The following is a 57,671-nucleotide window of genomic DNA, read 5'->3' as shown; positions in this document are numbered from 1 at the left end:
CCATTAGAATCATTATTTTCATTACTACCATTGTCAGTATTTTCTTTATTTTCATTATTATCTTCTTCTTTATTTTTATTGTTATTACCCTCATTTTCACTACTGCCATCTCTATCTGGGTCATCTCTACCACCACCTCCACGATCACCTCCATCTATAATAACGTCTCGGTCATCTTCTGGTGTCATCTGACCATTGCCTCCACCCATCACAAATCCTGGTTTTAAAAATATATTTGAATATCCGTCCCTTAATCCACCTTCTACATTTACTCTAAAACATCTCAATTTAAAATCTTCAAAATCAAGTATAGTTTGGTTACTAATATAATTTAATTCTTTGCTTACCCAATTTATACCATCATCAGAATATTCTACAAATACCTTCTTGGCATTATATGGCATACTGTAATCTAAAATAGCTGAATAACCCTTTTTTGAGTTTATAAAAGATACTTCTAAATCGTTTATAGGTCCTTTATTTGTAACATGAACATATAAAATAGGCGCAACATTATGATTTAGCACTATATTATTTTCATTTAGATATTCTTCTTTAAATTTTCCTTTTATCACGAACTCTGCATTTTTATTTAAATCAGTATAGTAATTTGATAAATCCCAGTCCACATCTAACCTTTTAAACTTTCCACTAGAAGTTTTTAAAGTTACAGTTTGAGGAAATTTTAAATCTTCTATTTTATCTTCTTTTGTTATCATTATTTCCTCTTCAAAGACTCCAATACCTCTGCAATTACACCTTATAATATTATAATCATCATCTTGAGGTATATCTGGCATTATTGTATTTTGCTCTCCTATAATATAGACATTCTTGATCTCTGATACAATTGACCGTCCTTTTTTATTGTTACTTCTTAACCCTAAACTTTGCTGTTTATTATCATCATTGACAATTACTGAAGTATCCTCTATTTCGACTTCTCCCTTAGAATAAATTCCTATAGCATTTTCTCCATCAACTTCAATCGTTTTACAGTCTACTCTAACATTATTTTCCGAATAAATTCCTATAGCGTTTTCTCCACTTGCTTTTATGTTTCCAACCTCACCATAATATGTATCTATAATTAAATCAGCTTCTTCTTCTGCATACAAAGCAGTTCCATTTAAAGCAGTTATATTATCTATCCCTATCCTTAGCTTTCCTCCTCGTTCTACATGAATTACACCGTCTGTTTCACCTTCTCCAATTATATTTAATTCATTCCCATTGATAAAAAAGTTCCCTTTATCTTTTATGAGTATTTTATACTTATTGGTATCTATTGTAATCTTAGTTCCATATGGAATACTAAGTTCAAAATAACCATCTATTACCATATCACAAGAAAGAGTGTAAACTATTTTTTTATTATTATATTCATTTTTCAAAATCCAACTTTTAAAATCATTCAGACAATTATTTTCTTGGGAAAAACTCTTATTTGGGAAAAGTGCAAAAATCATAATTAACAAATTTATAAGAATAAAAGCTTTGTTTGTTTTGCTCATATTTTTCTCCTACTAATTCTCTTATCAAATAAAATTGAGTTATTTTAAACAATTTTACTTATTTTACTATTTAAATTTTATAAATTTATTTATATACTTTATGATACCAGGATTTACTGCTATTATTGAACATAGCATGATTAAAACTACAATTCCAATTCCAATGATGATTCCACTATTAAAATTTTGAGTTTTATTCTGTGATTGAGAAGGAGAGTCTAATTTATCATTAAACTTACCTACTTCAGAAGTATCTTCTCGATTTAAGGCATTATCGTCATTAAATGTATTTTGAGGAGATTTATAATTTTCATTATGACTTTCTGTTAATATTTCCTTTAAACTACTTTCAATTTTATTTTTCATGATTAAATCATTACTCTTAAAGTTTTTGTCTTGATTATTAATGTTTTTGTTTGTTTCATTCTCTGTCTTAATATCTTTTTCATCTGACTTATCATTTTTTTCATCTTGCTGAAGTTTATTGTCTTTTTCTTCATCATTAGATTCTGTATCTTTATTAGAATCTTCAGGTCTTTGCTTATCAATAGCTTCATTCTCATTATTGTCATTTGTATCTCCAATAATCTCAGAATCTTCTCTATCTGGGTCATCTCTACCGCCACCACCACGGTCTCCATCAATATCATCATTTTCCCGTTCATCATCTGGTGTCTCTTGGCTATCGCCACCTCCCGTTATAAATCCTGGTTTAAAAACTATATTTGAATACCCTTCTTTTAATCCTCCTTCCACTCTTACTCTAAAACAACGCAGCTTAAAATCTTCAAAGAAAAGTATAGCTTAGTCTCTAATATCCTCCTGTTCTTCAGATATCCAATTTATTCCGTCACTTGAATATTCAACAAAAACTTTACTTGCACTATATGGCATGTCATAATACAAAGCAGCTACATATCCATTTCTTGTATTTTGAAATTCCAATTCCAAATTATCTATTGGTTTTTTCTCTATAACAGATATATTCAAAATAGGAACAACATCATCATTTATTATAATTTTTTCTTTATTTAATGTTTCTGTTTTAAACTTTCCTGTTATACTAAAATTTTCTTCTTTTTTTAGCTTTTTATAATAATCAGTAAAATCCCATTCTACATCTATATCTATTTGATTACTACTAGATGTTTCTAATACCATATCTTTGGGAAATTTTATATTTTCTATTTTATCATCTTTACTTACTTTTATTTCTTCACTAAATACATTAATTCCCCTATGACAACATTTTACAATATTATATCCAGAATCTTCAGATATGGCTGGTATAAACTCATTATAACTATCAATTATATAAATATTTTTACTTTTTGATACAATTGATTTAACAGTTTTATCTGAACTTCTTAATAATCTAGTTTTGTTGTCATTATCATAAGCTCTTACTGATGTGCTTTCCAACTCAATATCACCTTTACAATATACTCCTACAGCATTTTTCCCTCTTACCTCTATATCCTTATATGGCACTCTAATGTCATTTTCAGAATAAATTCCTATAGCATTATTTCCATTTGCCCTTATATTTCCAATACTTTCATAGTATGAACTAAATCTTAAATAACCTCCTTCTTCAATATATAAGGCAGTTCCGTTGGTAGCAATTATATTATCTATACCTATATTTAATCTCCCTCCTTTTTCTACATGTATTACTCCATCTTCTCCACCCTCTCCTACTATATTCAATTCATTTTCTTGAATTATAAAATTCCCTTGGTCTTTTATTAAAATTTTATATTTATTAGTATCTATTGTGAGTTTAGCTTCATCTGGAGTGAAAAACCTATATTCTTCATCTATCACCATATCACAAGAAAGAGTGTAGACCATCTCTCCAGTATTGTTTTTATTTTCTTGATACCATATTTTAAAATCTTCAAGGCAATTATCCTCTTGTCCAAAGACTTTATGTGGAAAACTTATAAAACATAAAAATATTATATTTACAAAAATAAATATCTCATACTTTCTCATACTACACCTCTAGAATTTTTTTAGCTTAAAACAGCCTTGTATAAAAATATACTTTACTCATTATAATTTTTCCACAATTATCAATTATTGTCAATTTATATAAAAACTTTTATTGATTTTTATAAATAAAAAGCTACTTGTTAAAGTAAACAAATATTTTACTTTAACAAGTAGCTATATTTTTATAACAAAATAGTTATGATATTAGAACTTCCTTCATTTACAATTTTTTGTAGAGTCTTTTGCATCTTGACTCTTATTTCCTCTGGCATAGTATACAATTTACTTTGAAGCTGTTCTTTTACTAAATCATGAAGTGACTTCCCAAACATATTTGATTCCCATAAATCTGCTGGTTGCTCTTCAAATACCTCCATAAGATATTTTATCATCTCCTCACCTTGATTTTGATTTCCAACTATAGGAGAAACTTCTGTAGATATATCTGCTTTTATAATGTGAAGTGATGGTGCGTTAGCTTTTAACTTAATACCATACTGTTTTCCTTGTTTCATTATTTCTGGTTCTTCCAAGCTAAGTTCTTCTAAAGAAGGGGCTACTACTCCATATCCTTTTATCTTAGCATCTATTAAAGCGCTTTCTATCTTATCATACTCATTTTTAACTTTAGATAGTCTAGTTATCAGGCTAAGTAATTGATAATCCCCTTCAATTTTAAATCCACTTTTTTCTTCAAGGACATTATAGAATAAATCTTGCTTTGTTTGTAAGTCAATGTTTATGACACCTTCCCCTAACTCTACATGGTCAACACCTGTATCATCTAAAAAATCTAACTCAGAGAAACCTTGCATAATTCCTTCTATATCTCTTATTTTACCTATATCTATAATGCTCTGTTTTAATGTTGTTATTATACTGCTTTTTATCCAGTGATTTCTCTCAAGACCTTCCACCCATTTAGGTAAGTTTATTCTTATTTCTGTAAGTGGGAAATCATATAGTACAGTTTCCATAACTTCTTCTATATCCTCATCTTCCATTTCAACTATATTCATTGGAAGGACTGGAACCTCATATTTTTCCTCTAATTCATTTCTAAGCAGACTTGTTTCTTCACTTCTAGGACTTAACGTATTTAAAACTACAGCAAATGGTTTTTTAAGATTTTTTAATTCTTGTATAACTCTCTCTTCTGGCTCTACATAGCTTTTTCTATCAATACCAGTAACTGAGCCATCTGTCAAGACAACTATTCCTATTGTAGAATGGTCTTTTATAACTTTTTTAGTCCCTATCTCTGCTGCTTTCTCAAATGTCATAGCTTCTTGTGACCAAGGAGTGGATACTAATCTTTGCTTTCCACCTTCCTCATGACCTAAAGCTCCTTCAACTATGTATCCAACACAATCTACCATTCTCACTTTTAAAGATACTGTGTCTTTTATTTTAATTTCTACACCATCTGCTGGTACAAATTTTGGCTCTACTGTCATTATAGTTTTGCCTGAACCACTTTGAGGTATCTCATCTCTTGTTCTATCTTTTTTGAACTCATTGTCTATATTTGGGATAACCAACTTTTCCATAAACTTTCTTATAAAAGTTGATTTTCCTGTTCTTACAGGCCCCACTACTCCAATATATATATCCCCCTGAGTCCTTTTGGATATATCTTCGTATATGTTATTATTCATATTATTCCTCCTATACATCTAATCTTATTAAATTATATTTAGATTTCGAGGTTAATATTCTTAAAATAGAAAAATAAAGACCAGCAATATTAATTTAGTTTACATATAGAAATTTGCAAATTTCAATGTAAATTAAATTATAATGCTAGCCTAAATAGTAATGTATTATATTAACTAACTTTAGTAGTATTTTCATTTGACTTACTATTCATTTCAATAAGCTCTTTACGTCTTTCTTTAGTCATATTCATCCATATAAATGTAAACACCAATCCAATTATGGCTACTATAGTAAGAACAATGAAGTAGTACTTATATCCAGTTACACCTGGAAATGCATCTAATATCTTTCCTGCTGCTAGAGGACAAAGTACTTCTGGAAGATATCCTAATGTAGCAACTATACCTATAGCAGTTCCTGATATTGATAGTGAATAATTACCTTCTTCAAGTAATGAATAATGTAAACCTTGAATTGCATACATAGATACATATATTGCAACACATCCAATCAATAGTACATAAATCATAGAAGATTTCGTTGGTGTAAAGATTACACCTAAAAGTCCTGCAATCATAAGTATAAATCCATAAGATATAATCTTTGATGAACCAACTTTATCTCCAAGCAATCCAGAAGCAGCTGATGCTACTGGTCTACAGTACTGAGCTAATATTGATATTGCAGATGCAAATACTACAGTAGCTCCAAATGCTTCAGTTGAATACGGCGTAAAATAATAAAATGACATATTAGCTGAATATGAGCAAAACATTATTATTGTTATTATCCATGTATGAGGCATTTTTATTACTGTAAAGAAAGCTTCTTTATCAAATTTGGCTGATACCTCTTTTTCATTATCTTTTAACTTAAAAAATACTAATAATCCAACTATTACATTTATAGCTGAATACAGTACTATAATAGCTGTAAGACCAGATTTATCACTTACTTTTGATGAAATATATCCAAATAATATTAAGACTATAGATAAATGAATTGCATTGGTAATTCCACGACCACTTTCCATAAATCCAAAAGCTTTTCCTTGTTCATTTTCAGATGCTAACATCCTGACAGCTTTTACAAGAGCTGGCCAAAAAGTAAGTATTGTTGTTATTCCCCATAAAGCATGGATTAAAAATACAACAATATATGGAGGATAAAGCGTTAATACAAGACCAGATACCCCTGTAATAATTAAAGAACCTGAAAGTAGTTTTCTGGCTGAAATACGGTCTGCTAAGAAACCACCAAAAAGGTATGATACCATTGCAAGTAGACCATAAATGCTTCCTAAACTCCCCATTTGTGTATTTGTAAGATTAAATGCTTGTGCAAAAGTGTCATAGTAATAATTCTTTAAATATGGTAAAGCATATATAAAGGCTCCTGCTACAAAGAGTATTATCAAGACTTTGAAATTTTTCCAAATGCTTGGTTTATTCACTTCAACTGACATATTTCCTCCTTATGTAAATACTCATAAATTTTTATGACAACTAATTATTGATTTTTTAACATTTCAATATATTATAGATTTATTGATATGTTAAGTTAATTTATCCATAATTTTTAGTGAACTAAAGAGATACGCTTTTAGTTCACTAAAATAATTATATTTTTATTTATAGGAATCTCCAGAATTATTAGATACCTTCTTTTCATAGTTCTTCCATATCATTAAACCTGTTATTATAACAAAAAGACCTCCACCTATCATTTCAATCTCATAGACTATATTATCCTTTAAAGTCTCCATAACTGGTGCTGTTGAGAAAAGTATCCCTACTACAGTCACTACAAGTACCATTCTGGCTATATTGATACAAACTGAATCACTTTTTGCAATTGAGTATGGTCTTTCTTCGTTTGGTCTTGTCTTTCTAAGTCTTATATATGACGTAAAAAGTAATACATATGGAAACAAGGCTGTTAATGCTGTCATAGTTACAAGGACATTATATATATTATCTACTGACGGCAGTAAATTTGTTCCTATAAGAAGTAGACTCACTATTATAGCTTGAATTACTACAGCATTTGATGGTATATTGTGTTTATTTGTAACAGTTAATTGCTTAGGAAATACACCTTCTTTTACATTTCCAAAAAGCATCTTTACTGGACCTGCTATATAAAGTATTAGTGCTCCAAGTACTGATAAAGTTATCCCAAATGCTACTACTCTTATAAACCAGCTTCCTATTCCTAAATCTTGTGCAACTTTAGCTAGCGCATCTAGTATTCCTGTCGATGCTGCAATTTCATCTGGAGGAAGTATCATTGTTATTGCTACTGAACCTAGGATATAGATTCCTCCTATTAAAACAGCTACTGTCAATATAGCTTTAGGGAAGTTTTTCTTAGCATTATCCATTTCGGTTATGAAATTAGCAGTTGTTTCAGCTCCTGATAGTGCAAATATTATAGCAGATATAGAAACTAGTGAATTAGCATCTATCTTTGGTATTATATTTTGGATTGTATATACAGATGCTGATGGAGCTTTTTTGAGAATAACTACAGACATAAATGCCATCACTATAAGTAATATAGCAGGAATTGTAGAACCTAATGCTCCTGTATTTGTAAAGAATTTTCCAAATGCCATTCCACGAGTACTTACTAAGGATAACATCCAGAATATTATGAGTGAAAGCACTAAAATAAACATCTTATTGTTTGATAGAGCTGGATTTCCAAGCATATAAGCAATATTTATAGCTAAGAATGTCAAGAATGAGGAATACCAAAATATCTTTGATGTCCAATTTAACCATGACACCATAAATCCCCACTTCTCTCCATAAGCCTGTTTAACCCATTCTCCAAGTCCACCATCTTTTGGATATGTTGCAGCCAACTCTGCACATATAAGTGATGCTGGAACAAAGAATATAAAAGCAAACAATAACCAAACTGGTATCGAACCAAGACCCAACCCAAAACTAGAGGCAGTAGATTTAGCTATCCATCTAATCCCAAATAATGCTGATATATTCATAAATACTAAATCCCAAAATCCAATCTTCTTTTTCACTGTAATTCCTCCAATTTCAAATTTACTTAAATTCATACATATGTACTAATTTAAATATCAAGTATAAGCTCTTCAACACTTCTTGGATAATTAGTTATAATTGTAGCACTATTTTTACCTACTATTGCTGTATCTGAATGTCTAAATCCTCCAATTCCAGGTATATATATTCCTGGTTCCATAGAAAATACCATTCCTTCTTCTAATATTAATTCATTGTCAAATCTTAAATATGGTTCCTCATGTTCTGATAAACCTAAACCATGACCAATTCTGTGATTTGAATATAACTCTAGACCATGCTTTGCAACAACAGCTCTTGCTGCTTCATCCACCATTCTTGCTGGTATACCAGCTTTTATTGTATCTAATCCAGCTTGTTGAGCTTCTACTGCAATTTTAAATACTTCCTTTTGTCTTTCTGTTGGCTTACCTATAATAAAAGTTCTTTCATTTTCTGCTCTATAGTTTTCATACCAAACCTGTCTACTATGTATTACTATATCTCCTCTTTGAAGTATCCTAGTATTGGAGTCTAAATGTGGTTGTGCTGTTCTATCGATGCCTGAACAAGTCCAGTTTGCAAATCCGATATATGTATCAGGATAATTTTCAGATACATATTTTAGTAAAGCATTATCCCCTGCAACGTCAAATTCCAATTCACTCATCCCAACTCTAACATTTTCCAAAGAACCTTTTATTCCTATATCAGATAAGTAACCAGCTATCTTTAAAAATTCTATCTCTCTTGCATCTTTTACATATCTCATTTCAAATATTTTACTTCCAACATCTTTAATAGCAAATGATTTCTCAGTTATATATTCTGAAAAGCTTGCAGATACTATATCTTTTTCTATCCCAACAGTTATTCCTTTAGGATATCTATTTAAAATTATATCTAAGTAATGTTTATGTGATATTCCATGTTCTTTCATCTCTGGTATTTCATAATATACATATACATTATCAACTTTTGCAACTTCTTTAGCATGTAGCTCCTCTAATCCAGGTACTATTAATTCTATTTTATCTTGAGTTACTACTGTTACAATTGGTCTAGAGTAAGTTATTGCTTTAAATCCACTAATATAAAATTGGTTGTCTGGTTCAAATATTAGGGCAATTTCAATGTTTTTTTCGTTCATATACTTTCTTAATCTTTCTAGTCTCATATTATTTGACATAGTGCACCTCTTTCTCAATATTTAGATAATTTATTCAACACAACAAAGATAAACATATTATTTTAAAATTATTAACATTTTTATTAATTGTTGTATTCGTATGTAAATTAAATTTATTTGTGATTATTTTATCATAATCATGATTATTTTGTCAATCATGATTTAATTTTAAAATATTTTTTATATTATTATGATTTTAAATTATCTAAAATATAACAAGTATACATTATATTTTGGAATATTATTCTTGATTTATGGTAAATTTAATGATAAAATCACGATTATATAAACTATATTGATTATTTGTAGGTGAATAAAATGACAAATAAAGAGTTACAAAAGAAAAGGATATTGATGTATTTCATAGAAGCTGCTCAAAACATTATGGAAAATGAAGGAATAGAAAATATTACACTTCGTAAGGTTGCAGATATGGCTGGCTATAACAGTTCAACCCTATACAACTACTTTAAAAATTTAGACCATCTAATATCATTTGCATCTATAAAATATTTTAAAGATTATAACTTGAATATTTCGAGGTGTATAGAGAATGTAAATGATGAATATAAGAAATATATAATTATGTGGAAATTATTTTGTAAACATTCTTTTGAAAATGCCCAAGCTTTTTATCAGGTATTTTTTAACTTGTCCAGTGATGAGCTTAGTTATATAACAAAACAATATTATGATATGTTTCCAGAAGATTTAGGTATTCATGACAGTGATATATCTTTAATGATTACAGGAAAAAGTATAAAAGAAAGAAATAAAATACTGTTGAACAATCTTGTAGATACTGGATATATACCAGCTAAAGATTTAGACATAATCAATGATATAATTATTTCTTTTTATCAAAATCTATTATTCTTAAAAAAGAACACAGGAAAAAATTCTAATGATGATGAATTAACTATGAAAATGATTTCTTCTATTGAGTACATAATAAAACATGCTAAGTAATATTAAAATAGCCCTCTTTATATAAAGAGGGCTAAAACACGTCTATTATTTTTTTATTTTATTATGCAATAAATTTATATATCATCACCTAAAACTACTTCTTCCATTTCGTGCTTTTTGCTTCTCATCATTAGCTCTATTCCAACTTCTTTAGGATTTGCACCTTTAGTTATCACAGAATATATAGCATTAGTTATTGGCATATCTATATTCAGCTTTTCAGCAACATCATGTGCTACTTCAGTAGCCGTTATTCCTTCTACAACCATCTTTACTTCTTTTAATGTATCTTCTAAGCTCATACCTTGTCCTATAAGTATACCCGCTCTTCTATTTCTACTATGCATGCTTGTACAAGTAACTATTAAATCTCCAATGCCTGAAAGGCCTGCAAATGTAGACATGTTAGCTCCCATAGCAGTACCAAGTCTACTCATTTCACTAATTCCTCTTGTCATAAGAGCTGCTTTTGCATTGTCACCATACCCTAAACCATCACATATACCAGCGCCAAAAGCTATAATATTTTTTAATGCTCCTCCAAGTTCAACTCCAACTATATCTGGATTTGTATAAACTCTAAGTTTAGGGCTCATAAATAAATCCTGTATACTCTGTGCTATTTTTAATTCTTTAGAGGCTACTACTACTGTAGTAGGTATATTTCTTGCTACTTCTTCAGCATGAGATGGGCCAGATAGTATTACATATGGATTTTGTGGCAATTCTTCTTCACATACCTGAGACAATCTAAGTCCAGTGCCTTTTTCAAGACCTTTTGCTACATTAACGATAATCTGTCCAGCTTTTACAAAGGGTTTTATTTTTTCACAAGTACTTCTTACTGCTTGAGATGGAACTGCTAAAACTATTACTTTGCAATTTTCTATAGTTTTTTCTATATCAGTACTTATAGTTATATTATGTGGAAATAATACTCCTGGTAAATAGTCTGTATTTTCTTTAGTCCTGTTTATTTTTTTAGCTTGTTCTTCTTTTCGAGTCCACATGCTAACATCATTACCTTTATTTGCAAGGCCTAAAGCTAATGCACTTCCCCAACTTCCAGTACCTAATACACATACTTTCTCCATGTTTAACACCACCTGAGTATAATATATTTACTATTCTTTCTTTTGACCAATTTTTCTTTCTGTCCCATTTAATAATCGCTTTATATTTGCTCTGTGATTATATATTACTGATATGGTTAAAAACAAAGCTACAACTAACCCTGCTTTATTTTTTGCTATAATCATAAATATTGGTGAACAACCTATACCAACAACAGAACCTAATGAGACATATTTTGTTATAATTACCACCAATATAAACACTGCCAAACACATTAATGTTATTGCTGGATTTACAGCAAGCATTGCACCTAGTGAAGTTGCAACACCTTTACCCCCTCTAAATCCTAAAACTGCTGGCCAATTATGACCTGCTACAACACATATAACTGCTAGATATCCAGCTAAAAGAGTATCTATACCAACCAACTTTGCTGCAATTTCCGATATCAAAACAGCAATTACACCTTTAAAAACATCACCTAAAAAAGTCATTGCTCCTGCTCTTTTCCCAAGTGTTCTAAGTACATTTGTCGAGCCTGCATTACCCGAACCTTGAGTCCTTATATCAACCCCAGCAATTCGCTTTGCAACTATATACGAAGTTGATATATTGCCTAATAAGTATGCAATTACAGCAATAATTATATAACTAAATATTTCCACTGAACTTACCCCCTTTAGTTATATTTTAGATATTTACTTTTTATTTTTTTGTCTATACTCAAACTTTATAGAAGTTCCTTCAAATCCAAAGTTTTCTCTTATCTTATTTTCAAGGTATCTTTGATATGAGAAGTGAGTTAAGTTCTTGTCATTTATAAATAAAGTAATTTTAGGAGGTCTAATGTCTGTTTGAGTTCCATAGTAAATTTTTAATCTTCTACCTTTATCAGATGGTGGCTGATTTAACATTACAGCTTCTCCAATTACTTCATTTAATGCTGAAGTTGATATTCTCTTAGAATGCTCATTTGATACATATTCAACTGTGTCTAATATTTTATTCATTCTTTGATTAGTCTTTGCAGAAACAAATACTATTGGAGCATACATCATAAATGGGAATTTTTCTTTTATATCTTTTGTGTAATTACTCATTGTCTTATTATCTTTTTCTATTAAGTCCCATTTATTGACTACAAATATACATCCCTTGCCTTCATCATGTGCTATACCCGCAACTTTTGTATCCTGTTCTGTAACGCCTTCCAAAGCGTCTATAACTATTAACACAACATCTGCTCTATCTACAGCACTCATAGCTCTTATTACGCTGTATTTTTCTATCGTCTCATATATTTTGCTCTTTCTTCTAAGCCCTGCTGTATCTATAAGAAGAAACTTCTGTCCATTTTTTTCAAAATAAGTATCTATTGCATCCCTAGTAGTTCCTGCAATTGGACTTACAATTACTCTTTCTTCTCCTAATATCTTATTAAGTATAGAACTCTTTCCTGCATTTGGCTTACCTGTTATAGCTACTCTTATTATATCTTCTTCATACTCTGTATCTAATCCTGCTGGAAAATTTTGAACTATCTCATCTAATAAGTCTCCAAATCCCATACTATTGGCTCCTGACACTCCAAAAGGAGTTCCAAAACCTAATTCATAAAAATCGTATATATTATCAAACTGACTTTGACTATCAATTTTATTAACCACTAAAATTACTGGTTTTTTTGTTTTTCTAAGTATCTGAGCAATTTCTTTATCAGCAGCTGTTATTCCAGCCTTGCCATCAACTATAAAAAGTATTACATGTGACATATCCATTGCAAGCATAGCTTGATTTCTCATTTGAGATAATATTATATCTTCGCTATCAGGCTCAATACCTCCTGTATCTACTAATGTAAAATATTTATCTAACCATTCTACTTCTGCAAATATTCTATCTCTTGTAACTCCTGGTGTATCTTCAACTATTGATATCCTTTTTCCTGCAAATTTATTAAATATTGTAGACTTACCAACATTTGGTCTCCCAACTACAGCTACAACTGGCCTACTTATACTCATGTTGTTTCTCCTTCCATCTTTTGTTTTCTATTTTAAAATTTTATCCACAAAATCTTTTCCTTCATTTAAACATGGGATAATTTTTATTTTCATAAGTTCTTCTAACTGATTTAGTTCAATATTATCTAAGAAAATTTCTTCATCTGCTTTTAACATACTTCTTGTTATATAAAGAGCTTCTCCCAATTCCTTATGCTCAAGTTGCTCTTTTAAATCTTTAGCTGTTAAAAGGCCTGATACTGTTATTGTTTCTCCAAAAAACTTGTTTTTTATTTCATAAACATCTATTTGAAGATTTTTAAACTTGTCCATCATAGCATCTGCCATACTTTGTATAAATTCATATGCAGAATGTCCAGTAGCTATTGATACCTTTTTATCTCTTTTGAGAATATTCTCAGACAATGTGTTTAGATACTCTTCAATATCTGTTTTTAACTTACGTATCATACCTACACCATCTTCAAACTGTAAAAATCCTTCATACTCTTCATATCCAGGCAATTCTCTACTAGATAATATATAAAATTCATCTGATAAAAATGCAAATCGAGTTCCTATTTTCTCAAGATATATCTGTTGTATTTCATGTATTTGCTCTATAGTTTTACTTGCACCCTTATTATCAAATATATTTAATTCTACTAAATTTTCTCTATGCTTTGTAATTCCAACTGGAACTATAGCAACACTATTTACATATGGATAAAGTTGAGCTAATTCTTTTATTGTTCTATCCAATTCCTTTCCATCATTTATACCTGGACATAAAACAATTTGACAGTTCATCTCTATATGAGCATCTGCCAATCTCTTCATTATACCATATAATTTTCCTGCAAATTTATTACTTATCATTTTTTGTCTTAATTCTGGATTAGTTGTGTGCACAGATATATTTATAGGACTTATTCTGTATTTAATTATATTATTTATATCTTCTTCGCTCATATTTGTAAGTGTAACAAAATTTCCTTGTAAAAAAGACAATCTTGAGTCATCATCTTTAAAATAAAGTGTTTCTCTCATTCCTTCTGGCAATTGGTCTATAAAACAAAACATACATTTATTTCTACAACTTTTAGCTTGGTCAATTATTGGATTTGTAAATTCAACACCCAAATCTTCATCATAGTCTTTTTCTATCTCATATATGTAGACTTCGCCATCTTTTTTTTGTATCTCTACCTCTAAATACTCATCACTTAGTAAGAATCTATACTCTATTATATCATGTATTGGCTGTTCATTTACAGATATAAGTAAATCTCCTACTTCTATACCTATTTCTTCTGCAATACTATCTTTGTAAACTTTACTTATAATATTATTTATTTTTTTTACATTTACTTCCATTTTTTTCACCACTCTTTTATATTCATCAATATTTATTATAATATATTTTCATATACAGTTTATTACTTTATTATATTTTACAATAGCATTTTTAAACATTTCATGTCATAATAACACATTTTAATTCTAATAGTCAATATAAGTAAATAGCTATAAAAAGATTAAAACAAATAATATTCAAATTTAAATATTTTATAAATTTGAACATTATTTGCCCTTAAAAGTATCTTATCGTTTTAATGCTTTACTATTATTAATGTTCCATTAGTCATATCGTGAACCATTCCACCTACACACTTTGACATGAGCATCGCCTTATTTTGCAAGTCTTTTTCATCATTTGCATAAAATATTGGACAACCTCCACCATTTCTCATATTTTTATCTAGTGTAACTATTGCTAGGGTATATTCATTTAGACCTATATCCATTCCCATTTTATGCACTTCCTTTCTTTCCTATTTTATAGTTTTTCAGTGATAAGTTTTTACCTTTAGAACTTGAAAGTATTGGACATGATTTTACAGCTTCCATTACCTTTTCAACATTCCTATCTATTGGTAAATAAGCAATCATTATACTTTCATCATCTTTATTTCGTCTAGGTAATGGTACAAATGCAGGTTCTTCATAATCTCCATATAAACCTAATCTTGAATATATATTGTATACTATAGCTTGTCTTTGACCCGAATCAAATAATATTCCTGCATTAGCATAATCTCTATTTTTAGGAATTATTTGTATTCCTACACCTCTATTAATATATACTTCTCTATCACTTTTTAGACCTATATTTGTTATTCCTTTTAAATCTCCCACCTTCAATATAGATTCATTTACGAAGCTAATATCAGCAGGCATTACATCAGCTATATCTCCAATACTTTTTCTAGTAAGAAGTTTTTTAAGTATGAAAGCTAATAATAAACCACAAATTGAACTTATTATCAAACTCATACCTTCACTTATTTTAGTTTCTTCAATAATTACATAATATAATCCTATTGTTAAAAAAGATGTAACTATGCACATATAATTTCTTACTTCATAAGTTCTAGCTATCTCTTCTATAAATGCAGCTCCTCTTTTTACAAGTTGAACTTCTTCTAAGTTTTGTAATGTATTCCTTCTATTTGCTCTTACTTGTCTAAACTGTTCTGCTGCCAAAGATAAAAATGTTATCGATGTATAAGAACGATTTATAAGAGCTGGAACTAGTAATGCTCCTAATGCCGAAGCAACAAAGGCTAATATGAGCTGAGATAGTAAAACATTTGGTTGTGTAGGGTACTGTTTTTGGTCTAAATTCAACATTATAACTCTTGATGTTATACCAATAATAACTGCAACAAAAAATACTCTATCCATTAAATCACTCCTAAAATATCTAATATAAAATGTTCACTTATAAATCTACAAAGTCTTTTTAGAAAAATCACTCTGTTTTCCTTTTGATGTCTCTATGATAGGAGTACTTTTTACTACATCTATCATTACATCTATATCCTTGATTATTGGTATATATGGTATAACCACAGTGCTTTTTTCTAAGTTAGTTTTAGATATAGCTACAATATCAACCTCATCTACATCTTTATCTATACCCATATGAATAAATAGATTATGTATTATAGCTTGTCTTTGTCCTATATCATTTACTATCCCAAATGCACCCAAATCTCTTGGTATAATTTCTATAGCTAAACATTCATTTTTATATTTTTCTCTTGTATTCTCTAAACCTATATTAGTTATTATTACACCATTTACTTTTAAAATAGGCCCTTCAAAACTTACTTCAGCAGGAACTATATCTGCTATATCTGCTATACTATTTCGTCTTAGAAACCTTCTAAAAATTAAACCAACCAAAGCTCCTGCTATAACAGCTAGTATTGTACAATAAATAAAGCTAAGGTCATATCGTTTTGAAACAGTAATATAAACTATAGAAGATACTAATGCAGAAAAAAGACTGATATAACTTCTAGATTCATACGTAGATGCTATTTCTTCTACATAAGCATCTCCCTTTGGTACTAATTCTTCATTGTCGATATTTTTTAATGTTATTCTTTCCTGCTCTGCAAGGCCTTGAAATTGTTGTATCGCTACTGCAAAAAATGTTAATGCTGCAAACTCCTTATCTATAAGTGCAGGTAATGCTATTGCACCCAATGAAGCTGAAAGCCCTGATATTATTATTTGCTCTAAATAATCTTGTGGTCTCGATGGGTATTGCTTGTCTGTAACTCTTAAAACTAATCCTCTACATAATATTCCTATAATTACTGCTACTATAAAAGAGTGTCTAAATAAATTGGCACCTAATAAGCTTTCTTCCATTTTCTCAGCTCCTTCTCTTATATAGTTTGTGCAAAAAACAAAAAAAATTTCCTTCTATTTAAGGAAATTTTTTTGTAGGATTGTAACAATAAATTCGCTACCAATACCAAGTTCACTTTTTACTTTTATACATCCATTTAATGATTTGACTATATGCTTCGTTATAGCCAATCCTAAACCCGTTCCTCCTACATCTCTACTTCTTGCTTTATCCACTCTATAGAAGCGTTCAAAGATACGTTCTACATCTTCTTTTGGTATTCCAACACCATTATCTATAACTTTGATTACTATTTTTTCTTCATCTTTTAAAACTACCACTTGTACAATACCATTATCTTGAGTATATTTTATAGCATTATCAACTAAATTTAAAAATACTTGTTTGATATAATCTCTATTAGAAAGTATGTTTATTGATTTATCATCACATTTATATAAAACTTCTATGTTTTTTTCACTAGCTGAACGTTGAGTTATTTCATATACTTCTCTAAATACATCATATATTACAACATCTTCCATTAGAAGAGTGTCTTTATTTTCTACAAATGATAATAATAATATGTCATCAATCAATCTTTTTAATCTGTCTGATTCACTTTCTATTATTTCCAAAAACCTATTTCTAGTGTTTGCATCTATATTTTCATTGGATTTTAACGTTTCAACAAATCCACTTATAGATGTAAGTGGTGTTTTAAGTTCATGACTTACATTAGCAACAAAATCACTTCTCATATTTTCAAGCTTCACTTTTTTAGTAATATCTTCTATGTTTACTATTGAGCCAATTATTACATTATTGGTATTTTGAAGATAAACTGGATCCACTTTTATTTTGTATACTATATCATCTTTAGTAGTAATCTTTGCAGTTTCATTTTCTTTAGAACCTATAAATTGAAGTATCTGCTTTAATATTTCTTCTTCTTTTATTACAGCATTGATATTATGTCCTTCAACTAGTTTGTTTGGTTCACTCTTTATCATTTCTTTAGCTTCATCATTTATCAATAATATGTTTCCATTTACATCTATAGCTAAAATTCCATGAGATATACTCTTTAATATAGACCTTAATTGTAAGTGTTTATATTGTACTTCTTCCAATGTATCATCCATATTTTTTATCATATGATTAAAATTTCTGGCTAATTCGCCTAATTCGCCTTTAGCTGATATATTCAACCTAGCATGAAATTCCTTGTTACTTACTTTTTTTGAAACGTATATAAACTCTTTTAAATATTTTCTTAGTGTTACTGTATATCTTACAGACAATATTACAATGGCTATAGACAACATAACAATAAAAAAATATATGCTATTTAATTCTTCCACAAGATAACACTCCTAAAATATAACTTTTTCTAATCTATTTTGTATCCTACACCTCTTATAGTTTCTATATATTTTTCTGATTTATCTTCATCTTCTATTTTTTTTCTTAAATATCTTATATGGACATCTACTGTTCTAGTTTCTCCATAGTATTCATAGCCCCATATTTTATCTAAAAGATAGTTTCTTGAAAGTACTTTACCTTTATTCTGAATTAATAATTTTAACAGTTCAAACTCTTTAAGTGTTAACTCTATCTTTTCAGAACCTTTAGTAACTTCATGTTTTGATAAATCTAGTTTTAAATTACCTGTGGTAAGTATATTATTTTCTTCGCCTGTACTAGTTAAGTTATATCTTCTTAAAACAGAGCTAACCCTAGCTAACAATTCTTTTATACTAAATGGCTTGGTTATATAATCATCAGCACCTACTTCAAGCCCTTCAACCTTGTCATTTTCCATATTTTTAGCAGTAAGCATTATAACAGGAATATTTTTCAAGTCTTTATCACTTCTTATTTTTCTCAATACTTCTATTCCACTTATATTTGGTAGCATCCAATCTAAAAGTATTAAATCTGGTTTAACTTCCTTAGCTTTTATAAATCCATCAAATCCATCATATGAATAACTAACTTCGTAGTTTGACACCTCCAAATTGAATTTTAATAGCTCAACTATATGCATTTCATCGTCTATAACAAGCACTTTAGTATTCATTAAAAAGCTCCTCTCTATTTTATCTGTAGTACCGTTCCTATTCGCTCTGATGCCTTATTATGTTTTCTATAAGAGTGGAATTCATCTGCTCTACAACTAGTGCATAGATTTAAATTTATTATATTTTCTTTTTTGACTCCACTACATCTCAGCATATACTCATTAATTTTCCATAAATCTAAATAGTAACTTCCCTCTTTTATTATATAGAACTTTTCATCATTATTTGTAAGAATTGTGTTAAATTTTTCTACTAACTCCTCAGAAACTTCATAACAACAAGGTCCAATTGATGGTCCAATTATACATATCAAATCTTCAGGAGCTGTTTTATAAGTCTCAGACATCAATTTTATTGTTTTGTGACCTATATTACTAAAAGTACCTTTCCAGCCAGCATGTGCCAGTCCTATGGCTTTATTTTTAGCATCTATAATTGATATAGGTACGCAATCTGCTGTAAACAATAAAAGTGGTACTTTCTCTAAGTTTGTTATAAGTGCATCTCCTTCTATTCTTTGTCCTATATTCTCTCTACTAACTATGTTAACTATGTCTGAATGTATTTGAGAATTACTAGTTAAATTTTCAAACATTAAATCGCATTCCTTGCAAACCCTTAACATGTCTTCTTTACTTTTTGCATCTATATTTTTACAAGTTATAACTAGATTTATAGAATTTAATTTTTTATCAATTTCTTTACAATTGCTACTTAAGTTAACATACTCTTTAATATCTTCTACACTTTTTAGATTTATATAATCTTTCATCATTTGTCTCCTTTTTCTATTAGTATACTTTTAAGTTCATTTACAAAAGTATTTATATCTTTAAATTGTCTATACACAGAAGCAAATCTTACATAGGCAACTTCATCTAAATCTTTCAATTTATCCATTACCATTTCACCAATTTTTTTGGTTTCGATTTCTTCTATAAAGCATTTATTTATTTCATTTTCAATATGTACAACTATATTCTCAATATCTTCAACAGATACAGGTCTTTTTTCACATGCCTTTAATAGTCCATATTTTATTTTTTCTCTATCAAAATACTCTCTACTATTATCTTTTTTAATAACCATTAAAGGAGTAGTTTCTATTTTTTCATAAGTAGTAAATCTCTTTTTACATAATTCACATTCACGTCTTCTTCTAATAGATTTTAAATCTGTATGTCTAGAATCTATTACCTTTGATTCTTTATAATTGCAATAAGGACATTGCATCTGTATTCCTCCTTTGTTTAGCTATATATCAAATTCATCTAAGCTTAATTCTGAACCTATATTTACTATTATTGTATCACAACCTATTTTAAGTATATCATTCCAAAATATAACTTCTTCATCCCCTCCTCTTGAAAAAAAACTTCTACTTCCATCTCCAAAAATGGTAAATGAGACTACTTTTCCCTCATGAATATCCATATCTATGTCGATTATGAAACCCATCCTTTTTCCATTTTTTACATTTATAATTTCTTTTTCCATTATATCAGAAACTCTAATCATATTATACTCACCCTTCCTTTAAAAATAAATATGTATTTGGATAAAAAAAAATGACCTATATAGGTCATTTAAATTTAAAATTATGTTTACATTCCATGGATTACTTATACATACTTTCTCATATTTTTTAAAGCATTTTTTTCAATTCTTGATACTTGTGCTTGAGATATACCGATTTCATCAGCAACTTCTATCTGAGTTCTTCCTTTGTAAAATCTTAAATCTAATACCAACTTTTCTCTACTATTTAATTTTTTAATAGCTTCCTTAAGTGATATTTCTTGCAACCAGTTTTCATCAGTATCTTTTTTGTCTTGAACCTGATCCATTACAAATATGGCATCTCCATTATCTTGATATACTGGGTCAAATAAAGATATTGGATCTTGTATAGCATCAAGTGCCATTACAACTGACTCTACTTCTAATTCTAATTCCTTTGCTATTTCTGATACTGTTGGTTCTTTTGAATTTGTTCTAATTAATCTTTCTCTAACTTGTAGTGCCTTATATGCTATATCTTTTAATGATCTACTAACTCTGATTGGATTATTGTCTCTTAAGTATCTTCTAATTTCTCCTATAATCATAGGAACAGCATAAGTTGAAAATCTGACATTTTGACTTAAATCAAAATTATCTATAGCTTTTATAAGACCAATACAACCTATTTGAAATAAATCGTCTATATTTTCTCCTCTGTTGTTAAATTTTTTTATTACACTCAAGACTAACCTTAAATTTCCTCTTACAAATTGTTGTCTGGCTTCTTCATCACCACTTTTTATTTGTAATAAAAGTTCCTTCATTTGCTTATTTTTAAGAACTGGAAGTTCAGATGTATTAACACCACATATTTCAACCTTATTAACTTGCATACATTTCAGTCCTCTCTCAAAAAGTATTCATCTATTGAAATTATTTACATTTCCAATTTTTTTATACTTTTTAAGAAGAATTAATTTAGCATTATACAAATTTTTTCATTTCTTTTTGTAATCTTGAAATTATTTTCTTTTCAAGTCTAGATATGTAGGACTGAGATATTCCAAGCATTCCAGCAACTTCCTTTTGTGTTTTTTCAATACCTTTATCTATAAGTCCAAACCTTAATTCCATAATTTGCTTTTCTCTGTCACTTAATCTGTCAAGTGCCATAACCAATAAATCTCTATCTATTTCTTCTTCGATTATTTTATATATTTCATCATTTTCTGTACCTAAAACATCTGATAATAGAAGTTCATTTCCATCTAAGTCTATATTTAAAGGCTCATCAAATGATACCTCCGTTTTCTTTTTATTATTTTTTCTTAGATACATTAGTATTTCATTTTCTATACATCTCGAAGCATAGGTTGCTAATTTTATATTTTTATTTAATTTAAAAGTATTGACTGCCTTTATCAAACCTATAGTCCCTATAGAAATTAAATCCTCTACATCTATCCCTGTATTTTCAAATTTTCTTGATATGTAGACTACTAATCTCAAATTTCTTTCTATTAAAATTGATTTTACGGTTTCATCAGTTTCTAGCTTTTGCAAAAGTTCCATTTCTTCTGCTGGTTTTAGTGGTGGAGGAAGAATATTGGCTCCACCCATATAGTATATTCCTTTTGGCTTTATTATTTTTAATTTAATACCTAACATCGTAATAAAGCTTATGATTCTTTCTTTTAATCGTAACATCCTTTGTCCCCCTTAAATTTTTAGCTAGAATCCAGGCAATATATTTGGATTCATTATTGCCCCATATTCTCTATCATTAAAATTTGAAATACCAAGTATTATATTTCCTATCTTTTGCTCATCTACCTCTACATAATCAGCTTTTAGACCAATTATTATGCTTGTCTTATTACTTCCAGCATGTTTATAAGGTATTATTCTAACTCTCCCTGAAGTTCTGTCATCTAAACTACATATAATTTCCTGAGCTTTTTTCATATCTATATCTTCATAGTTAATATTTAATAGATTTTCTGGAATCAATCCTTCTAATACACTTGATTTGACTATTATTACATCACTTTGACTTATTGGGTCTTTTAATAAATTTCCACTATCAACTAATGCCTTACAGCAAAAGCTTTTTTCTAATAAGTTTATATTTATGGTCTTCGTAAGCTCTTTGATGTATTTAAACATCTTCAAGTCTTTGTAAATGTACTTTAATAGTTCACAACTTACATAAGTACATGCAATTAAAAAAGATATTTTTAAATGGCTTATTCCTGTAAAATAAATTACAAAATAAGTACTTCCAGAAATAAAAATATTTACTAAATAAAAAACTAATGCTACATGAGCATAATCTTTCTTGCTCTTAGTCCTAAATGAAATTAAAGTTATAATACTCATGATTATTATTTTAAATGGCACTGTAAATAGTATATCCATTGATGGGTATAAATAAGCAACAGAGTAGGCTCCTCCTAAACTAGCCCCCAGCAACTTATTTTTTCTAGGATTATATTTTTTAGTAAGAATAGAAGTACAACTTATAATAATATAATTTATTACTAGGTTTTCTATAACATAGTACTCAATATACACCATGTATCCCCCCTTAAAACCTTTAAACATATTATAAGATAGTATGTACAAAATTTTATGTCACTTTTGACAGTCGAATCCAAAACAAATTCTATTTAAAAATAACAATGATATATGTCTTATACTTTATGTCGTCAAAAGATATTTTTTTAGCATCAAAGAAATAGACTTTTTTGTAGAATTCAATATATCTAGGTAGAAGTTATTCAACTCTACCTTTGGAATATTTCCATAAAAAAAGACTATGCGACTTAATAATATAGCAAGTAAATCGTTTACTTGTATAAAATTAAATTGCATAGTCTATAAATCAAATATAAAATTAAATTATTGTGCTAACAATTCATTTGCATATTTTGCAGATTCATTTAGTGCTTGTTCTGGAGTTTTGTCTCCAGCTATCATCATTTGAAGTTGTTTCCATAAGTGTTCATATATTTCTACTCCATGAGGTCCAACTGTTAATGGTCTGTACATATTTTTATCTTTTGTTACCATTTCTTCAAATCTTGGATCTCCTTGATATTTTTCACCTTTAGCAACTGGTGCTCTTGGTATCTCTTTATGGAAAGCTTCCATTGAGTCTTTGCTTAACATATATTCAAGAAGTTTAAATCCAAGTTCTTTGTTTTTACACGCTGACATTAAAGTTAAATCATCTACTGAGGCAAAACTACCAACTGTTTTATCTTCTAATGAAGTTACATATCCCCAGTTTAAGTCTGGGAATGATTTATCAAAAGTACTTGTAGCAGCAGAAGACAGCATTATAGTAAATGCAGCTTTTCCTGGTCCAAATACACTTTCAACCATCTCATTACTGTCTTTTGATAAAGCATTATCTGGTATATATTTTTTCATATCATTTATAAAGTTTGCAGCTTTTAATCCTTCTTTATTGTTAAATTTAACTGATTTTAAATCATCATTATATATATCTCCACCAGCTTGCCATAGATATGGATACCAGTTCCAGTTCAAACTACCAAACACTTTAGAACCCCAACCTTGTGCAAGACCCCATTGGTCTATTTTTCCATCTCCATCAGTATCTTCTGTTGCTTTTTCACATATTCTTTTAAAATCTTCCCACGTTTTAGGAGGTTTTTCTCCCAATTTTTCTAGTATATCTTTATTATAGTATAATACACCTGGATTAGCAGCTTCTATAGGTAAACCGTAAATTCCACCCATCATTTTTGCATTATCTAAGTATAAATAATTATCTGAAGTTCCTGATTTTTCTAAATAAGGAGTTAAATCTTCAACTGCTCCCATTTCTATAAATTGAGGAAACATTTCTGCATACATATACCCTATATCTGGCCCCTCACCTGCACTGATTGCAGTAGCATATTTTTCTGCATAATTATCCCATGGTACTATTTGGAATTCAATTTCACAGTTATTTTCCTTTTCAAATTTCTCAAGTATTGGCTTCCATGCATCTGCATCATGATCTGTTAACGGTGCAGACCATACAACTAATTTTTCTTTGCCATCTTTGCCTTTAGATTCTTCTTTTTTTGTACATCCAGCAAGAAGTGATGTTGACAAAATAGCAACCATGGCTAAAGAAAGAATTTTTTTTAGCTTAATCATACTTAATCCCCTTTCAGACTTTAATTTCTCTTTTTCCTCAAATTTTTACAATTCAATTCAGGTTTAATATTACCAAATAAAAATGTCATTGTCTAATTATAAAAAACTATAACCATTTATATAACTATCATTTTTTTCTATACTCAGTAGAAAAAACTTTACTTTTTTATTTTTTTTGATATTAAAATATGTTAAAAAAAATAGGAGATTAAAGTACAAAAAATAAAAAGAAGTCTATTGACTTCTTTATAAGTTTACATATTATCTTCTTCTTCTTAAAAATGTAGGTATTTCCATGCTCTCATCATCATCTTCTTCTATTATACTTGCCTTTTTAGGAGCTTCTATCTTTTCTTCAACCACAATTTCTTCTTCTTCTATTTCTTTTACAACTTGTTTTACAGTTGTATTCAGAGAAGACCTTATACTTGATTTAGGCTTAGTATCCAAATCTAAAATCCCACCTTGTAAACCTTCAAATCCTGTTGCGATTACTGTAATCATTATTTCATCGCCTAAATCTTCTTTTATAGAAGCACCAAATATAACATTTGCTTCTGGGTCACAAGATTCCATAACTAAAGTAGATGCTTCATTAACTTCAAATAATCCTAAGTTAGGACCACCTGTAACATTAAGAAGTACTCCTTTTGCTCCTTGTATTGATGTTTCTAAAAGTGGTGATTGGATAGCTTGTCTAGCAGCATCTATAGCTCTAGTTTCTCCACTAGCACTACCTATACCCATATGAGCAAGACCTTTATCTTTCATTATAGTAGTAACATCTGCAAAGTCTAAGTTTATTAATCCTTCAACTGCTATAAGGTCAGAAATTGATTGTATACCTTGTTTTAACACATCGTCTGCAACTGCAAAAGCATCCAGCATTGAAGTATTCTTTTGTACTATTTGTAAAAGTCTATCATTTGGTATTGTTATAAGAGTATCTACCTTTGACTTAAGCTCAGCTATTCCACCTTCAGCATTTTTCATTCTTATCTTACCTTCAAATGCAAAAGGTTTTGTAACTACACCTACTGTAAGGATACCCATTTCTTTAGCTAGGCCTGCAACTACTGGGGCAGCTCCTGTACCAGTACCACCACCCATTCCAGCTGTAACAAATACCATATCAGCTCCTTGAAGTAGTTTTACTATTTCATCTTTACTTTCTTCTGCAGCTCTTTTTCCTACTTCTGGATTAGCTCCTGCACCAAGTCCTCTAGTTAATTTTTCTCCTATTTGAACTTTATATTCAGCCTTTGATGTATATAAAGCTTGTTTATCTGTATTTACTGATATAAATTCAACGCCTTTAAGTTGAGCTTCTACCATTCTATTGACAGCATTGTTTCCACCGCCACCTACACCTATTACTTTAATTTGTGCACATTCTTCTAATTCTACGTCAAAGTTTAGCATCATAAACCCCCTTATCTCATGATTCAAAGTTATCGTATGTATTAATTATATCATTTTCTTCTTTTATTTTGTTAACCTTTAAGTAACATATTCCACAAAAACGTAAATTTTCCTTTTTAATTTTCTTACTTATATTGTCAAATATTACTCTTTAAGTATAAAATATTTTATGTATATCTCAAAAGTTCTTTAATTTTTATGTTTTTTATTCATAATATTGGCAATGATATAACGTCTAATTATAGATAAATTATTAAATAGTCTCATCCCAAAAACTAATACTGCCACATAGTAAAGTGAAATTCCCAACTTTTCTCCTATATAAGTCAATAATATAGCCAAGATAGCATTACCTATGAAACCAGTAACAAAAATTACATTATCATAGTTATCTTCAAAACTGGATTTTATAGCTCCAAATATAGAATCCATTATTGCAAGAATAGCTACTGACATATATATCGAATAATCCATAGAATATGTAAATGGAATGTAGTAACCTACTACCACACCAAATGCCAATCCTCCTAAAATCCATATCATAAATCCTCACCTCTTTATTTTACTTTGAAACACAACTATATTACAATCCTTTTTATTAATTTTTTTTATTTTTTCTTTATTTTTTTGTATTTTTCGTTTTATTTTGCAAATAAATTCACTCTATTTCCATTATTTTCCTCTATTTTTATATTAATCCCATATATATCCTTTAGAGATTTAGCATATGATTCTGGAGAATTTATAGCTGCACTCAATAAATCTATATCTCCTATAGCTTTTATTATAAATGGTTGTCCATATGTAGTATCATTTACTGTAATAGTTGCTCCTGAACATTTTATCTTACTTGTTGACAATACTCTTTCTCCATTTATAGATATTGCTTTTGCACCTGCTTTTTTCAAATCATTTAAAACTCTTAGAATGTCAATATCATGTATAATCAGGTCGTTTGGATTTTGTCCATCTTTTAATTCTCTTTCACTATCCTTCATAGTAATAGTTATTCCTGGACCTGTGACAGCTGAATAACCACTTAACTCTTTAACTTCTTCAAGTTCTTTTTTCATCAATGTTTGAATAGATTCATTTCCATTATTTTCCGCTTGCTTATATTCATCTAAAGTCTTTTTGTTACTTTTAAGAGCTTCTTTTAGATTTTTTATTTCCTTATTTGTATTTTCTATCTCACTTTCAATATTTTTAGTCTGGCTCAATGTTATATACACTTTATTTGGGTTCAGTGATTTTATATAAGTTGATATGAAAATGCCTAATATGAATGCTCCTAATATAATCATTTTCTTTTTCATACTATTATTTCCTCTCTACTTTATCTGTATCACCATGTCCATTTATTTTTACATTATCTTCTTTAATTACTTTTACCTTTGCATTATAATACGTTTCTATTTCCCAGACAATACCATACTTTATATTGAGCGCAGAAGATAATGTATCAGAATCACCAATTGCCTTTATTGTAATTGGCTCCTTTATAACAGTGTCATTCATATAAAGTTTGTCTTCTTTCAAATACATATATGTATTTGAAACTACTCTTTGATTATTTATAGATATGGCACTTGCTTGTGCTGAATTTAATTTATTTATCATTGACAGTAATAAATCATAATTATATAGTATACTGTCATTTTTATCAAAGCTTCCTAAAGTTTTTGTAGAATTTATTTCAACTTCAATACCTTTTCCTTCTACATCTGTATATCCAGCTAAAGTTTCATATTTTTCTATTTCTGATTTAAGTATATCTTGCTCTCCTTTTTCACTTTTACCTCTATATGTCTCTATATCTTTTTTTACACTATTAATTTCTGATTGAAGGTTTTCTTTTTCTTTTTTTAGAGATTTAAGTTCTTCTGTAAGTTGCTCGCCTCTCTTAAAGGTCGTCATTCCTCTATTTTCTATATTAATAATTTTTAGTTGTAAACTAACGAGAACTCCCAATACAATACTTCCTATAATTATACTCTTATTTATAAACCTTTTTTTCAAAATATCACTTCCTTACAATTGTCTATCCTTCTGGACTATATACAGCTAGCTTTCCATAATTTAGATTTATAGTCCCACCATTGGTATTTTTATTTTGCAGGTCAATCAAAATTTTATTTACCCTAGATATATTATAATCTAAGTTATCATCATTAGAAAGTAAGATTTTTATATTGCTTCTCGTAAGCATATCTACATTCCCTTCTTTTTTAAAGTTTACATAATTTATTTTTCTATAAATACCTTCTTCTTTTAAATAATTTAAAGTCTTAAATACACTCTCTTTAGTTTTATAATTTTTAAATTTTATTGATTTTGTATCATTAATACTATAATCTACTTCCACTATCAAATCATTTTTACTTTCATTAGTGCCTTTTAATTCCTCTAATAAGTTCCCTTTTTTATCTATATAACAATAGTTATCTTCATCCTTTAATACCGCAAAAATTTCTTTTTCTTTTAAGCTTATAATTATCTTATTTGGAAGTTTCCTTTTTATTTCTACATCTTCTATATACGGATTTTTCATAAGCTTACTTTTCATGTCTTTAAAATTGTATGCAAATATATTTTCATGTGAACTTACATTTAACGCTTTCATTATATTTGACTTGGTGACTCTTTTATTTCCAATCACATCTATCCTATTTACATCAAATAAATCACTCCCTACAATAATACATATCCCAAAAGATAGCATAAGTATAAAAACTAAAACTATCATAACATTATTCGTATTTAGCTTCTTTCTCCTCTTCAAATACAATCAACCCCTTTGGTTAATAAATACACCTTTCGAGTTTATATTCCCTACAAAAAAAATATAATATTTAAAGTCAAATTTTCTCATTTTCTTACAAAACAATCTAATAAAACATTAAAAAAGAGGATTAAATTGATATTTCATCAAAATAAATATAAAATACTATATGTATTTTATAACTTAAAACTTATATACACATAAATAAACCCCTAATTTAGAATAATTTAGAAAATCTAATATATTATAAATTAGGGGTAAATATTTATTTATCGTTTCTTTATTCCTATTACTTTAGCCTGACCTTCTATACTTGGAGCTGCTTCTTTCTTTACTTCCTCAATAGCTTTTTCTTTTTTTGGTTTTTTAGCTGTTGATTTTTGTGTTGAGTTATATACCTTTATTATCTCATCATATATAAGGTCTATAGCCTCAGGTCTACCTATAGTTTTACTTGCATTTGCCATATCAACTAAAAGTTCTCTATCTCCTAAAAGTTTAAATACGGCTGTATTCAGGCTTTCTGGAGTTAAGTTTTTTTCCAAGATTGCAATCCCTGCCCCTTGCTTCTCTATACTCTTAGCATTGTACTCTTGATGATTTTCAGCAGTATATGCTTTAGGTATTATTATAGAAGGTTTGCCAAGAGCTGTTATTTCAGCTAATGAAATTGCTCCTGCACTACCTATAACTAAATCACTTGCTGCAAGTGCATTTGCCATATCTTCTAAATAAGGTACTACTTTTTGGTATGGTTTAAGATTTATATTACTGATACTTTCCATAAATTCTTCATAATAGCTTTTTCCTGTTGCAAATATAAAAGCTATATCTTCATTTACCATATTTTTAATGACAAGTCTCATTGCATCATTTATTTTTCTTGAACCTCCACTACCACCGTAGCAAAGTACCATTTTTTTCTCTTCACTTATTCCTAAATTTTTTCTTGCGATATTTTTTCTTGATAACAAAATTTCTTTTCTAACTGGATTTCCTGTAAAAACTAATTTTTCTTCTGCTGCCTCAGGGAATCTTTTATGTGAATCTTCAAAACTTGTAAGTACCTTTGTAACTGTTTTAGATAAAATCTTATTAGTTACCCCAGGAAAAGAATTTTGCTCATGTATTATAGCTGGTATTTTTCCCATAGACGCATTAAATAAAACAGGTCCACTGACATATCCACCAGTTCCTATGACTACATCTGGCTTAAATTTTTTAACAATTTTTCTTGATTGTTCCAATCCTTTAAAAAGCTTAAAAACTCTTTTTACATTATCGAAGTCTATTTTTCTCTTAAATCCTTGTACTGTTACAGTTTTCAATTCAAATCCATACTTAGGAACTATTTCTGATTCTATTCCTTTTTCCGTCCCAACAAACATTATCTCGGCGTCTGGATGTTCATCTCTTATTTTGTTAGCAATAGCTATAGCTGGATATACGTGTCCTCCAGTTCCACCGCCTGATAATAAAACTTTCATCAAATCATCATCTCCTGTTAATTAATTTTGACATGCTTTGAGATGTTCAACACTATACCTACAGCCCCCATAAAGATGGTGAGTGAGGTACCTCCATAACTTATAAATGGTAGTGCTACACCTGTAGCTGGCATTGATGATGTTGCAACTGCTATATTTAAAGCTGCTTGTATTCCAATTTGTGCCCCTATACCTATGACAACCATACAAGCAAATACATTAGAAGTCTTCAAAGCTATTCTTACACATCTGTAGACTAAGGCTACAAATAGCATTATAACTATTATACAACCAATTAATCCTAACTCTTCTCCTATTATAGCAAATATAAAGTCATTTTGTGGCTCTGGTATATAAAAATACTTTTGCTTACTCTTTCCTAAGCCTAAACCAAACAGTCCTCCTGAACCTAATGCATATAAACCTTGTATTACCTGATACCCCTTACCAAGTGGGTCTTGAAATGGGTCTAAAAAAGATGTAACACGACTAAGTCTATACGGTTCAGCAATTACTAATGCAGCAAATAAAGCAGCCCCACTTCCTATCATAGCAAATACAATTTTCATATCCATTCCAGCAACAAATATCATTACAAATGTAACTAGAATTACAGTACCTGCTGTTGACAAATTTGGTTGAAGTATTATCAACGCAAAAAATATTCCTGGAACTACGAGAAGTGGTACAACACCTTTTGTCAAAGATTTTATTTTATCATAATTTTTCTCAATCAATTTTGCAGTTAATATTATTGTAGCAAACTTTGCAATTTCTGCAGGCTGAAATGTTAAAGCACCTATCCCTAACCATCTTTTTGCTCCGTTTGCTTCTATTCCCAAAGGAGTTAAAACCAACAATAATAATACTACTGCTATAGCTCCAATTGCTGTAGCATTTTTCTTCCAAAAATTATAGTCTATTCTAGATGTAATAATCATAACTATAAATCCTAGTATAGCATATATTACATTTTTCTTTAGAAAATAGTATGCATCATTGTGTTTAAATGAAGATTGTATAAAACTTGCACTAAACACCATAACTATTCCTACAAATACTAAAAGCATAGTAGTATAAAATACTACTCCATCAAATTCAGTCTTCATCCTTATGTCAATTTGTTTTTTCAAATTTTCTTTAGGCATCCAACTAATCTACCTCCATTCTTCCATCTAAGTAAGTTTAGAGGTAAGAGATTATTTTAAATTGTTTACATTATCTTTGAAGTCTTTTCCTCTTACTTCAAAACTTTCATACATATCCCAACTTGCACAAGCTGGTGAAAGAAGCACTATATCTCCATTTTTTGAAATCTCATGAGAAGTCTTAACTGCTTCCTCCATATCTTTTACTATATGTATGTCATTAAATCCTTTATTTTTAGCACAATTTTCTATCTTTGGTGCAGTTTCTCCTAATAAGATTAATGATTTGACATATGATTTTGCAATTTCAAGAAGTTCATCAAAGTTGCTTCCCTTATCCATTCCTCCTGCTATAAGCACTATTGGTCTATTATAAGACTGTACAGCTTTTATAGTAGAATCTGGATTAGTTCCCTTTGAGTCATTTACATATATTACATTATCTAAGTTTCTTACAAACTCTTGTCTGTGTTCAACTCCTTTAAATGTCATCAATACATCTTTTATTACTTCTAAATCTACTTTACAAACATATGCTATTGCTATTGCTGCCATACAATTTTCTAAATTATGGCCTCCAGGCAAACTTACATCATCTTTATTTAGAAACTTAATCTTATCCTCTATATCTATTATTATGTCATTATTTTCTAAATATACTCCTCCATTTACTCTATGAGTTCTTGAAAAGTAAATTACTTTGGCATTACATTTATCAGCTAGGCCTCTCACTATTTCATCATCATAATTTAATATACAAAAATCTTCATCATTTTGATTCATAAATATTTTTGATTTAGCTTCTATGTACTTTTCCATAGTATGATGTCTATTTAAATGATCTTCTGTAATATTTAATATTGCACTTACTTTAGGTCTAAATTCATCCACACTTTCAAGTTGGAAACTACTCAGTTCAGTTACAAGTATAGATTCTTCATTTGAAGTTTCTATAGTATCTATTACAGGATTCCCTATATTACCAACTACATATGTATCTTTTTTGGCACTTGAAAAAATTTCTCCTACTAAGCTAGTTGTAGTTGTCTTACCATTTGTACCTGTAATCCCTATAAAAGTTGGATTATTTGACAATTTAAAAGCTAATTCTACCTCACCAATTATATACTTGCCTGAATTTTTTAGCTTCAAAATAAATGGCAAGTCTAATGGTACTCCTGGAGATACTACAACCATATCTACATCGTCTACAGCCTCTGGATGGCATCCTAATATGTATTCTATGTCATTTATAGATTTTAATTCATCAAGTATGTTTTTTAATTTATTTTCATCTTTAATATCATTTACAATTATACTTGCTCCTAATTTATCTAAATGTTTAATTGTAGATATACCAGTTTTTGCAAGCCCTACTAATAAAACTTTTTTTCCATTTAAGTCCATTTTTTATTCCCCCTAGGCCTAAAATACTGCTATTATACTTATCCAAGCTAAAACAACTGTAATAATCCAAAAAACAAATACAACTCTTGTTTCTGGCCAACCACATTGTTCAAAATGATGGTGTATTGGAGCCATCTTAAAGAATCTCTTTCTAGTTACTTTAAAATATCCAACTTGAATTAAAACTGATAGAGCTTCTGCAAAATAAATGCCTCCAATTATAGGTATTATAAGCACTGAATTAGTTAAAACTGAAAATGCTACAACCGCACCACCTAATGCCATTGAACCTGTATCTCCCATAAACACTCTAGCTGGATATGAATTAAATCCTAAAAAGCCTAGACATGCTCCAACAGTTGCTGCTGCTAAAACTGCAACTTCTGTATTGCCTGCAACTGAACTTGCAAACAACATAAAAAATACAGAAACAACTAAAGTCACTCCTGATGCTAGACCATCTAGACCATCAGTTAAATTTACAGCATTTACTATTGCTACTATTATAAACATCATTATTGGTATATATAGTATTCCAACATTTATTACAAAATCTGTAAATGGTATCATAAGTTGCGAAGCACTTGATGACGATGTATACTGATAAAAAGCAACATAAAAAGATAATGCAACTTGAAGGATTATTTTTTGATATGCTTTTAGTCCAAGTGACCTTTTTAGCTTTATTTTTATAAAGTCATCTAAAAAACCAATAAAACCAAAACCAGCAATACATATAAGACCTACTGCCATGTCATGACTAACTTTTACTCTTGTAAGTCCAGTTATTAGAATTGCAACAATCATTATAATTCCACCCATAGTAGGTGTTCCATTCTTAGCTAGATGTGTTTGAGGTCCATCATCTCTAACTGTCTGACCAAATTTAAATTTCCTAAGCATTGGTATAAATATTGGTCCTATTATAATTACTATCAAAAACGCAATCAATGCGGTGTACGTAAGCTCTGTTATTCCTAACATCATAAAACTCCTCTCCCTTGTCAATCAACTCATTAGTTTAAGCTTATTTATTTAGATATTCAACTATTTTTTCTAATTTCATGCCTCTTGAGCCTTTCACTAAAATAGTGTCTCCTGTTTTTATTAATTCATCTAATCGATTAAATACATCGTCTCTATTTTTAAAGTGATATATATTGGATGAATCGAATCCTAATCGTTTTGCTTCGTCTCCAATAAACACTGAGTTTTCACCTATAGTTATTATGATATCAGTATTATTCATAGATGATTTTCCAACTAATCTATGACCATACTCTGAAATTTCACCCATCTCAAGCATATCTCCAAGTATTGCTACTTTTCTACCTTTATATCTACCAAGTATTTTCAAGGCTGCTTCCATAGAATCTGGACTGGCATTATATGAGTCATTAATTATTGTTAATCTTTCATTTTTTATTATATCTAATCTCATTTTTGTCCCTTTGAAGTTTTTTAAACCTGTTTTTATACAATCCAAAGAAATATTTAAACTCATGCCAACTAATATCGCCGACATAGCATTATATATATTATGCTCTCCTATTGTTGGTATAAATATTTCCTCTTTTTTTCCATTTATGACACACGTAAATGTCAAACTATCTTCTTCCATAGTATAATCTTCACAATAAATGTCATTATCTTTCTTAAATCCAAATGTTTTTAACTTATATACATGCTCTTTTTCTTTTAATGTAGATAAAAATTTATCATCCCCATTTACAATCAAAGTATTTGTATCATCAAAATTTGAAGCAATCTCCAGCTTTGCCTTTAAAATCCCTTCCTGTGAACCTAGGTTTTCTATGTGTGACAATCCTATATTTGATATAACTGCAATTTTAGGATTTACTATGTCCACCAAATACTTTATTTCATTAAATCCAGACATTCCCATTTCTATTACAGCACACTCATGTTCTTTATTTAAATTAAACAAAGTCAAAGGAACCCCAAAATGATTATTTAGGTTCTTTTCATTTTTCAAGATGTTTAATTTTGCAGAAATAGCTGCATATATCATATCTCTAGTAGTTGTTTTTCCTACACTACCTGTAACACCTATAAATGGGATGTCAAATTTTTCTTTATAATATCTGGAAATATTTCCTAGAGCCAAAGTTGTATCTTTTACCTCTATTAAATTTATATCCGAACTTTCTAATTTTATTCCATTACTTTCATTTTTTATAAAAGTTTTGCATCCACTATCATATGCAGACTTTATAAAGGTATGCCCATCTAAATTTTCTCCAACTATGGCTACAAATGCATTTTGTGCATTTGCTTCCCTGCTATCTATAACTATATCACTTACACAGTCATTATAATCTCCATATATTAACTTTCCATTAGTTGCAAGTACTAACTCCTTTATTGTTAAGCACTCCATTCTCAAACTCCTCCTTATAAAACATTAGCTATATTATCTTAGCAACAAAAGGCAATGTATACCGTTACATATACATTGCCTACGATAACTCTTAACTTTATAATTATATACTATATTTCTGTTTTTTTGAAGATGTTTATGGATATATGTTAATTATCTGTTACTTTTTAGTTTTCAAAATATAGTGTTATACTTGAATCTTCATTAACTTTTATTCCAGGTTTTGGAAAAACATCCTTTACTTTTGTATCCTTTGGAATTTCTATATCTGTATCTAAATTTGGTTTTAACTTCGCATCTTCTAATGCTTTCACTGCATCCCCAATTTTTAAATTTCTTACATCTGGTACTTTGACTTGTTTCTTTTCATATTCAGCTTTTTCTTCTTCTTTATATACTGGTTTGACCCCTAAATATTTTAGAGAATCATTCATTATTTCTTTTACTATAGGTCCTGCTGTAGTACTACCAAATGCACTTACTCCTGTTGGCTCATCAACAATAGCAAGAACTACAATTTGTGGGTCATCACAAGGTGCTATTCCCACGAATGAACATATATATTTTCCTTGAGCATATTTACCATCTATAACCTTTTGAGCTGTACCTGTTTTCCCACCTAGTCTATATCCTGGTATATATGCAATTTTCCCTCCACCATCAGTTACAACTGACTCTGCAATCTCTAACATTTTTTTAGATGTTTCTTTAGATATAACATTTCTTACTTTTTTTGGTTTTACTGTCTCAGTTATATTACCTTTGTTATCAGTATAAGATTTTACTACTCTTGGTTGCATTAAATCTCCACCATTTGCTATTGATGATATAGCTGTTATAAGTTGTATTGGAGTTACTGATATTGATTGACCAAATGATATTGTAGCTAACTCAACTGGACCTACATTTTTTTCATTATACAATATTCCTTTAGCTTCTCCTGGTAAATCTATACCTGTCTTATTCATAAGACCAAAAGATTCTATATAATCATACATTTTACCAACACCTAATCTACTTCCTAATTCAACAAACACAGGGTTACAAGAATTTTGTACTGCTTGTTTAAACTCTTGTGTTCCATGAGGTCTATAGTGTCTCCAACATTTAATCTTTCTTCCTCCTACAGTTACACTACCTGTACATGTGAATTTCTCACCATCTTTTATTACTCCTTCTTCAAGAGCACTGGAAGATGTAATAAGTTTAAATGTAGAACCTGGTTCATATGTATCACTTACTGCTGGATTTCTCCACATTTGATAATAACCCTTTATTTTGTCTTTATCGCTATATTTTTCAAGTTCTTCTTGATAATATGGATATATTGGCGTTCTTGAGTCATTAGGGTCATAATCTGGTTTTGATGCTAGAGCAAGTATATCGCCAGTTTTAGGATTCATTGCTATTGCAGTGACTTTCTTTGCATTATTTATTTCATAAGCCTTTTGTACTGCTTTTTCAGTATAATGTTGGATTACTTCATCTATAGACAATACAAGACCATTCCCCTGAACAGGTTCATAATATTTTTCCATACCTTGTGGAATTTCTCTACCTGAAGCATCAGTACTTACTATTAATTTTCCAGCTTTTCCTTTTAATTTTTTATCATATTGCATTTCTATACCAGATATCCCTGTTGCATCTGAAGAAGTATGACCTATTACATATGGTGCAAAATTTCCATAAGGATAATATCTTTGATTGTCTTCTGCTACCCATATTCCACCTAATTTAGCATCTCTTATTTTACTTGCCTTATCATCATCTATCCATCTTTTGACCTTTACAAGAGCCATATTTTTTTTGCTTATTAAAGCATAAATATCTTTATAATCTTCGTCCAAAATTTCAGCCACTTTTTCAGCCGCTTCTTTTTTATCTTCAACTTCTACAGGTTTGCACCAAACTGTATATTTAGTTACACTTACTGCCAATTCTTTCATGTTTCTATCATATATAGTTCCTCTTTTAGGCTCTATAGGTATATCTCTTGTTTGTTGTTCTAATGCTTTTGTACTTAACCAATTACCTTTCATAAGTTGTAGGTATCCAGTCCTAATAACAAGGCAAAAAAACAGTGCACATGCTAAAACAAGAACAAGTACCAGTCTTTTTTTGCTTATCCTTTTTACTTTTCTCAAACCTATTCCCCCTAGTTATCCACATTTATATACTTTATTTGTCCATCTTTTGGATAGTCCATATTGAGCAATTCCTTTGCTTTTAACTCAATTTCTTTTATTGATGTTTTTTCAGTTTCTTTTGCCTTTAGTTCCTCTAGTACTATCTCTTTTTTTCTTAAATCTTTTTGTAAATAATGAATATCATATTTCATTTCTGAAATTTTTGAATAACCACATAGATTCAATATTATTACTACGAAAGTTGTAATCAATAAAATACATTTAGCCCCTATTTTTTTATTAATTCTCTTTTTATAATTATTCTTTTTTTTATTTTTATATTCATTTAGATTATGTATTTTATAATTTTTTTTCAAATTATCACCCCGATAATATAGATTTTTAGATTTTCCTCTATACTATATTTGTTATTAATCATATCTCTTCCTTTAAAATTTCATCGCTAAATTAATACACTGTTACACAATCTATTTGTAATTTTTTCTATACACAACAAAAAATCTATAGATTCACTAATTCTTGAATTCAAACCTATAGATTTTACACTAATTTTTATTTATTTTTATCACTATATATTTTCTTTAACATATAAATCAATACACTTAAAGCAAATAATATTAAAAGTCCTGTCATCATGACTTTAGCTCCACCAGTCAACATACCACCAACATAAGAATATACAATGGTTGCTGGTAATTGTCCTACTCCAGTAGCTATAAAGAAAGATATAAAACTCATGGATGTTAGACCTGCTGCATAGCTCACAAGGTCAAAAGATATAAAAGGAAGCAATCTTGCAATTAAAATCGTATGTTTTCCATACTTATCAAAAAAACCATCTATACTTTCTAGTGCAAATTTGCTTGTAAGTTTTACAACTACATCTCTACCTAAAAATCTTCCAATTACAAAACAAATTGCAGCACCTGCCATTGCACTAATCCATGACAGTATAGCACCATTTACCCATCCAAATAAGGCTGCATTTGCAAAAGTAATTAAAAATGCAGGAAGAGGTGCAGCTATTGATTGTAATATCATAAGTGCAAATGATATTATTGGTGCCCAAACTCCAAATGATAATATGTACTCCTTAATTGCATCTAGATTTAACATACTCAGATAAAATATCATCTGATTTACCATTTTTTTAACAGGAGGTATAAAAAAGTAAATACCAAATACCCCCAATATAATACAAATTTTTATTAATAATTTTTTATGCTTATTCTCTATTTTTCTCCACTCCTAATATCTACTTTAGTTATATTATAACAGAAAATATTTTTCTATATTGTCGATTATATCATAGTTGTTTTCTATTCTAATAAAAACTATAATAGGTTTTAACTATAATTAAGAAGTTTATTATTTTATTACATCGCTAGTCCTTACTCTCAAACTATATAAATTATATTTTTTCCGCTACTCTCAATTTAGCACTTCTTGAACGTGGATTTACTTCTATTTCTTCAGCACTAGGTAATATTGGTTTTCTAGTTATTATTTTTACTTCAGATTCTTTATCACATTGACATATTGGTAAATGCTGTGGGCATATACAATCTGATGCGAGATATTTAAATGCATTCTTTACTATTCTATCTTCTAACGAATGAAATGTTATTATACAAATTCTACCATCTTCATTCATTATAGAAGAGGCATCATTTATCATTTTTGTAATTACTCCAAGTTCATTATTTACTTCTATTCGTATAGCTTGAAAAGTCCTTTTAGCTGGATGAGGCCCATCTATTCTAGCTTTTTTAGGAATAGCTTTTTTAATTATATCAACCAATTCACCTGTAGTTTCTATTGGTTTGTTCACTCTTTCCTCAACTATAAATTTAGCTATACGTTTAGCCCAGTTATCTTCACCATAATCTTTAATTATCTTAGCTAGCTCATCTTCTGCATAAGTGTTTACAACATCATATGCTGAAAATTCACACCTAACATCCATCCTCATATCAAGTGGTGCATCTTGCATATAAGAAAATCCTCTCTCAGCTTCATCAAGTTGATGAGATGAAACTCCTAAATCTGCTAATACACCATCTATCTTATAAACTCCGATTTTTTCCAATTCTTCTTTTATATTTTCAAAATTGCTATGAACAAATTTTACTCTGCTTTCATATTCACTTAATCTTTCTCTTGCTGTATTTATAGCATTTTTATCTTGGTCAAACCCTATAAATAATCCTTTATCTGATAATTTTTTTACTATTTCTTTGGAATGTCCTGCACCACCCATAGTACAGTCAACATATACTCCATCTGGTTTTATCTTTAAATTTTCTATACATTCATTTAAAAGAACTGATACATGATGAAATTCCATAACTACCTCCTTCAAACTTACTATTTAAATTATTCTTCAATACTGTTGCTTTTATTTCTCTTTGATAAATAAATATGTGCTATTATACCACCAATAACACCAACTAAACTTATCACTTGAGCCATTCTAAGTGGTCCTAACATTAAACTATCTGTTCTTAGTCCTTCTATAAAAAATCTTCCTATTGAATAAAGGGTTATATAAGTCACTATAACTTGTCCTTCGTATTTTTTATTTTTTCTAAACAATAATAAAACTATAAATATTCCAAAATCCCATATAGACTCATATAGAAAAGTTGGATGAACCTTTACTCCATCAACCATTATTCCCCATGGTAAATTAGTTGTACCTCCATGAGCTTCTCCGTTAATAAAGTTCCCCCATCTTCCTATAGCTTGTGCTAAAGGCATTCCAAGTATGACAGTATCAGCCATTTTTAAGAAATTAATATTTTTAACCTTAGTGTATATATAGCCAGCTAAGATTCCACCTATTAACCCTCCATGTATAGCAAGTCCGCCACCTCTGAAATTAAGTATTTGAAATAGATTTTGAGCATAATAACTCCAATTAAATATAACATAATATATTCTTGCACATATTAATCCAACAGGAATTGCTATGATAGCTATATTTAATACATCATCTTCTTTAAGCCCAACTCTTTTCGACTCTTTTATTGCTATTAAAGTTCCCAAAATCATGCCACTAGCCATAAGTATTCCATACCACATTATGTCTATCCCAAACAGTGTAAATGCGACTCTATCCATAACTCCACCTCTTTATCTTAATTAAAATATTTCCAAAGCAATACACCATGTTTACAATTAATTGTAATTATACTAAATTATGATAACATATTAATGTTAATTCTACAAAACATATTGATGTTGATTCTACAAATACTTAAAATATATTATACATGCTGTCTCAACAAAATTATGCATAAATTATTTACAAGCAAAGAAATTGGTGTATATTATACACCAATCTCTCTACAAATTTTTATTAATAATATTTAATTTTTACTAACTTAATTTGTATAAGTATATTCAACAAAATCACTTGCTACCTAAATAAAACAAGTATCAAAATTAACTATTTGGCCTTTAGCTACTTATTTGTAATATTCAAACGTTCTACTTAGGTTCTACAATAGAAATAACGCAATACTCTTCTTTAAAGTGTTCTTTTAATCTCTCTTCAACTTCCTCAAAAGCAACATCCTTAATAATATCTAAATAATCCAATATATTTATATCTTTAAAGATATAAGATATAAAACTATTTCCTATAAAGTTTATAGAATCAAAACATTTAATAAATGAACCAATTTTTTTCTTTTTAGTTCTTTCAAACTCCTCTTTAGATAATCCTTCTTTTTTAGCTCTTTCTATATATTCAAGAATTATCTCTTTTACTTTTTTAGGTTCCTTAGAATCTCCAGCAATTACGCTAAAAGCATAGTCTACTTGAGATGAAAATCCAGCTCCAAAATTTTCATTTATTAGACCTTGCATATACAAATCTTCATAAAGTTTACTGCCCTTTTTAAATAACATACCTATAAGTATATCAGTTACAATTTCTTTACGTAAAAGTTCTTTTCCTTTTACACCTACATTATTATCTTTAAAACCTATGTTAAACATAGGTATAGATATAGGAAACTTTTCTATAACTTCTTTTTCCTTTACATTTGCTGGTTCTTCAGGATAAAATCTTTCTATATTCTTAGAAAGTTTATCCACATCATAATTGTTTGCTTTTTTAGTTACATCTATTACCTTTTCTACATCCAAATCACCTACAACGAATAAAGCCATATTTCCTGGATTATAGAAAGTATTGTAACACTTATATAGTTCTTCCTTAGTTATCTTATATATACTATCTACTGTACCAGCTATATCAATTCTAGCAGGATAATTTACATACATAGCCTTTAGACAATTAAAATACACATTCCAGTCTGGATCATCATTGTACATTTTTATCTCTTGTGCTATTATACCTTTTTCCTTTTCAACATTTTCATCTGTAAAATAAGGTGTTTGAACATAATCAATTAAGTGCTCTAAACTTTCATAAAAATTTTCCGTAGCTGAAAATAAGTATGCTGTCATTGTAAAGTTAGTAAATGCATTTGCACTTACACCTAATTTAGAAAATTTTTCAAAAGCATCTCCTCCATCAGGTTGTTCAAACATCTTATGTTCTAAAAAATGTGCAATTCCTTCATTTACTCTAATCTTTTTATCTTCTCCTATTGGAATAAATTCTAAGTCATTTGAACCATAATTAGTAGCTAAAATAGCATATTTTTTTGTAAAGCCTCTCTTTGGCATAAAATATACATCTAAGCCATTTTGTAATTTTTCATAATAAACTTCTTCTCTTAATATATCATTAACTATTTTTTCCATAGACATCTCCTCCATTAATTTCTTAAAAAGTATACAGTATCAAGTTCTATATCTTTTACAGCCTCAACTATATCTTTTTTAGTAACTTTCTCTATGCTAGATATTATGTCTTCTACTTCAGAATTTGTCTTTGCCATAGACTGAGAAAAAGCAAAATCAGACATTCCACCTATATTATCTGTTATAGATTTCATAGAGTTAACTAAAGCAAGCTTACTATTTTCTAACTCTTCATCAGATATATCTCCTGCTTTTAAACTTTCTAATTGTTCTTTTATTAATTTTACAGCTTTATCATAATCTTTAGTTTCTATTCCAGATGATATAAGCATAATACTTTTATACTTCTCTATTGAAGAGAAAATATAATAGCATAAGCTTTCCTTTTCTCTTACATTCACAAATAGTTTAGAGTGTGGACCACCACCTAATACATTACTTCCGACCACAAGGGCATAATATTTATCATTATCTACATAATCTACATTTGCTCTATACCCCATAACTAATTTACCTTGAGTTATTTCCATTTTTTCGTCTACTACTTTTACTTCATCTACATGTTTTATGAAATCTTCTTTTGGTATATCTATAATATCTTCTCTTTCGAATTTTAAATTATTACTTATTATATCTACAACCTTATCTTCATCAAAATTACCTTCTACAACTATGTCTATTGGAGATGTTTTAAGTATATTTCTATAATGCTCATATAGCTCTTTTGAAGTTATGTTATCTATTTCATCTTCGTAACCAAACTCACTTATACTGTATCTTTCATTTCCACACATAGCTTCTATACATTTATCTTGTGCATATTCTTTTTTATCATTTATTATTGATTGTATCTTATCTCTTAAATTTTCTTTTTCAATATTTAAATAGTCTTCTTTAAATCCACCATCTACAACAAGTGTATTATTTATTACTTCATTAAAAAATTCTACTACTTCTTCAAATATATTTTCATCTAAATACTTTTCACTTATATTAATTATTTTAAAACTTAGTACTTGACGCTCTCCACGCTTTACAGCATCAGCTCCCATAGACGAACCGTATAAATCATCTAGTTTATTGGATATTGCTCTGGCACTAGGATATTTTTCACTTCCACTTGCTATTATTGATGGTATCAAAGCATTTTTTGTAGTTTCTTTTTTATCCAACAATCTCTGAACATACAAACTTATAAGATTTGATTTAAACTTTTCTGTTTTTATCAAAGTCAAATTAATATTATTACCTAAATTTATTATTTTCTTAGTATTAACCATATGTACCTCCTATTTTTTATTTAAACATCAATTTTAAAATTGAAATTTATTCATTTTTTGATTGTATATACTTATATATAAAAACCTTCTATTTAATTATATCCTTTTTATTATTTTCTAAAAGTAATATTTTTATTTAAATTTAAATATAAAGTTATTTAGAGCAGTCTGCTTTAAAGTCTAGTTTACAAGCTTCATATATATGATGTATAATCAATATGTATGTCTATAATTAAAACAATTTTACAATCCCATAGATTGATTGTTTAAAGTTATATAAAGAATATAAAAAGAATAAGAGAGAGGACGATTAATATGAAATTAGGTATAGTTGGTTTACCAAATGTAGGTAAAAGCACACTATTTAACGCAATAACTCAAGCAGGCGCAGAATCTGCAAATTACCCTTTTTGTACAATAGACCCAAACGTTGGAGTTGTATCTGTTCCAGATGAAAGATTAGATAAACTAAAAGAATTGTACAACTCTGAAAAAATAGTTCCTACTGCTATAGAATTTTGTGACATAGCTGGTTTAGTTAGAGGTGCTTCTAAAGGAGAAGGCTTAGGAAATAAATTTTTATCACATATAAGAGAAGTTGATGCAATCGTACATGTTGTCAGATGTTTTGAAGATGAAAATGTTATACATGTAGATGGTTCTGTTGAACCACTTCGCGATATAGAAACTATAAATTTAGAATTAATTTTCTCTGATATAGAGATTCTTGAAAGAAGAATTCATAAAACTCAAAAAGCCGCTAAAGCTGATAAAACTTTAGTTTCTGAGCTTGATTTGTTAAATTCAATCATGGCTACTTTAGAAAATAGTAAGTGTGTAAGAACTATGCAATTTACAGAAGATGAACAAAGCTTTGTAAATTCATTAGATTTACTTACATCTAAACCTGTAATATACGCTGCAAATGTATCAGAAGATGATTTGGCAGATGATGGAGAAAGTAATAAGTATGTTCAACAAGTTAAAGTATTTGCAGAAACAGAAGATGCTGAAGTTGTTGTTGTATGTGCACAAATAGAAGCAGAAATTTCTGAACTTGATTCTGCTGAAGAAAAGAAAGAATTTTTAGAAACATTAGGGCTTGAACAATCAGGGCTTGATAAACTTATAAAATCATCTTATGCCTTACTTGGTCTAATTTCATTCTTAACAGCTGGTCCAAAAGAAGTCAGAGCATGGACTATAAAGATTGGAAGTAAAGCACCTCAAGCAGGAGGAAAGATACATTCTGACATAGAAAGAGGATTTATCAGGGCTGAAACAATTGCTTTTAATGATTTAGTTGAACATGGTACTATGGCAGCTGCAAAAGAAAAAGGATTAGTTAAATTAGAAGGTAAAGAATACATAGTTAAAGATGGAGACGTAATATTATTTAGATTTAATGTTTAAAATGCTTATTTATCTACAATCTTAACTATTGTATTACAATAAAAAAATTAGAATAATAGAAACTTCTATTATATTATAATAGCTATTTAGATTTTATAAAAAAGAGAGTTTTTCTAAATGATTTTTGAAAATCATAGTAGAAGCTCTCTTTTTTATAGTATTCCCACAGAAATTATGATTGTCAACAATGACAGTACTTTACTGTAATCCCAAATACGCTTTCCACCAAAACAAGCTTTCTTTCATCATTTACCATTTCCCTAATTGTTATATTACTCAAAAATTTTCCTCCCTTAAGTACTTGCATAATTGCTGATATTCTTATATTCACAAACTGTTACACTCAAATTAAAAACTTCTAGCCACGGAAAAATTATATCTCTTTTAGAAAATATTATATGCTCCATATAATGTAAAGTAATACTCTAAACCTAATTCATATTTTTATACCAAAGTATTTTTACATAAATAAAGTGAACTTTGACTATACAAAGTTCACTCTTCTTACAAATCTTTATTTCATTTTGTACTAAGTTTTTTAATTTGTACTCATACCTTCAATATCATTCCTATTTAATATCAACTTTTCGTATTCTTCTATTGGCATTGGTTTTGCAAATAAAAAGCCTTGAGCCATATCACATCCTATAAATCTTAAAAACTCTGCTTGTTCTAAGGTTTCAACTCCCTCTGAAACAACTTTTATATCAAGTTGCTTTGCCATCTGAACAATGCTTGAAACCACAATTTGACTCTTTTTTGTATCTTCTACTGTTATAAAAAATTGTCTATCTAATTTCAATACATCAATTGGCATATCTTTAAGCATATTTAAAGAAGAATACCCTGAGCCAAAATCATCCATAGATATTTTAAATCCTACAGATTTTAAATTCTGCATTATTTTAAATAACATTTTTGTATTATCAAATATTGCACTCTCTGTTAGTTCAATTTCAATTAAATTTGGTTCAATATCATATTCTTTTGCAATGTTTTCAAACTTTTCTATAAAGTCTGGATTTTCAAGATGTACTCTTGATAAATTTACTGATATAGGAAATCTAGGTAAGCCTTCATTTTCCCAACGTTTAAAGTTTTTACAAACTTGAATAAATACAAACATATCCAATTCTGTTATAAAACCATTCTTTTCAAAAATAGGAATAAACACACCTGGACTTATTAATCCCTTTTTTGGATGTTGCCAACGTACAAGAGCTTCAGAACCTACTATTTTACCTGTAGATAATTCAATTTTAGGTTGCAAATACACCTTAAATTGTTCATTTTTTAAAGCATCGTGCATCTCTTGCTCAATATCACGTTCTTCTATAAGAGTTTCCTTTAAATTCTCAGCATAAATTTCATACACTTTTAAGTATTTTCTTTTTACTGTAGTCTTTGCAATCATAGCCTTATCAAGACAAGTAGATATATTTGTTTCTCCCTCTTCAATAAAATACACTCCTATAGATGGTATCAGATTAAGTTCTACATCTAAGCTAGTTTTTATCATAGATAATTTTTTACGCATAATTTCACATATCTCTATAACTGATTCTTTATCCTTCTTTTTTTCAAATATTATAGCAAAATTATCATTTGAAATTCTTGAAAATACAGACTCTTCTTTAAACATATTTTCAATCATCTCTGCAATTTTTCTTAATACTCGATCTCCCTCTTCATATCCAAATCTATCATTTACTAACTTAAATTTATCTATATCAAAATAAATTAAAACTAGATTTTTTTTCTCATGAGTGGATAAAAATTTACCACCTTCCAGATTAAATTTATTTGAATTTCCAATTCCTGTAATACTGTCTTTAAACGCAAATTCTTCTAACCTTTCCTTACTCTTTTTTTGCATAATCAAGATATAAATTATTAATGATGTAAATATCACAATTAAAACTATACATGCTGATAGTGTAAGTTTTATAATAGCATATGATTTTTCAGATACAGCAGTTCTAGGAACTTCAGAAAAAAGATACCAATCATTAATTCCTATTGGAGCATAACTTAAATAATATCCTTTTCCAGACATATTATAACTTAATGAACCTGATTTAGAATTTTTTATATTTAACTTCATATCATTAAGAGTAGATTTTGATAAGGCATTACTTTTATTTATATATGAAAATAAATTTTCCATATTAGAGTTTGCGTTTTTGCTACTTGGATTTAAAACAATATCACCATTACTATTAGCTATATAAGAATATCCTTTTCCATTAAAAGTTGGTACAGAGAGTATCTTTTCATATAACTTTGTACTATGTGTAGCAAATATAACACCAATAATCTTGTTCCCCTTATAAATTGGTACAGAGTACACATTAATGTCTTTATGATCTTTTATTACATCTTTTAACTTACCTGTTATGACTACTTCTCCTTGCATTGACTTGGAAAAATAATCTCTCTTAGAAAAATCTTCTACATAACCATCTGTAGTATATGCCATACCATCTGGTAGAATAACACCCATTCTTTTAAATGAACTATTTACAGATTCTCTTTTAAGTATTGAAATAATATTGTCCAATTCAAAAGATTTTTCTCCCTCAATACATATTGAAATTGATTGTAACAATTTTATATCGCCATTAATTTGTTTTTTTAACACATTGACACTTTGATTTGCTATTTCTGAAAGATATTGATTCGTTTCCTCACCTAGTGTCTTATTCAACTTTGAACCATAAATCAAACAGGAAATTGTAACTACTAAGATACTTATGATAGCAATTATGGACAAACCCTGCCTATTATTTTTTGCATCACCCAACATCACGCTTCCTGCCTTTCTGGAATCTATATGTATACAATTATTATTTTATATCAATTATTCTAACAATTTTGCGACAATACTTATTTTTCCATATTTACTGTAATTATACAAAATTATCAACTTTATTACAATAAAAAATTAATTAATATAGATAATACAATTTTAATAAATTATATTATCTATATTAAAGGTTACTAACATAATTTGTATTAATGTACACTACATAAAAAGAATATAATATCAAAATAATTTTGATATTATATTCTTAAAATATATATTTTATTAAATTTTCACCTTACATTTTACTTAAACATTCATTGGCAATCTCTTTATCATCAAAATGATGCTTAACCTTACCTATTATTTGGTAATTTTCATGCCCTTTACCTGTTATAATTACAACATCATCTTTCTTTGCCATACTTATAGCTTCTTCTATAGCTTGCTTTCTATCAGCAACAACATGATAATTTTTCTTTTCCTTATCTATTCCTTCAAGTATATCCTTTATTATTGCTTCTGGTTCTTCAGTTCTTGGATTATCAGAAGTTACAATACATATATCAGAATATTTTTGTCCAATAGCACCCATTAAAGGTCTCTTTTCAGTATCTCTATCTCCACCACATCCAAATACAGAAATTATTTTTCCTTCTGCAAATTGTTGTGTTGTCTTTAATACATTCTCAAGTGCGTCAGGAGTATGAGCATAATCAACAATTACACTTATACCTTTATCGTTTGGTACAGTTTCAAATCTTCCTGATACTCCATTAGAAAGTCTAAGACCTTCTTTATATACTGGTTTAGGTATGCCAAGTACATAACAAGCAGCTATAACAGCTAAAGTATTATATACTGTAAACATTCCTGGAACTGGTATAAATATAACTTCTTCATAAGAAGGAGTTATTAATCTATAAGATACACCATCTGAATCTGATTTTATATCTCTAGCCATAAAATCAGCATTAGTTTCAACTCCATATGTGTAACAAGGAACATCTATATCTTTTATATTTTCGTATATCTTTTTACCACCCTCATCATCCATATTTATTATGTTTGCCATAGTAGTCTTAAAAAACAATTTTTCTTTAGCTTTTCTATAGTCTTCTAAATCTTTGTGAAAATCTAAATGGTCTGGTGTTAAGTTTGTGAATATTCCTAGTTTAAAGTCTGTTTCATCAACTCTATTTAATGCTAATGAGTGTGATGAAACTTCCATAGCACAGTAATCACATCCATTGTTTAACATATTATTAAAATGATATTGTAAATCTATACTTTCTGGAGTTGTTGAATTAGAAATAATGTCTTTTTCACCATCAAATATTTTTATAGTACCAATAAGACCAACTTTATTTTTATTCAAAGTTAATATTTCATTTAGTATAGTAGTTATACTAGTTTTTCCGTTAGTACCTGTAACTCCTATAACATTAAATTTTTGTGATGGATGATTATAAAAATTGTCAGCTATCTTTGCCATATCTTCTCTTGTATTTTTTACTTTTATAAACGTATACCCTTTTATGTCTACATCTTCTTCAACAATAAAAGCTTTTGCTCCTTTGTTTATAGCATCTTTTATATATTTATGACCATCTGACACAAATCCTTTTATACATACAAATAATGTACCTTCTGTAACCTTTCTTGAATCATATTGTACACTATTAATATCTATATTTAATTCACCTTTGACACTGATTATATCCAACCCCTGTATAATATCATTTAATTTCATAAATGCTTTCCTCCCTTTAAACTCTTTTTGCTAAAATTACACTTCATGTAATATTATATTAAGAATTTTTTACTATGTGAATGGTTAAAAATGCTTGAAATATTGTAAAAAATGCTCTATAATTCTCTATAATATAATCTAAGAGAGGTCTTTTATGAAAATTACAGACAATAAAATTGGATACTTAAATGATAATTTTAAAATATTTAGTATCCGAGATAAAAAAGACATAGAATTTGAATACCATAATCACGATTTTAATAAGATAATTATATTTATAGATGGAAATGTAACTTATTTTGTTGAAGGAATTCCATATAAACTAAAACCTTGGGACATACTTTTTATTAGTAGTAATGAAATTCACAAACCAGTTATAGATTCAAATGTATTTTATGAAAGAACTGCAATATGGATTAGCCCAGAATTTATGAAAAAAAACAGTGATAATACTAGTGATTTAGAAAAATGTTTTAAGACAGCCACAGAAAATAAATGTAATCTATTGCGTTTAAAGATACATGACATTGAATCACTCAAACTTTTTATTGAGCAAATAAATATTTCTGAATCTAGTAATGAATTTGGAAATGAAATACTGAGAAATACCTTGTTCATACAGCTTATGATATTTTTAAATAGAATTTTCTTAAAAAACGAGAACATAGAATCTGTAGAAGATGTATTTTACGATGAAACTATAAAAAAAATATTAAACTATATAAACTTAAATATAGAGAATAAACTTTCTATAGACTGCATTGCATCTGAATTTTTTATAAGCAAATATTATCTCATGAGAAGATTTAAATCTCATACTGGAACATCCATACACAATTATATAATTCAAAAAAGACTGATTTTAGCTAAATCATTAATAACCAATGGACATCTTATGAGTGAAGTTTGTAGTAAATGTGGATTTAATGATTATTCTAGCTTTGTAAGGGCATTTAAAAAGTATTATGGTGTATCTCCTAAAAACTATCTAAACAATAAAAGCCCTTTAGATAGTAATTTGTTAGATGAATAAATAATTATTATAGATTTTATTTCAAGAAAAATTAGAGGTATTAGTAAAATAGATATACTAGTACCTCTAATTGTTTGAAATATAAATCATATATTTTTATTAATTAAACTAAAATATATAAATTAAAATTATGCTTATATAATTACTAAAACTCATACAAGTTTTAAGTATATATACTGATGTGTCTATCCTATTTTTTCAATACTCTCTTTTAATATACTTACACGATTACTTTCTTTTGCTGTGACTTTTCCCTTTTTAATGTTTAGTTTTTGATTTTGTTCTAAATTAGTAAATACTACTGGGCTTATTGTTGATAAACCATTTTTTTCAATATATTCTAAGTCCATATTAACCAGTTTATCACCCGATTTAACTTCATCTCCTACATTTACAAATACATCAAACCCATTTCCTTCTAAGTTTACAGTCTCTATACCTAAATGTATAAGTATTTCTACTCCAGTTTTTTTAGATTTGATTATTATTGCATGTTTAGTTGGAAATACAACTCCAATAGTTCCATCTACTGGTGAATAAATTAATCCATCATCAGATTTAATTGCAAAACCATCGCCCATTAATTTACTTGAAAATACAGAGTCTGGAACTTCTTCTATACCTAAGATTTCTCCATTTGTCAATGAATAAATTTCTTCTTCCACCAAAGTATTACCTATATTAGTGTTTTCTGTGTTATTATTTTTTTCCATTTTCTTTTTATCTATATTTTTAATATCAGTATTTTCAATCTTTACTTTTCCCTCTATTATATCTTTTATATTAGATTTTATTGCATCTGATTTTGGACCAAATATAGCTTGGACATTGTTTCCAATAACCATTACACCTGCTGCTCCAAGTGATTTCAACTTTTCTTTATCCACTTTATCTATATCATTTACAACTAATCTAAGTCTTGTTATACAAGCATCTAAACTTTTTAAATTCTCTTTATTTCCTAAAGCTATTAGTATTTCTGATGCTAACTCATCTTTTGAAATCTCACTAATCTCCACATTAGACTCTGATTCATCTTCTCTTCCTGGCGTCTTTAGGTTAAACTTTCTTATCATAAATCTAAACACACTATAATATAATACTGCAAATCCAATACCTACTAAAATAGCTAGATACCATGGAGTTCTATTAGGAAGTACACCAAATAGTAAGAAATCTATTAATCCGCCTGAAAATGTGAATCCGATTTTAACTCCTAATAGTTGCATTACTGCATATGATAAACCTGAAAATAAACAATGTACTACAAATAATGCTGGTGCAACAAATAAAAATGCAAACTCTATTGGTTCAGTTATTCCTGTTAAAAAAGATGTAAGTGCTGCTGATGCCATTATTCCTGCTACAAATTTTCTCTTTTCTGGCTTTGCTTCATGTACCATAGCAAGTGCTGCTGCTGGAAGACCAAACATCATAAACGGAAACGCACCTGTCATAAAAGTACCTGCTGTGAAATTTACTCCATCTTTAAGTTGAGCAAAGAATATCTTTTGGTCACCCATTACAAGTTCACCTGCTTTGTTTACATATTCTCCAAATTGATACCAGAATGGATTATGGAAAACATGATGTAAACCAAATGGTATTAATAACCTTTCTAAAGACCCTTCCATAAATGCTGCTAATGTTTGATTTGCTTCTATAACATTTTTTGAAAAACTAAGTAATCCTTCTTGTATTGGTGGCCAAATAAATGATAATATAATTCCTATTACTATTGCTGTTAATGATGTAACAATAGGCACAAATCTTTTACCTGCAAAAAAACCTAAATATTGAGGTAGTTCAATTTTATAAAATTTTTTATAAAGATAAGCAGCCACTATGCCTATTATAATACCACCAAATACACCTGTTTGAATTGTTGGTATTCCAACAATACTTGCATACATAGAGTTATCTATCATATCTTCCGTGACACCTGCCATAACACCCATAGACGTATTAAGGATTAAAAAACCTACTATAGCTGCCAATGCTGCTACACCTTCGCCTTCGGTTAGACCCACGGCTACACCAACTGCAAATATAAGTGGCAAGTTATTGAATATGATTTGCCCTGAACTTTCCATTATACTTATTATGAGTTGGAATGTAGGATTTGCTAGTGCTGGAAAATGAGCAAGTAACGCATCTCCTGCTAAAGCATTACTTACACCAAGCAATATACCTGCTGCTGGAAGTAATGCAACTGGTAACATTAAAGATTTTCCTACTTTTTGTAAAACACCAAATATTTTTTTCATTTACTTCTCTCTCCTTATTATTTTATATTTTTTAAATAAAAAAGACTTAAGTTTATAAAAAATTACACTAGTAACTTTAATCCTAAAAATAAACCTCATGTTAATATAAATAAACCTATATCAACCTAATTTTAGAATTAAAAATAAACTGTTATAATTTTCTTATAAACCTAAGTCTTGCCTGCATTATCAGTAACAATCTTAATGTTTTAAAATTATTATATTGCTATTAAATTTTACATAATATCTTAAACACCGATATTGAATTTATATTTATTTAGTATGTTTATCATGAATTCAACACAGATATGACTCTTTTAATATGTAGTGTTAAATATAATAATTCATCTTGACTTACATAGTACTCATAGTTTTTCTCTACATGTGTCTTTATTTTATATGCACAATTATAGTCTTTTTCATACTTTATCTTGATTATATCTACAATATCATTATTAGTATCATTGAGTTCCTCTCTTTTTACTAATCTATTTGCAAAAAATTTTAAGTGTGTAAGAAGTCTATCATAATTTATATCATCTTCTTTAAACTCAACTCTATAATAATATCTTATAATATTTAGTATGTCTTTTACAATTTTAGTAATTAACAAGGATTCCTTTGAACTGCCTTTATAATTTGAATTTACTATGTGCATAGCTATAAATCCTGCCTCATCTAAAGGAAACTCTACATTAAATTCTTTATTTATATAATCTACAGCCCATTTTCCAATCTCGTATTCTTTTTTGTGAATTCTTTTTATTTCATGTAGTAAATCATTTTTTATATTTATATTTTCATGATATCTTTTAATTGCAAATGCAATATGGTCAGTAAGTGCTACATATATGTACTCATAAAGTTCAGTATTTAAAATGCCTTCTGCATGAGCAATTACCTCTGTACTCACTTCAAAAAACTTCTCATCAACCTGGCTTGCTAATTTTCCAATTTTATCTATAAAACTTTCATCTTGTGTTACAAAGGTTCTTTCAATTTTACTTTTATCTACTTCTTGACCTTTCTTTTTTTGAAATCCTATTCCACATCCTGTTAGTATTAATTCTTTTTTTTGGTTTTCATCTAAAACTAACACAACATTATTATTGTAAATTTGTTGAATAATCATAATCAATATCTCTCCCAAAATACAATTTCCCTTATTCATAAAAAAACACCTAAATTAAGATACAATTCACCTGTATATCCTAACTTAGGTATTGCCTGCTTCCCAGTAACAATCCAATTTGTTAACGCTCATAAATATTGTATTCAATTTATAGCTTTATTCTATTATAAATGGATATCTATGTCAAGCAATTATTGAAAACTGTTTCCTATTTTTTAGTACCAATAAAATTTAAATCCTATACAGTTTATTTTTTTCATTCTATCATCATCATTTCATCATAGAGAATATTTTCCAATAGTTCTTTAGCTACGTCTCTTGATATTTGTTTGGTTTCAACTAGTTGTTGAATACTATCTCTTTCACTTTGTATTGCCATTAATCTATAGTATACTACTTTTGCTTCAAATTTCTCATCATTATGAATTTTTCTAGTTAGCCAATTTAGATAACGATTATAAAATCTAATTACTATTAATGATTCATGCCTATTATCTTCATTAATATTTTTATTTATAAATGATATAGCTGTCTTTGTAGAAAGTGCATATGCATGGTGAAACTCTTTAATTAGTTCCTTATTTTCAGATATTATTTTTGTAATCTTTTCTTTTACTTCTGTTTTTACCTTTCTATCTATAATCCACATACTTATTTTTAATTTTACAATCTTAAATATTGATTTTTGGACAGATTTTCTCGATTTTGTAATATAAAATCTATATAACTCAAATGCTCTACCAGAAATTTTTCCATCATTCAATAATTTATGAACAGCTATTAAGCCTTGATTATCTGCCTCTGCAATCATTATATTTATAATTTTGTTATCTGGAATATTTAATATACCCTTTTCTAAATCTACTAGCTGCTCATTTAAATCATGTATTACTGGCTGTACCTCTTGCGCTTTTTCATTGCTAAGTTTTAAAATAGCTTCTTTTAAAATTAATTTATATGCCTCTCTATCAGACAATAAGTCTTCTGACTTTTGTACATTCTTTTTTAATAGTACTGGCAATAAAACTGTTGCGAGTAATAAACTTATAAGTATGACTTCTGATGATATAAACAAAACAATATCTCTCATTGGAAACATATCTTTATTGTCTAGGTAAAATGGTATAGATAGAGCAGTTGCAAGTGTAAATGTACCATGAACACCACAAGTAGCAACTATTAATGAATATTTCCATCTAGAAGTATCATCTTTTTCAAATTCTTCATTCTTAAATCCTAAAAAACCTGTAAAGAAATTATTTAAAGGATTTTTCTTTATTTTTATAAAAGAACTGTGCCATAAATACACCCATACAAATCTTATAATAAATAATATAACTACAATTAAAATAGCAATAAAAGTTAAATTTAATGCTATATCTTCGTTGTTAGTGATAATTCCTTGATATATACCTGGCAACAAAAAACCAAGTAATGTAAAGACAAACCCATTCAGTACATACTCCAAAACATACCATGTATTATCTGATATTATTCTCAATTTAGTTGTTGTATTTTGTAAATGTTCTTTTTCGATTCCATGGGCTATACCTGCCATTACAACTGCTAAAATTCCAGATACCCCTAGCTCTTCTGACACAAAATACACAAAAAGTGGAGTCATTATCTGTATGACTATTACCATTGGTATTTCTTCTAAATTCCACTTGTGCAAATTAAGTCTTATTTTTATAATTATATATCCTAAAATACTTCCTACTATTATTCCTCCAAATGCAGTAATCAAAAATTGAATACTTGCTTCTTTTATTGAAAAAAAGCCTGTAACGGTAGCAAGTACTGCAACTTTAAATGCCACTACTCCTGCAGCATCATTTAATAGCGATTCTCCTTCAAGTATATTCATCATATTTTTAGGAAAATCTAAACCTTGTGTAATTGATTTTACTGCTACTAAATCAGTTGGAGATATTACTGCTGCCAAAGCGAATGAAACTGATAGTGGCATTTCAGGAATAAGAAAATGTATAAAAATCCCACCTGCAAATACTGTTGTTAAAACCAGTCCAAATGCAAGAAGTAAAATTGGTCTTCTAAGTTCTAATAATTCTCTTCTTGATACATTTTGACCTTCACTAAATAATAGTGGAGCTATGACACATATTACGAATATATCTGGACTAAACGAAAAGGAAAATTTAAATGGTAAAATAGACAATAAAGCACCTAATACAATTTGATAAATTGCAAGAGGAATATTGCTCCATTTTTTACTAAGTATAGTTGAAATTATTGTACAGACCAACAAACCTAATAAAGTTACTAAAATTGACATAGCTACCTCTCTTTTCAATATATAATTTATAGATTAGACTTATATATTAACTATCTTAATATTGATAGTATTACACTTTACATGTAATTATAAAATATTTACTTTAATCTATTATTCTTATTATATACGCCAAATTTAGTTTTGAAAACCTCTATACTAAGTGACATGCAACCATATGATTTTTTGAGATTTCCTTTAAAGCTGGCACTTCTATTTTACATATTTCCTTACAATAAGGACATCTTGTATGGAACTTACATCCAGATGGTGGGTTTGTTGGAGATGGAATATCTCTCTATGATACTACTACTAAACTTCAAGAACCTAGGTTAAAACATATTTTTGGTACAGATGAACTAGGAAGAGATTACTTTGCTAGAACACTTTATGGTGGACGAATTTCACTTAGTGTTGGTATCTTATCAATGCTTATTTCTATAGTATTTGGTACTGCTGTAGGTGTTATTAGTGGCTATATTGGTGGGAAACTAGACCAGTTCTTGATGAGATTAGTAGACATGCTTATGAGTATTCCAAGTTTTTTAGTTTTAATTGTATTAAATACTTATCTAGCTCCTAAGGCTTCTATAAAGAAACTATCACAGTTGCTGGTTCATTAAATATTGCAAATGCTATCTTAACTGAATCTGCACTTAGTTTTTTAGGACTTGGTATACAGTTACCTCTTGCATCATGGGGTAACATGCTTCAAGATGCTCAAAGACATATTTTTGATAAGTTATATTTAGCTGTATTTCCTGGCTTACTTATCTTCTTAACAGTTATGAGTTTAACTATAATAAGTAAAAAGTTCTCTAATAACACTTGATAATATCAATACTTTAAAATAAAAATACAAAATATTTTACAGTGAGTGTATAAATACACTCACTGCTTTTTATATATTTCAAAATAAAAATTTTATATATTATAGAATTTAATGAAGTTATATATTAAGTAACTTTAATAACCTTCTAAATTATTTATATATTATATAAAATTTATTTTCCCTTAATTAATATGTAGTTGAAAAACTAATAGTTTATTGTAATTGAACTTAATTATTTTATCTATGATTTGTTATTAAAATAACAAATCATAGATTCTTTTTACTAAAGAAATCTATAATAAATTTAAATACATGTTCATCTACATGACTATAACGCTCTTTTTTAGGTCTACATAACACAACC

Annotated in this window: 48 protein-coding genes and 2 pseudogenes (2 of these 50 running past the window's edge); 4 read left to right on the top strand and 46 right to left on the bottom strand. The window is 28.6% G+C overall.

All coding sequences use genetic code 11. The annotated features are described in order from the left end of the window. The 6 genes and pseudogenes from IC214_RS10835 to IC214_RS10810 form a co-directional block, all read right to left on the bottom strand. Positions 1-1,514: the 5' portion of an Ig-like domain-containing protein gene (locus tag IC214_RS10835; RefSeq protein WP_227432439.1), read on the bottom strand. 463 nt of this gene lie to the left of the window's left edge; 1,514 of the gene's 1,977 nt are visible here — the first part of the coding sequence; it begins with the start codon at positions 1,512-1,514; the stop codon falls past the left edge of the window. 378 nt (positions 1,515-1,892) lie between these two features. Next, positions 1,893-3,512 (bottom strand): annotated as a pseudogene (locus IC214_RS10830) (hypothetical protein); the annotation flags it as partial. Between the two features lie 182 nt (positions 3,513-3,694). After that, positions 3,695-5,170, bottom strand: coding sequence for a stage IV sporulation protein A (gene spoIVA, locus IC214_RS10825; RefSeq protein ID WP_227432437.1), 1,476 nt, complete (start codon positions 5,168-5,170; stop codon positions 3,695-3,697). 170 nt (positions 5,171-5,340) lie between these two features. Then, on the bottom strand, positions 5,341-6,636 hold the full coding sequence (locus tag IC214_RS10820) for an MFS transporter (protein WP_227432436.1): 1,296 nt from the start codon (positions 6,634-6,636) through the stop codon (positions 5,341-5,343). A gap of 162 nt (positions 6,637-6,798) precedes the next feature. After that, positions 6,799-8,253, bottom strand: a complete 1,455-nt coding sequence (locus IC214_RS10815; protein ID WP_255612845.1) for an amino acid permease — start codon at positions 8,251-8,253, stop codon at positions 6,799-6,801. A gap of 14 nt (positions 8,254-8,267) precedes the next feature. Further along, positions 8,268-9,407, bottom strand: coding sequence for a M24 family metallopeptidase (locus IC214_RS10810; RefSeq protein ID WP_227432434.1), 1,140 nt, complete (start codon positions 9,405-9,407; stop codon positions 8,268-8,270). Positions 9,408-9,725: 318 nt separating this feature from the next. On the opposite strand from IC214_RS10810, the gene IC214_RS10805 reads away from it, so the two are divergent. Continuing rightward, positions 9,726-10,376 carry a TetR/AcrR family transcriptional regulator gene (locus tag IC214_RS10805; RefSeq protein ID WP_227482894.1) on the top strand — a complete coding sequence of 217 codons (651 nt, stop codon included), beginning with the start codon at positions 9,726-9,728 and terminating at the stop codon, positions 10,374-10,376. Between the two features lie 74 nt (positions 10,377-10,450). On the opposite strand, the gene IC214_RS10800 is transcribed toward IC214_RS10805, so the two are convergent. From IC214_RS10800 to yfmF, 33 genes are all read right to left on the bottom strand, one after another. Continuing rightward, positions 10,451-11,470 (bottom strand): NAD(P)H-dependent glycerol-3-phosphate dehydrogenase, encoded by a 1,020-nt coding sequence (locus IC214_RS10800; protein ID WP_227432432.1) that lies wholly within the window; start codon positions 11,468-11,470, stop codon positions 10,451-10,453. 30 nt (positions 11,471-11,500) lie between these two features. Continuing rightward, a complete protein-coding gene (gene plsY / locus IC214_RS10795; RefSeq protein ID WP_227432431.1) occupies positions 11,501-12,115 on the bottom strand; it encodes a glycerol-3-phosphate 1-O-acyltransferase PlsY in 615 nt (204 codons plus the stop codon). A 33-nt stretch (positions 12,116-12,148) separates the two neighbouring features. After that, positions 12,149-13,474 (bottom strand): ribosome biogenesis GTPase Der, encoded by a 1,326-nt coding sequence (der, locus tag IC214_RS10790; protein ID WP_255612844.1) that lies wholly within the window; start codon positions 13,472-13,474, stop codon positions 12,149-12,151. Between the two features lie 27 nt (positions 13,475-13,501). Next, positions 13,502-14,830, bottom strand: a complete 1,329-nt coding sequence (locus IC214_RS10785; protein WP_227482895.1) for a DUF512 domain-containing protein — start codon at positions 14,828-14,830, stop codon at positions 13,502-13,504. Between the two features lie 236 nt (positions 14,831-15,066). Next, positions 15,067-15,267 carry a capping complex subunit for YIEGIA gene (locus tag IC214_RS10780; RefSeq protein WP_227432429.1) on the bottom strand — a complete coding sequence of 67 codons (201 nt, stop codon included), beginning with the start codon at positions 15,265-15,267 and terminating at the stop codon, positions 15,067-15,069. 1 nt (position 15,268) lies between these two features. Continuing rightward, the gene (locus tag IC214_RS10775; RefSeq protein ID WP_227432428.1) at positions 15,269-16,201 is read right to left on the bottom strand and encodes a YIEGIA family protein; all 933 of its coding nucleotides are present in this window, start codon (positions 16,199-16,201) and stop codon (positions 15,269-15,271) included. Positions 16,202-16,246: 45 nt separating this feature from the next. Continuing rightward, a complete protein-coding gene (locus IC214_RS10770; protein ID WP_227866650.1) occupies positions 16,247-17,179 on the bottom strand; it encodes a YIEGIA family protein in 933 nt (310 codons plus the stop codon). A 54-nt stretch (positions 17,180-17,233) separates the two neighbouring features. Further along, complete coding sequence (locus IC214_RS10765) at positions 17,234-18,523, bottom strand: HAMP domain-containing sensor histidine kinase (RefSeq protein ID WP_227866649.1); 1,290 nt, start codon at positions 18,521-18,523, stop codon at positions 17,234-17,236. 29 nt (positions 18,524-18,552) lie between these two features. Then, positions 18,553-19,245: a winged helix-turn-helix domain-containing protein gene (locus IC214_RS10760; RefSeq protein ID WP_227432425.1), complete on the bottom strand. Its 693-nt coding sequence runs from the start codon at positions 19,243-19,245 to the stop codon at positions 18,553-18,555. 14 nt (positions 19,246-19,259) lie between these two features. Then, entirely contained in the window at positions 19,260-20,021 is a 762-nt protein-coding gene (gene pgeF, locus IC214_RS10755; RefSeq protein ID WP_413926659.1) for a peptidoglycan editing factor PgeF, read from the bottom strand. Beyond that, positions 20,018-20,479 (bottom strand): transcriptional regulator NrdR, encoded by a 462-nt coding sequence (gene nrdR, locus IC214_RS10750; RefSeq protein ID WP_227824212.1) that lies wholly within the window; start codon positions 20,477-20,479, stop codon positions 20,018-20,020. Before nrdR ends, pgeF begins: the two co-directional genes overlap by 4 nt. A 21-nt stretch (positions 20,480-20,500) precedes the next feature. After that, positions 20,501-20,764 (bottom strand): YlmC/YmxH family sporulation protein, encoded by a 264-nt coding sequence (locus tag IC214_RS10745; RefSeq protein ID WP_227432422.1) that lies wholly within the window; start codon positions 20,762-20,764, stop codon positions 20,501-20,503. A 104-nt stretch (positions 20,765-20,868) separates the two neighbouring features. Further along, the gene (sigG, locus tag IC214_RS10740; protein WP_169468424.1) at positions 20,869-21,642 is read right to left on the bottom strand and encodes an RNA polymerase sporulation sigma factor SigG; all 774 of its coding nucleotides are present in this window, start codon (positions 21,640-21,642) and stop codon (positions 20,869-20,871) included. 91 nt (positions 21,643-21,733) lie between these two features. After that, complete coding sequence (gene sigE, locus IC214_RS10735; RefSeq protein ID WP_227432421.1) at positions 21,734-22,456, bottom strand: RNA polymerase sporulation sigma factor SigE; 723 nt, start codon at positions 22,454-22,456, stop codon at positions 21,734-21,736. Between the two features lie 24 nt (positions 22,457-22,480). Then, on the bottom strand, positions 22,481-23,326 hold the full coding sequence (locus IC214_RS10730) for a sigma-E processing peptidase SpoIIGA (protein WP_227866648.1): 846 nt from the start codon (positions 23,324-23,326) through the stop codon (positions 22,481-22,483). Positions 23,327-23,650: 324 nt separating this feature from the next. Next, positions 23,651-24,925: an ABC transporter substrate-binding protein gene (locus tag IC214_RS10725; protein WP_227845593.1), complete on the bottom strand. Its 1,275-nt coding sequence runs from the start codon at positions 24,923-24,925 to the stop codon at positions 23,651-23,653. Positions 24,926-25,186: 261 nt separating this feature from the next. Beyond that, positions 25,187-26,347 carry a cell division protein FtsZ gene (gene ftsZ / locus IC214_RS10720; protein ID WP_227432418.1) on the bottom strand — a complete coding sequence of 387 codons (1,161 nt, stop codon included), beginning with the start codon at positions 26,345-26,347 and terminating at the stop codon, positions 25,187-25,189. A 189-nt stretch (positions 26,348-26,536) separates the two neighbouring features. Continuing rightward, the gene (locus IC214_RS10715; RefSeq protein WP_227432417.1) at positions 26,537-26,890 is read right to left on the bottom strand and encodes a small basic family protein; all 354 of its coding nucleotides are present in this window, start codon (positions 26,888-26,890) and stop codon (positions 26,537-26,539) included. Positions 26,891-26,988: 98 nt separating this feature from the next. Next, on the bottom strand, positions 26,989-27,663 hold the full coding sequence (locus tag IC214_RS10710) for a DUF881 domain-containing protein (RefSeq protein ID WP_227432416.1): 675 nt from the start codon (positions 27,661-27,663) through the stop codon (positions 26,989-26,991). A gap of 4 nt (positions 27,664-27,667) precedes the next feature. After that, complete coding sequence (locus IC214_RS10705; protein ID WP_227866647.1) at positions 27,668-28,366, bottom strand: DUF881 domain-containing protein; 699 nt, start codon at positions 28,364-28,366, stop codon at positions 27,668-27,670. A gap of 22 nt (positions 28,367-28,388) precedes the next feature. Beyond that, positions 28,389-29,129, bottom strand: a complete 741-nt coding sequence (locus IC214_RS10700; protein WP_227482900.1) for a cell division protein FtsQ/DivIB — start codon at positions 29,127-29,129, stop codon at positions 28,389-28,391. Positions 29,130-29,398: 269 nt separating this feature from the next. Next, entirely contained in the window at positions 29,399-30,616 is a 1,218-nt protein-coding gene (gene murG, locus IC214_RS10695) for an undecaprenyldiphospho-muramoylpentapeptide beta-N-acetylglucosaminyltransferase (protein ID WP_227482901.1), read from the bottom strand. Between the two features lie 17 nt (positions 30,617-30,633). Beyond that, complete coding sequence (gene spoVE, locus IC214_RS10690) at positions 30,634-31,764, bottom strand: stage V sporulation protein E (protein ID WP_227432412.1); 1,131 nt, start codon at positions 31,762-31,764, stop codon at positions 30,634-30,636. 51 nt (positions 31,765-31,815) lie between these two features. Beyond that, complete coding sequence (gene murD / locus IC214_RS10685) at positions 31,816-33,171, bottom strand: UDP-N-acetylmuramoyl-L-alanine--D-glutamate ligase (RefSeq protein ID WP_227824216.1); 1,356 nt, start codon at positions 33,169-33,171, stop codon at positions 31,816-31,818. A gap of 18 nt (positions 33,172-33,189) precedes the next feature. Then, positions 33,190-34,158 (bottom strand): phospho-N-acetylmuramoyl-pentapeptide-transferase, encoded by a 969-nt coding sequence (gene mraY, locus IC214_RS10680; protein ID WP_227432410.1) that lies wholly within the window; start codon positions 34,156-34,158, stop codon positions 33,190-33,192. Positions 34,159-34,198: 40 nt separating this feature from the next. Then, complete coding sequence (locus tag IC214_RS10675) at positions 34,199-35,572, bottom strand: UDP-N-acetylmuramoyl-tripeptide--D-alanyl-D-alanine ligase (RefSeq protein WP_227432409.1); 1,374 nt, start codon at positions 35,570-35,572, stop codon at positions 34,199-34,201. A gap of 167 nt (positions 35,573-35,739) precedes the next feature. Next, positions 35,740-37,719, bottom strand: a complete 1,980-nt coding sequence (locus IC214_RS10670) for a stage V sporulation protein D (protein WP_227432408.1) — start codon at positions 37,717-37,719, stop codon at positions 35,740-35,742. An 11-nt stretch (positions 37,720-37,730) separates the two neighbouring features. Then, complete coding sequence (locus tag IC214_RS10665; protein WP_227432407.1) at positions 37,731-38,078, bottom strand: hypothetical protein; 348 nt, start codon at positions 38,076-38,078, stop codon at positions 37,731-37,733. Positions 38,079-38,274: 196 nt separating this feature from the next. Then, positions 38,275-38,838: a TVP38/TMEM64 family protein gene (locus IC214_RS10660; RefSeq protein WP_413926658.1), complete on the bottom strand. Its 564-nt coding sequence runs from the start codon at positions 38,836-38,838 to the stop codon at positions 38,275-38,277. 295 nt (positions 38,839-39,133) lie between these two features. Then, positions 39,134-40,069, bottom strand: a complete 936-nt coding sequence (gene rsmH / locus IC214_RS10655) for a 16S rRNA (cytosine(1402)-N(4))-methyltransferase RsmH (protein ID WP_227432406.1) — start codon at positions 40,067-40,069, stop codon at positions 39,134-39,136. Between the two features lie 29 nt (positions 40,070-40,098). Further along, positions 40,099-40,845 (bottom strand): prolipoprotein diacylglyceryl transferase, encoded by a 747-nt coding sequence (gene lgt, locus IC214_RS10650; RefSeq protein WP_227482904.1) that lies wholly within the window; start codon positions 40,843-40,845, stop codon positions 40,099-40,101. Positions 40,846-41,214: 369 nt separating this feature from the next. Further along, positions 41,215-42,501 carry an EF-P 5-aminopentanol modification-associated protein YfmH gene (yfmH, locus tag IC214_RS10645; protein WP_227482905.1) on the bottom strand — a complete coding sequence of 429 codons (1,287 nt, stop codon included), beginning with the start codon at positions 42,499-42,501 and terminating at the stop codon, positions 41,215-41,217. Positions 42,502-42,515: 14 nt separating this feature from the next. Then, the gene (yfmF, locus tag IC214_RS10640) at positions 42,516-43,781 is read right to left on the bottom strand and encodes an EF-P 5-aminopentanol modification-associated protein YfmF (RefSeq protein WP_227845589.1); all 1,266 of its coding nucleotides are present in this window, start codon (positions 43,779-43,781) and stop codon (positions 42,516-42,518) included. A 315-nt stretch (positions 43,782-44,096) separates the two neighbouring features. Here yfmF and ychF point away from each other — a divergent pair, with 315 nt between their 5' ends. Continuing rightward, positions 44,097-45,194 (top strand): redox-regulated ATPase YchF, encoded by a 1,098-nt coding sequence (gene ychF / locus IC214_RS10635; protein ID WP_227432402.1) that lies wholly within the window; start codon positions 44,097-44,099, stop codon positions 45,192-45,194. A gap of 538 nt (positions 45,195-45,732) precedes the next feature. Here ychF and IC214_RS10630 read toward each other — a convergent pair. Continuing rightward, positions 45,733-48,000 (bottom strand): EAL domain-containing protein, encoded by a 2,268-nt coding sequence (locus IC214_RS10630; RefSeq protein ID WP_227835295.1) that lies wholly within the window; start codon positions 47,998-48,000, stop codon positions 45,733-45,735. 295 nt (positions 48,001-48,295) lie between these two features. Further along, positions 48,296-49,750 (bottom strand): UDP-N-acetylmuramoyl-L-alanyl-D-glutamate--2,6-diaminopimelate ligase, encoded by a 1,455-nt coding sequence (locus IC214_RS10625; RefSeq protein WP_227835294.1) that lies wholly within the window; start codon positions 49,748-49,750, stop codon positions 48,296-48,298. Between the two features lie 154 nt (positions 49,751-49,904). Between IC214_RS10625 and IC214_RS10620 the strand changes: the two genes are divergently transcribed. Next, on the top strand, positions 49,905-50,783 hold the full coding sequence (locus IC214_RS10620) for an AraC family transcriptional regulator (protein WP_227835293.1): 879 nt from the start codon (positions 49,905-49,907) through the stop codon (positions 50,781-50,783). Positions 50,784-50,968: 185 nt separating this feature from the next. On the opposite strand, the gene ptsG is transcribed toward IC214_RS10620, so the two are convergent. From ptsG to IC214_RS10600, 4 genes and pseudogenes are all read right to left on the bottom strand, one after another. After that, positions 50,969-53,050 (bottom strand): glucose-specific PTS transporter subunit IIBC, encoded by a 2,082-nt coding sequence (gene ptsG, locus IC214_RS10615; protein WP_227835292.1) that lies wholly within the window; start codon positions 53,048-53,050, stop codon positions 50,969-50,971. Positions 53,051-53,339: 289 nt separating this feature from the next. Further along, positions 53,340-54,182 carry a BglG family transcription antiterminator LicT gene (licT, locus tag IC214_RS10610; protein ID WP_227483783.1) on the bottom strand — a complete coding sequence of 281 codons (843 nt, stop codon included), beginning with the start codon at positions 54,180-54,182 and terminating at the stop codon, positions 53,340-53,342. 256 nt (positions 54,183-54,438) lie between these two features. After that, the gene (locus tag IC214_RS10605) at positions 54,439-56,478 is read right to left on the bottom strand and encodes a cation:proton antiporter (protein ID WP_227866646.1); all 2,040 of its coding nucleotides are present in this window, start codon (positions 56,476-56,478) and stop codon (positions 54,439-54,441) included. 151 nt (positions 56,479-56,629) lie between these two features. Then, positions 56,630-56,770, bottom strand: a pseudogene (locus IC214_RS10600) (oligopeptide/dipeptide ABC transporter ATP-binding protein); the annotation flags it as partial. 133 nt (positions 56,771-56,903) lie between these two features. Here IC214_RS10600 and IC214_RS10595 point away from each other — a divergent pair. Beyond that, on the top strand, positions 56,904-57,098 hold the full coding sequence (locus IC214_RS10595) for an ABC transporter permease subunit (protein ID WP_227432395.1): 195 nt from the start codon (positions 56,904-56,906) through the stop codon (positions 57,096-57,098). A gap of 476 nt (positions 57,099-57,574) precedes the next feature. Here the strand turns inward: IC214_RS10595 and IC214_RS10590 are convergent, their stop codons facing one another. After that, positions 57,575-57,671: the 3' portion of a LysR family transcriptional regulator gene (locus IC214_RS10590; protein ID WP_227432394.1), read on the bottom strand. The gene runs 806 nt beyond the window's last position; 97 of the gene's 903 nt are visible here — the last part of the coding sequence; its start codon lies off the right edge, out of view; the stop codon is at positions 57,575-57,577.

The sequence above is a fragment of the Clostridioides sp. ES-S-0190-01 genome (assembly GCF_020658275.1).
In the GTDB taxonomy this organism is placed as follows: domain Bacteria; phylum Bacillota; class Clostridia; order Peptostreptococcales; family Peptostreptococcaceae; genus Clostridioides.
This window is presented reverse-complemented; position numbering and strand designations above follow the sequence as displayed.

Coding starts and splice junctions, on each gene's coding strand:
- spoIVA (WP_227432437.1), bottom strand. CDS start 5,170: ATGAATAATAACATATACGAAGATATATCCAAAAGGACTCAGGGGGAT.
- IC214_RS10820 (WP_227432436.1), bottom strand. CDS start 6,636: ATGTCAGTTGAAGTGAATAAACCAAGCATTTGGAAAAATTTCAAAGTC.
- IC214_RS10815 (WP_255612845.1), bottom strand. CDS start 8,253: ATGAATTTAAGTAAATTTGAAATTGGAGGAATTACAGTGAAAAAGAAG.
- IC214_RS10810 (WP_227432434.1), bottom strand. CDS start 9,407: ATGTCAAATAATATGAGACTAGAAAGATTAAGAAAGTATATGAACGAA.
- IC214_RS10805 (WP_227482894.1), top strand. CDS start 9,726: ATGACAAATAAAGAGTTACAAAAGAAAAGGATATTGATGTATTTCATA.
- IC214_RS10800 (WP_227432432.1), bottom strand. CDS start 11,470: ATGGAGAAAGTATGTGTATTAGGTACTGGAAGTTGGGGAAGTGCATTA.
- der (WP_255612844.1), bottom strand. CDS start 13,474: ATGAGTATAAGTAGGCCAGTTGTAGCTGTAGTTGGGAGACCAAATGTT.
- IC214_RS10785 (WP_227482895.1), bottom strand. CDS start 14,830: ATGGAAGTAAATGTAAAAAAAATAAATAATATTATAAGTAAAGTTTAC.
- IC214_RS10780 (WP_227432429.1), bottom strand. CDS start 15,267: ATGGGAATGGATATAGGTCTAAATGAATATACCCTAGCAATAGTTACA.
- IC214_RS10775 (WP_227432428.1), bottom strand. CDS start 16,201: ATGGATAGAGTATTTTTTGTTGCAGTTATTATTGGTATAACATCAAGA.
- IC214_RS10770 (WP_227866650.1), bottom strand. CDS start 17,179: ATGGAAGAAAGCTTATTAGGTGCCAATTTATTTAGACACTCTTTTATA.
- IC214_RS10760 (WP_227432425.1), bottom strand. CDS start 19,245: ATGAATACTAAAGTGCTTGTTATAGACGATGAAATGCATATAGTTGAG.
- pgeF (WP_413926659.1), bottom strand. CDS start 20,021: ATGATGAAAGATTATATAAATCTAAAAAGTGTAGAAGATATTAAAGAG.
- nrdR (WP_227824212.1), bottom strand. CDS start 20,479: ATGCAATGTCCTTATTGCAATTATAAAGAATCAAAGGTAATAGATTCT.
- IC214_RS10745 (WP_227432422.1), bottom strand. CDS start 20,764: ATGATTAGAGTTTCTGATATAATGGAAAAAGAAATTATAAATGTAAAA.
- sigG (WP_169468424.1), bottom strand. CDS start 21,642: ATGCAAGTTAATAAGGTTGAAATATGTGGTGTTAATACATCTGAACTT.
- sigE (WP_227432421.1), bottom strand. CDS start 22,456: ATGTTACGATTAAAAGAAAGAATCATAAGCTTTATTACGATGTTAGGT.
- IC214_RS10730 (WP_227866648.1), bottom strand. CDS start 23,326: ATGGTGTATATTGAGTACTATGTTATAGAAAACCTAGTAATAAATTAT.
- IC214_RS10725 (WP_227845593.1), bottom strand. CDS start 24,925: ATGATTAAGCTAAAAAAAATTCTTTCTTTAGCCATGGTTGCTATTTTG.
- ftsZ (WP_227432418.1), bottom strand. CDS start 26,347: ATGCTAAACTTTGACGTAGAATTAGAAGAATGTGCACAAATTAAAGTA.
- IC214_RS10715 (WP_227432417.1), bottom strand. CDS start 26,890: ATGATATGGATTTTAGGAGGATTGGCATTTGGTGTGGTAGTAGGTTAC.
- IC214_RS10710 (WP_227432416.1), bottom strand. CDS start 27,663: ATGAAAAAGAAAATGATTATATTAGGAGCATTCATATTAGGCATTTTC.
- murG (WP_227482901.1), bottom strand. CDS start 30,616: ATGAAAGTTTTATTATCAGGCGGTGGAACTGGAGGACACGTATATCCA.
- spoVE (WP_227432412.1), bottom strand. CDS start 31,764: ATGCCTAAAGAAAATTTGAAAAAACAAATTGACATAAGGATGAAGACT.
- murD (WP_227824216.1), bottom strand. CDS start 33,171: ATGGACTTAAATGGAAAAAAAGTTTTATTAGTAGGGCTTGCAAAAACT.
- mraY (WP_227432410.1), bottom strand. CDS start 34,158: ATGATGTTAGGAATAACAGAGCTTACGTACACCGCATTGATTGCGTTT.
- IC214_RS10675 (WP_227432409.1), bottom strand. CDS start 35,572: ATGGAGTGCTTAACAATAAAGGAGTTAGTACTTGCAACTAATGGAAAG.
- IC214_RS10660 (WP_413926658.1), bottom strand. CDS start 38,838: ATGTTAAATCTAGATGCAATTAAGGAGTACATATTATCATTTGGAGTT.
- rsmH (WP_227432406.1), bottom strand. CDS start 40,069: ATGGAATTTCATCATGTATCAGTTCTTTTAAATGAATGTATAGAAAAT.
- lgt (WP_227482904.1), bottom strand. CDS start 40,845: ATGGATAGAGTCGCATTTACACTGTTTGGGATAGACATAATGTGGTAT.
- yfmH (WP_227482905.1), bottom strand. CDS start 42,501: ATGGAAAAAATAGTTAATGATATATTAAGAGAAGAAGTTTATTATGAA.
- yfmF (WP_227845589.1), bottom strand. CDS start 43,781: ATGGTTAATACTAAGAAAATAATAAATTTAGGTAATAATATTAATTTG.
- ychF (WP_227432402.1), top strand. CDS start 44,097: ATGAAATTAGGTATAGTTGGTTTACCAAATGTAGGTAAAAGCACACTA.
- IC214_RS10630 (WP_227835295.1), bottom strand. CDS start 48,000: ATGTTGGGTGATGCAAAAAATAATAGGCAGGGTTTGTCCATAATTGCT.
- IC214_RS10625 (WP_227835294.1), bottom strand. CDS start 49,750: ATGAAATTAAATGATATTATACAGGGGTTGGATATAATCAGTGTCAAA.
- IC214_RS10620 (WP_227835293.1), top strand. CDS start 49,905: ATGAAAATTACAGACAATAAAATTGGATACTTAAATGATAATTTTAAA.
- ptsG (WP_227835292.1), bottom strand. CDS start 53,050: ATGAAAAAAATATTTGGTGTTTTACAAAAAGTAGGAAAATCTTTAATG.
- licT (WP_227483783.1), bottom strand. CDS start 54,182: ATGATTATTCAACAAATTTACAATAATAATGTTGTGTTAGTTTTAGAT.
- IC214_RS10605 (WP_227866646.1), bottom strand. CDS start 56,478: ATGTCAATTTTAGTAACTTTATTAGGTTTGTTGGTCTGTACAATAATT.
- IC214_RS10595 (WP_227432395.1), top strand. CDS start 56,904: ATGCTTATTTCTATAGTATTTGGTACTGCTGTAGGTGTTATTAGTGGC.